This window comes from Clostridium felsineum DSM 794 (genome assembly GCF_002006355.2).
Taxonomy (GTDB): domain Bacteria; phylum Bacillota; class Clostridia; order Clostridiales; family Clostridiaceae; genus Clostridium_S; species Clostridium_S felsineum.
On record NZ_CP096980.1, the window covers coordinates 2076172 to 2133842 of the forward strand.

The 57671-nt window shown below is 30.3% G+C and carries 52 protein-coding genes and 2 pseudogenes (2 of these 54 only partly in view); 42 read left to right on the forward strand and 12 right to left on the reverse strand.

Annotated elements, in window-relative coordinates:
• Together CLFE_RS09790 and CLFE_RS09795 are read left to right on the forward strand one after the other, a co-directional pair.
• Positions 1-918: the 3' portion of an ABC transporter substrate-binding protein gene (locus CLFE_RS09790; RefSeq protein WP_077834692.1), read on the forward strand. The gene continues 81 nt to the left of window position 1, outside the view; 918 of the gene's 999 nt are visible here — the last part of the coding sequence; the start codon falls outside the window, past its left edge; its stop codon occupies positions 916-918.
• Positions 878-1636, forward strand: coding sequence for an ABC transporter ATP-binding protein (locus CLFE_RS09795; protein WP_077834691.1), 759 nt, complete (start codon positions 878-880; stop codon positions 1634-1636). The genes CLFE_RS09790 and CLFE_RS09795 overlap by 41 nt, the downstream gene beginning before the upstream one ends.
• Positions 1637-1670: 34 nt before the next feature.
• On the opposite strand, the gene CLFE_RS09800 is transcribed toward CLFE_RS09795, so the two are convergent.
• From CLFE_RS09800 to CLFE_RS09815, 4 genes are all read right to left on the reverse strand, one after another.
• Positions 1671-2525, reverse strand: a complete 855-nt coding sequence (locus CLFE_RS09800) for a hypothetical protein (RefSeq protein WP_077852513.1) — start codon at positions 2523-2525, stop codon at positions 1671-1673.
• Between the two features lie 82 nt (positions 2526-2607).
• Positions 2608-3210, reverse strand: coding sequence for a methyltransferase family protein (locus CLFE_RS09805; RefSeq protein WP_077894982.1), 603 nt, complete (start codon positions 3208-3210; stop codon positions 2608-2610).
• 151 nt (positions 3211-3361) lie between these two features.
• Entirely contained in the window at positions 3362-4003 is a 642-nt protein-coding gene (locus CLFE_RS09810) for a response regulator transcription factor (protein WP_077894983.1), read from the reverse strand.
• Positions 3996-4799 carry a sensor histidine kinase gene (locus CLFE_RS09815; protein ID WP_250944762.1) on the reverse strand — a complete coding sequence of 268 codons (804 nt, stop codon included), beginning with the start codon at positions 4797-4799 and terminating at the stop codon, positions 3996-3998. Before CLFE_RS09815 ends, CLFE_RS09810 begins: the two co-directional genes overlap by 8 nt.
• A gap of 800 nt (positions 4800-5599) precedes the next feature.
• Here CLFE_RS09815 and CLFE_RS09820 point away from each other — a divergent pair.
• The 3 genes from CLFE_RS09820 (at position 5600) to galU (ending at position 12538) form a co-directional block, all read left to right on the forward strand.
• The gene (locus CLFE_RS09820) at positions 5600-9244 is read left to right on the forward strand and encodes a TIM-barrel domain-containing protein (protein WP_077894985.1); all 3645 of its coding nucleotides are present in this window, start codon (positions 5600-5602) and stop codon (positions 9242-9244) included.
• Positions 9245-9477: 233 nt separating this feature from the next.
• The gene (locus CLFE_RS09825) at positions 9478-11655 is read left to right on the forward strand and encodes a glycosyltransferase family 39 protein (protein ID WP_077894986.1); all 2178 of its coding nucleotides are present in this window, start codon (positions 9478-9480) and stop codon (positions 11653-11655) included.
• Positions 11656-11677: 22 nt separating this feature from the next.
• Positions 11678-12538, forward strand: coding sequence for a UTP--glucose-1-phosphate uridylyltransferase GalU (gene galU / locus CLFE_RS09830; RefSeq protein WP_077894987.1), 861 nt, complete (start codon positions 11678-11680; stop codon positions 12536-12538).
• An 84-nt stretch (positions 12539-12622) separates the two neighbouring features.
• Here galU and CLFE_RS09835 read toward each other — a convergent pair.
• Positions 12623-13342 (reverse strand): annotated as a pseudogene (locus tag CLFE_RS09835) (asparagine synthase-related protein); the annotation flags it as partial.
• A 21-nt stretch (positions 13343-13363) separates the two neighbouring features.
• Positions 13364-14338: a hypothetical protein gene (locus CLFE_RS09840; protein WP_077894989.1), complete on the reverse strand. Its 975-nt coding sequence runs from the start codon at positions 14336-14338 to the stop codon at positions 13364-13366.
• 233 nt (positions 14339-14571) lie between these two features.
• On the opposite strand from CLFE_RS09840, the gene CLFE_RS09845 reads away from it, so the two are divergent.
• The 4 genes from CLFE_RS09845 (at position 14572) to CLFE_RS09860 (ending at position 18426) form a co-directional block, all read left to right on the forward strand.
• Positions 14572-14769 (forward strand): hypothetical protein, encoded by a 198-nt coding sequence (locus tag CLFE_RS09845; RefSeq protein WP_077894990.1) that lies wholly within the window; start codon positions 14572-14574, stop codon positions 14767-14769.
• A 44-nt stretch (positions 14770-14813) separates the two neighbouring features.
• Entirely contained in the window at positions 14814-16409 is a 1596-nt protein-coding gene (locus CLFE_RS09850; RefSeq protein WP_077894991.1) for a recombinase family protein, read from the forward strand.
• Positions 16410-16495: 86 nt separating this feature from the next.
• Positions 16496-17587 (forward strand): alpha/beta fold hydrolase, encoded by a 1092-nt coding sequence (locus CLFE_RS09855; protein ID WP_077894992.1) that lies wholly within the window; start codon positions 16496-16498, stop codon positions 17585-17587.
• A gap of 41 nt (positions 17588-17628) precedes the next feature.
• Positions 17629-18426: a Cof-type HAD-IIB family hydrolase gene (locus CLFE_RS09860; RefSeq protein ID WP_077894993.1), complete on the forward strand. Its 798-nt coding sequence runs from the start codon at positions 17629-17631 to the stop codon at positions 18424-18426.
• A 45-nt stretch (positions 18427-18471) separates the two neighbouring features.
• Here the strand turns inward: CLFE_RS09860 and asnB are convergent.
• Positions 18472-19620 (reverse strand): annotated as a pseudogene (asnB, locus tag CLFE_RS09865) (asparagine synthase (glutamine-hydrolyzing)); the annotation flags it as partial.
• Between the two features lie 204 nt (positions 19621-19824).
• On the opposite strand from asnB, the gene CLFE_RS09870 reads away from it, so the two are divergent.
• A complete protein-coding gene (locus CLFE_RS09870) occupies positions 19825-20193 on the forward strand; it encodes an ArsR/SmtB family transcription factor (protein ID WP_077894995.1) in 369 nt (122 codons plus the stop codon).
• Positions 20194-20416: 223 nt separating this feature from the next.
• On the opposite strand, the gene CLFE_RS09875 is transcribed toward CLFE_RS09870, so the two are convergent.
• The 5 genes from CLFE_RS09875 to CLFE_RS09895 form a co-directional block, all read right to left on the reverse strand.
• Complete coding sequence (locus CLFE_RS09875; protein WP_169851002.1) at positions 20417-21622, reverse strand: IS256 family transposase; 1206 nt, start codon at positions 21620-21622, stop codon at positions 20417-20419.
• A 130-nt stretch (positions 21623-21752) separates the two neighbouring features.
• Entirely contained in the window at positions 21753-22286 is a 534-nt protein-coding gene (locus CLFE_RS09880) for a CBM20 domain-containing protein (protein WP_077892745.1), read from the reverse strand.
• A gap of 35 nt (positions 22287-22321) precedes the next feature.
• Positions 22322-23755 (reverse strand): glycogen synthase GlgA, encoded by a 1434-nt coding sequence (glgA, locus tag CLFE_RS09885; RefSeq protein WP_077892744.1) that lies wholly within the window; start codon positions 23753-23755, stop codon positions 22322-22324.
• Positions 23756-23785: 30 nt separating this feature from the next.
• Entirely contained in the window at positions 23786-24904 is a 1119-nt protein-coding gene (gene glgD / locus CLFE_RS09890; RefSeq protein WP_077892743.1) for a glucose-1-phosphate adenylyltransferase subunit GlgD, read from the reverse strand.
• 20 nt (positions 24905-24924) lie between these two features.
• Complete coding sequence (locus CLFE_RS09895; protein WP_077834071.1) at positions 24925-26067, reverse strand: glucose-1-phosphate adenylyltransferase; 1143 nt, start codon at positions 26065-26067, stop codon at positions 24925-24927.
• 538 nt (positions 26068-26605) lie between these two features.
• Here CLFE_RS09895 and CLFE_RS09900 point away from each other — a divergent pair.
• From CLFE_RS09900 to fliD, 32 genes are all read left to right on the forward strand, one after another.
• On the forward strand, positions 26606-27049 hold the full coding sequence (locus CLFE_RS09900) for an RrF2 family transcriptional regulator (protein ID WP_077834070.1): 444 nt from the start codon (positions 26606-26608) through the stop codon (positions 27047-27049).
• A 98-nt stretch (positions 27050-27147) separates the two neighbouring features.
• Positions 27148-28077 (forward strand): cysteine synthase A, encoded by a 930-nt coding sequence (gene cysK, locus CLFE_RS09905; RefSeq protein ID WP_077834069.1) that lies wholly within the window; start codon positions 27148-27150, stop codon positions 28075-28077.
• A 96-nt stretch (positions 28078-28173) separates the two neighbouring features.
• Positions 28174-29304: a cysteine desulfurase family protein gene (locus CLFE_RS09910; RefSeq protein ID WP_077892742.1), complete on the forward strand. Its 1131-nt coding sequence runs from the start codon at positions 28174-28176 to the stop codon at positions 29302-29304.
• Positions 29305-29320: 16 nt separating this feature from the next.
• Complete coding sequence (mnmA, locus tag CLFE_RS09915) at positions 29321-30388, forward strand: tRNA 2-thiouridine(34) synthase MnmA (RefSeq protein ID WP_077892741.1); 1068 nt, start codon at positions 29321-29323, stop codon at positions 30386-30388.
• A gap of 44 nt (positions 30389-30432) precedes the next feature.
• Complete coding sequence (gene recJ / locus CLFE_RS09920; RefSeq protein ID WP_077892740.1) at positions 30433-32196, forward strand: single-stranded-DNA-specific exonuclease RecJ; 1764 nt, start codon at positions 30433-30435, stop codon at positions 32194-32196.
• A gap of 163 nt (positions 32197-32359) precedes the next feature.
• Complete coding sequence (gene murG / locus CLFE_RS09925; protein ID WP_077892739.1) at positions 32360-33436, forward strand: undecaprenyldiphospho-muramoylpentapeptide beta-N-acetylglucosaminyltransferase; 1077 nt, start codon at positions 32360-32362, stop codon at positions 33434-33436.
• Positions 33437-33535: 99 nt separating this feature from the next.
• Entirely contained in the window at positions 33536-34048 is a 513-nt protein-coding gene (locus CLFE_RS09930; protein WP_077892738.1) for a CAP domain-containing protein, read from the forward strand.
• A gap of 292 nt (positions 34049-34340) precedes the next feature.
• Positions 34341-37856: a pyruvate:ferredoxin (flavodoxin) oxidoreductase gene (gene nifJ / locus CLFE_RS09935; protein ID WP_077892737.1), complete on the forward strand. Its 3516-nt coding sequence runs from the start codon at positions 34341-34343 to the stop codon at positions 37854-37856.
• Positions 37857-38025: 169 nt separating this feature from the next.
• Positions 38026-38388, forward strand: coding sequence for a DUF1292 domain-containing protein (locus tag CLFE_RS09940; RefSeq protein ID WP_077834062.1), 363 nt, complete (start codon positions 38026-38028; stop codon positions 38386-38388).
• A gap of 461 nt (positions 38389-38849) precedes the next feature.
• Positions 38850-39491 carry an HAD-IB family hydrolase gene (locus CLFE_RS09945; protein ID WP_077892736.1) on the forward strand — a complete coding sequence of 214 codons (642 nt, stop codon included), beginning with the start codon at positions 38850-38852 and terminating at the stop codon, positions 39489-39491.
• Positions 39492-39639: 148 nt separating this feature from the next.
• Positions 39640-40473, forward strand: a complete 834-nt coding sequence (locus CLFE_RS09950; protein WP_207651357.1) for an aminotransferase class IV — start codon at positions 39640-39642, stop codon at positions 40471-40473.
• 183 nt (positions 40474-40656) lie between these two features.
• Entirely contained in the window at positions 40657-42582 is a 1926-nt protein-coding gene (locus tag CLFE_RS09955; protein ID WP_077892734.1) for a flagellar assembly protein A, read from the forward strand.
• Positions 42583-42592: 10 nt separating this feature from the next.
• On the forward strand, positions 42593-43036 hold the full coding sequence (locus tag CLFE_RS09960; RefSeq protein WP_077892733.1) for a chemotaxis protein CheW: 444 nt from the start codon (positions 42593-42595) through the stop codon (positions 43034-43036).
• Between the two features lie 17 nt (positions 43037-43053).
• A complete protein-coding gene (locus CLFE_RS09965; protein WP_077834076.1) occupies positions 43054-43554 on the forward strand; it encodes a chemotaxis protein CheD in 501 nt (166 codons plus the stop codon).
• A gap of 14 nt (positions 43555-43568) precedes the next feature.
• Positions 43569-44606, forward strand: a complete 1038-nt coding sequence (locus CLFE_RS09970; protein ID WP_077892732.1) for a protein-glutamate methylesterase/protein-glutamine glutaminase — start codon at positions 43569-43571, stop codon at positions 44604-44606.
• 4 nt (positions 44607-44610) lie between these two features.
• Complete coding sequence (locus CLFE_RS09975; RefSeq protein WP_077834056.1) at positions 44611-45378, forward strand: CheR family methyltransferase; 768 nt, start codon at positions 44611-44613, stop codon at positions 45376-45378.
• A gap of 12 nt (positions 45379-45390) precedes the next feature.
• Complete coding sequence (locus tag CLFE_RS09980) at positions 45391-47472, forward strand: chemotaxis protein CheA (RefSeq protein ID WP_077892731.1); 2082 nt, start codon at positions 45391-45393, stop codon at positions 47470-47472.
• Between the two features lie 13 nt (positions 47473-47485).
• On the forward strand, positions 47486-48088 hold the full coding sequence (locus CLFE_RS09985) for a chemotaxis protein CheC (RefSeq protein WP_077834054.1): 603 nt from the start codon (positions 47486-47488) through the stop codon (positions 48086-48088).
• A gap of 17 nt (positions 48089-48105) precedes the next feature.
• Positions 48106-48465: a response regulator gene (locus CLFE_RS09990; protein WP_077834053.1), complete on the forward strand. Its 360-nt coding sequence runs from the start codon at positions 48106-48108 to the stop codon at positions 48463-48465.
• A gap of 74 nt (positions 48466-48539) precedes the next feature.
• Entirely contained in the window at positions 48540-48938 is a 399-nt protein-coding gene (locus CLFE_RS09995) for a chemotaxis protein CheW (protein WP_077834052.1), read from the forward strand.
• 34 nt (positions 48939-48972) lie between these two features.
• Positions 48973-49968, forward strand: coding sequence for a flagellar motor switch protein FliM (fliM, locus tag CLFE_RS10000; protein ID WP_077834051.1), 996 nt, complete (start codon positions 48973-48975; stop codon positions 49966-49968).
• Positions 49961-51226 (forward strand): flagellar motor switch phosphatase FliY, encoded by a 1266-nt coding sequence (fliY, locus tag CLFE_RS10005; protein WP_077892730.1) that lies wholly within the window; start codon positions 49961-49963, stop codon positions 51224-51226. Before fliM ends, fliY begins: the two co-directional genes overlap by 8 nt.
• 175 nt (positions 51227-51401) lie before the next feature.
• A complete protein-coding gene (gene flgM / locus CLFE_RS10010; protein WP_077834049.1) occupies positions 51402-51683 on the forward strand; it encodes a flagellar biosynthesis anti-sigma factor FlgM in 282 nt (93 codons plus the stop codon).
• A gap of 2 nt (positions 51684-51685) precedes the next feature.
• Complete coding sequence (gene flgN / locus CLFE_RS10015) at positions 51686-52096, forward strand: flagellar export chaperone FlgN (RefSeq protein ID WP_077834048.1); 411 nt, start codon at positions 51686-51688, stop codon at positions 52094-52096.
• 14 nt (positions 52097-52110) lie between these two features.
• On the forward strand, positions 52111-54015 hold the full coding sequence (gene flgK / locus CLFE_RS10020; protein WP_077892729.1) for a flagellar hook-associated protein FlgK: 1905 nt from the start codon (positions 52111-52113) through the stop codon (positions 54013-54015).
• 9 nt (positions 54016-54024) lie between these two features.
• Entirely contained in the window at positions 54025-55302 is a 1278-nt protein-coding gene (flgL, locus tag CLFE_RS10025; protein ID WP_077892728.1) for a flagellar hook-associated protein FlgL, read from the forward strand.
• A 16-nt stretch (positions 55303-55318) separates the two neighbouring features.
• Positions 55319-55744 carry a flagellar assembly protein FliW gene (gene fliW / locus CLFE_RS10030; protein WP_077834045.1) on the forward strand — a complete coding sequence of 142 codons (426 nt, stop codon included), beginning with the start codon at positions 55319-55321 and terminating at the stop codon, positions 55742-55744.
• A 37-nt stretch (positions 55745-55781) separates the two neighbouring features.
• The gene (csrA, locus tag CLFE_RS10035; RefSeq protein WP_077892727.1) at positions 55782-56009 is read left to right on the forward strand and encodes a carbon storage regulator CsrA; all 228 of its coding nucleotides are present in this window, start codon (positions 55782-55784) and stop codon (positions 56007-56009) included.
• Positions 56010-56032: 23 nt separating this feature from the next.
• Positions 56033-56392 (forward strand): flagellar protein FlaG, encoded by a 360-nt coding sequence (locus tag CLFE_RS10040; protein ID WP_077892726.1) that lies wholly within the window; start codon positions 56033-56035, stop codon positions 56390-56392.
• A 12-nt stretch (positions 56393-56404) separates the two neighbouring features.
• Positions 56405-56671 carry a hypothetical protein gene (locus tag CLFE_RS10045; protein ID WP_077892725.1) on the forward strand — a complete coding sequence of 89 codons (267 nt, stop codon included), beginning with the start codon at positions 56405-56407 and terminating at the stop codon, positions 56669-56671.
• Positions 56672-56683: 12 nt separating this feature from the next.
• Positions 56684-57064: a flagellar export chaperone FliS gene (gene fliS / locus CLFE_RS10050; protein WP_077892724.1), complete on the forward strand. Its 381-nt coding sequence runs from the start codon at positions 56684-56686 to the stop codon at positions 57062-57064.
• Positions 57065-57085: 21 nt separating this feature from the next.
• Positions 57086-57671, forward strand: partial view of a flagellar filament capping protein FliD gene (fliD, locus tag CLFE_RS10055; protein WP_077892723.1) — the 5' portion only. Its footprint extends 1316 nt past the window's final position; the window shows 586 of its 1902 coding nt (coding positions 1-586); it begins with the start codon at positions 57086-57088; the stop codon falls past the right edge of the window.

Consider the following 57671-nt stretch of genomic DNA (forward strand, 5'->3'; position numbering starts at 1 on the left):
AGTTCAAGTACTAAATTAGATAAAACGACTGTAATACTAGATTGGACACCGAATACAAATCATACTGGAATGTATGTAGCTTTAGATAAAGGTTACTATAAAGAAGAGGGTTTAGATGTAAAAATTCAACAGCCTTCAAGTGGCAGTGTTACTAATCTAATTGCTACTAATAAAGGAGATTTTGGTGTAAGCTATCAGGAAGATGTAACTTATGCTTTAACAAGTAAAACGCCACTTCCTATTAAGGCAATTGCAGCAGTTTTACAGCACAATACCTCTGGATTTGCAGCACCTAAAAGTAAAAATATTAAATCTATTAAGGATGCAGAAGGAAAAGTTTATGGTGGCTGGGGTTCACCTTCAGAGGAAGCAGTCATAAAGGCTATAATGGAGAAAAATGGAGCGGATTTTAGTAAGCTTAAAATAGTTAATATAGGAAATGATGATTACTTTGCAGCTACGAAAAAGAACGTGGATTTTGCTTGGATATTTGAGGGCTGGACAGGAATTGAAGCCAAATTAAAGGGTATTGATTTAGATTATGTAGCAGTTAAAGATTTAGATCCAGCACTTGATTATTATACCCCAGTTATAATAACAAATAATAAGATATTAAAAGAGAATCCAGATAAAGCTAAGAAATTTATGCGTGCTACAAAAGAAGGATATCAGTATGCAGCTAAACATCCAGAAGAAAGTGCAAAAATACTAAGAAAATATGCACCTGAAATAGATGAAAAATTAGCAGTAGAAAGTCAAAAATACATGGCAACTCATTATGCAGATGATATGTCAAAATGGGGAGAAATGAAGCCTAGTGTTTGGAAAAATTATGCTGATTTCCTAAAGAGCAAGGGGCTTATAAAGAAGGAGCTAAATGTTAAAGATGCATTCACAAATCAATTCTTATCAAAATAATAATAGAGTAAAGGTTATAGAAATCAAAAATATAACTAAAAGCTTTGATAAAGAAATTATACTAAAGGATGTTTCACTTTGCGTAAATAAAGGAGAATTTGTTTCGATTGTAGGACCTAGTGGCTCGGGTAAAAGTACTTTATTTAATATAATAGCGTCACTTATAGAAGTTGATAAGGGAGAAGTTAAAGTTTCTTCAGATATAGGTTATATGCAGCAAAAGGATTTATTAATGCCTTGGAAAACAGTTTTAAATAATGTTGTACTGCCACTTGACTTAAAGGGTGAAAATAAAAAGCAATCTAGATTAGAGGCTAAAAAGTATATTGAAATTATGGGCCTTAAAGGTTATGAAAATAAATATCCTTATGAGCTTTCTGGAGGGATGAAACAAAGGGCGAGTTTTCTTAGAACCTTTCTATCCTCAAGTGAAATAATGCTTCTCGATGAACCTTTTGGTGCACTTGATTCAATAACAAAAGGTAATATGCAGAAATGGATTCTTAAAATGAAAGATGTGCTTAAGAGAACTATACTTTTTATAACTCATGATATTGAAGAAGCTGTGCTTTTATCAGATAGAATATATGTACTGGGGTCAAAGCCGGGAAAGATAAAAGAGGAATTTAATATAGAATTTTTAAAAGAAGATAAAATAAAAAGGGAATTTTCCAAGGAATTACTAGAATATAAGAATAAAATAATTGAATTATTATAAATTTTAGCGGCAGAGATGCCGCTAAAATTTGCTTTTATTTTGATTTAAAAGGACAATGTCTATGTCTAGAAAGTCCTCTAAATCTTGGTATACACTTATTTACATCTATTACTGTAGGTATAAAAACTCCAGTTTTATTTTTTATGAATTGATTGACCTGTACATCTGTACCATTAGTTAATTGAATAAATTGAAATTTGTAATCATTTCCATCTGTACCTGTAACATAAATATTTTTTATATATCCATCCTTTTCTGTAGGGTGTCTTTCTTTTATTAGATGACACCAATCACCATAGGTTGTATCTACATAAAATTCTGCATTATGCATCCAACCATGATAAGGTGCACATAGAAAATCCTCTCCACGTAAATCAATATCAGAAATTTTATAATTACCATTTTCATAGATTAGGTATATAAAGCCATAATAATAGGCAAAGCTAGTGTTTCCTTTTACAGAAGGCTCTATGGTTTCTATTTCAAAAAAATATCTATAAATATCCGGAGAGTTAGTATTGTAAAGTCTATGAAGTTTTATTAAATTTATATGACCAACCTCGTTAAAAACACTAAGGTAATTGTTGTAATCAACTCTTTTTTTAAAATCATCATTAAAAAAGTTGTAGGATATAGGATAGGGTGCTTTACTATTTCCAATACTTCCACAACCACCTGTTGTTATTGAGGATGCTTCTCTTAAAAGGCTGAAATAGTTTATTATTGTGTTCTCCTCGGAATTGAACAAATAATTTGGCAACTTTATATCATTATAATTCCCAAAGTATTTATCAAAAAATTTATAATCAAAGTCCTTTATATTTATAGCAACTAATTTAGAAGGTCTAAAGTACTGTTCGTTAAAATTTAAAACCTCTGAATCATCCATATATAACCTCATACTATTATTGGTACATTAATAGTATATTTAAAACCTTAATAGTTGGTTAATAAAAGCATGAAGTTTCATCTTACCATATAAAAGGAAATAGGCAGTAGGTCCTTTTTTTATAATCATCAAATTCTTGTTTAAAATGTTCCTTTAAAGCTTTTTCTTCAATCTTTATTCTAATTCCATAGCAGAATATACAAATGATTAATACCACAATAGGTGCAAAAAAATTTCTAAATGAACATGCTATACCTACAAGACTAAGTATACTTCCCGTATAAGCTGGATTTCTTACATATCGGTAAAAGCCTTTTTGTATTAGATGCTGGTCAGATGTAGTTTGTACTGATAATGTAAAAGCCTTTTTTAATGTCCATACAGAATAGGAGCGGATTATTGTACCGGCTATTATTAATAAAATTCCTATATAGTAGAATACATGAGGAATAGTTAATCTTATTATATTAAAATCTGTAAAGTAAAAACCTACATAAAGGCTTAAAAAATATCCTAAAATTATTAGCCAAATTGAGCCTTTATCAGATTTTTTATTGCCGTTTCTCCCTCCCTTTGCAGTAAATATCCATATTAAAAATTCACATAAAAACATAAATCCTATTGAATAAAGAAATACATTATGTTCGAATGTATTATTAATTTTTGAAGCATCGAAAATATCCAAGAATATCACTCCATCTCACAAATTATTTCCTTTAGTAATTACTATTTTATGAATTTATGATATAGGTTTAAAGATGCCATAAGTAACAAGTAAAATAAAAAAATAAGTATATACATTACTTTAGTAACATATATACTTCAAATTTGTGTTATTATTTTAAAGATTCTATATACAGAGCTGAAAGTTGAGTTCTTCTTTCAAGATTTAACTTTTTTAATATTTTAGAGATACAATTTTTTACGGTACCTTCTGAAATAAATAGAATCTCAGATATTTGTTTATTACTATTACCATTGACAACGAGTTTTGTTATTTCTTTTTCTCTTTCAGTAAGAGAGTCTAGAAGAATATTTTCTTTTTTATTAGTTTTATTAGATAAATTCAGTGCATTTACAAGTTTTGAGGTTACTACAGGATCAAACATCATTTTATCCTCATAAGCCTCTTTGATACTTTTAAGTATATAATCTATTTCACTATCCTTTAAAAGGTAGCCGCTTATGCCATTTTTTATTCCATCAAATATGTAATTATCTTCATCAAAAGTTGTAAGTATGATTATTTTTACCTTTGGATATTGTTTTTTTACAAGTTTAGTTGTTTTTATACCGTCTAGCTTAGGCATTCTAACATCCATTAGTATAACATCAACAATGTGTTTGTTTAAGTTTTCTATAACTTCATATCCATTTTCTGCTTCACAAAGTACTTCTATACTATCATCAAGACTTAATATTTTTTTTAATCCCTCTCTTACAATAGTTTGATCGTCTGCAATCATAACCCTAATCATTTGAAACACCCCCTGGTATTTTAAGGTTTATTGTAAATCCTTTTTTATTTGAACTTTGGAAGGTTACCTCTCCATTTAAAGTCTCTGTCCTTTTTTTTATTCCATTAAGACCATTTGATGAGTTGATTTCACAGCAGCCATTACCATTATCTTGTATAATTAGTTCTATATCTGAATTGATGAAACTTAAATCTATATTAATTTCAGTGGAATTACCATGTTTCAAACTATTTGTGATGCCTTCTTTTATTATTTTTATAATATTATTTTTTATTTCCATAGGGGACTTGTCTATATTATTATCATAATTAAAGTTGATTTTCACTATGTTTAGCTTGTTGAATTTTTCGATTATAGTATTAATTTCTTTTTTGAAATCACAATACTCATCTAATTTCTTTATATTGTAAACAGTAGATCTTAAAGTAACTACACTTTCTTTTATAACAGCATCTATATCATCTAATTCTTTATTTATATCAGCTTTATCTTTTATAGCCTTCAAATATTTTATATTCATTGAAAGAGCCATGAGGGAATGACCTATGGAATCGTGTAGTTCTTGAGAAATTCTATTTCTTTCCTCATATAATAAAAATTCCCTTTCATTGAAGGAGTATTCTATGAGATCAGCATTAATTATTTTAATTTTATCTCTTTCATCTTTGAATTTGTGTACAAGAGTAAAAACAAACAGAACGATTAAATATAAAATAATTGAATACGTAATTGAGTTGATTTTTTCATGCACAGGATATTTTGTAAAAAATAATATTCTAGGAATAATTACGATCATATAGGTTATAGAATGCAAAATAATAAGAAATCTTTTGAATAATACATTTTTTATTTCAAATATATCATCCAATATAACAAAATAATAGACATTATCACAACTTCCAAAAAGCCATATAAATGCATAAATTATAATAGAGATACTTATAAATAGTGTAGTGTTTTTTTTGCTTTTAACATTATAGGCAATTAGAAAAATACTAAGTAAAATTAAGAGAAAATAATTAACAATAACTACTTTAGAATTTATATAAATGGTTAATATAGTAAAGATTAAAAGAGCATATCTAAATTTGGATTTGATGATATCCCATAAAAAAATAAGTTTATTCATATATTTAAGCTATCCTTTCTTTTATAAGATTCATATTGCCTTGTTAAGAATAATTCTTGGAGATATAAGAATAAGTTAATTCTACAATACATTAAAATTTTTTACAATAAAGAAGAGGGGATTATGCAAAGTATAATGCATAATTATATAAATGAGTGAAACCGGTATAATAGAACAAGACTTAAACGTACAATTATTTGTAATAAATATTAAAAAAAGTATTTACAATTTGTGTAACAAGAGGTATAATTAACTTGAAGTTAAGGATTATCAAAATAAAAATGTAAAAAAAATCAATAAACTTAACTTTAAATCACATTTAAGGAGGTGAAATGAGTTAGCACTTATGTAAAAAAATAAATACTATAATAATTATTTTGTACATTTGTGCAATCGGTTGCAATTACAAGACAAACTAAAAATACTACCATTTAGATTTAAAGAATTGTTAAGGGGGGTAAATTCAAATGTGTAGTGGTAAAAAAAGTGTATTAAAGAAAACCTTATATTGTTTTATGGCTATGGCATTGACATTAAATACTATACCTGAGGTAATAAGGCCAGTGAGTGTAAAAGCTGTGCCAAATATGAAAACGATATCTAAAACAAAGGAAATTAAAGCGAATACAGCGGCATCTGGTTTATCAGTAAAATTAAATAGTGATACTTTACAAATTATAAATGGTTCAGATGAGACAGATATTCAAGTATGTGAACCTCAAGTTGTAAAAGTTGACTACAAACCAGCGGGTAAATCTAGTGATGATACTTTAGTAGTTGATCCTAATAAAACTTGGAATACAGGAAATATAGTATCTAGCGATTTAAATTCAGATCCAATGGTAATAAAAACACAGAAGATGACGATTAAAATAAATAAATCTGACTTGACCATGAGTGTATACGATTCCAATGGAAAGTCAATTATAACTCAACAATCTATTGCTCAGAAAAGTGTAAGCTTTACTCATAATTCAGGAGATAGATTTTATGGAGTAAATGGTTACAGGGTTTGGGATGATTCAAGCCAAGGAATGCTTAGAAATGGAAATACACAGGTTTATGCAGGTAATCAGGGCCATTGTGGAGCTCCATTTGTATGGAGTAATGACGGATACGGTGTACTTGTAGATTCAGATGGAGGAAATTTCTCAATAGGAGATACTTCACTTCAATATAATAATAGTTCTAAAGCGGATACAGAATACTATTTGATGCTTGGAAATCCTAAAGATGTTATTTCGGAAGAATCAGATGTATCTGGTAAAGCACCAATGTTTCCTAAATGGGCAACCGGTTTTACCAATACTCAATGGGGATGGGACAACCCTTTATCAGGAACTGGAACTGATGAAGATAAGCTTAAAAATGTATTAAATACCTATCGTTCTAAGCAGTTACCAATAGATAATTTCTGTCTTGATTTTGATTGGAAGAAATGGGGACAAGATAATTATGGTGAATATAAATGGAACACAGATAATTTCCCTGATGCTGAAAGTGGTCAGTTAAAGGCTTATATGGATTCCAAAGGACTTAAAATGACAGGAATAATGAAACCAAGAATACTTGTGGATTCTGTACAAGGTAGAGAAGTTGCAGCTAACGGTTGGTGGCTTCCAGGTGATAGTCCAGCACAAGACTATTGTTCAAAGAAGATTATGGAAAGCTTGAATTTTGCATTACCAGAGGTTAGAGCTTGGAATTGGAAAAATGTTCAGGATGCTTTTGACAAAGGAATTTCTGGTTTCTGGAATGACGAATGTGATGAAAATCCTAACTTCGGAAACTTTGGAAACATGAACATGGAAAGATCTATATACGATGGGCAAAGGGCGCATACTAATCAAAGAGTATGGTCACTTAATAGAAACTACTACACTGGAGCACAGAGATATTCTTATGGAATGTGGTCTGGTGATATATCAACAGGCTTTAATAACATGGCAAATCAGCGTGAAAGAATGCTTTCAGCAGTTAATTTAGGAGAAGCTAGATGGGGCATGGACACAGGTGGATTTAATGATGGAGACCCAACACCTGAAAACTATGCAAGATGGATGGAATTTAGTGCATTTACACCTATATTTAGAGTACATGGACAAGATAATAAAGTTCGTTATCCATGGGCTTTTGGTTCAACAGCAGAAGCAGCTGCCAAAAAGGCTATGCAGTTGAGATATAGCTTAATACCATATATATATTCATATGATAGAAGCTTGTCACAAAGTGGATTAGGACTAGTAAGATCACTTATGATGGAATATCCTAACGATCCTAACACTGCAAATGATAAAGAAGCATGGATGTTTGGAGATTATATGCTTGTATCTCCAGTAGTAGATCAAGGACAAACATCAAAGAATATATATCTACCAGAAGGAAATTGGACAGATTATAGTACAGGAAAACAATACACAGGCGGCCAAACTATAAATTATGCTGTGGATTCAACTAATTACAATGATATACCATTATTCATAAAGAGTGGTGCAATCATACCTACACAAGATTTTGAAAATTATGTAGGTGAAAAAGCAGTAACTAATTTATATGTAGATGCTTTCCCAAGCGATGAGACTACAAGCTTTGACTATTATGACGATGATGGATCTACTTATAATTATGAAAATGGATCTTATTTCGATCAAAAGATGACTCTCAAAACTGATGCTAGTTCAAAATCAGCACAATTTAATATAGCAGCCAATAAAGGAAGCTATACTTCTGATTTAAAAAGCTATATAGTAAAGATGCATGTACAAGGTAATGGACCTGTTACTGTTAACGGACAAGCATTAACTCAATATTCAAGCTATGATGAGTTGAAAAATGCTTCAGGAGAAGGATATGCTTTAGGAACTGATACTTACGGAAACGTAGTATATGTAAAAGTTAAGTCTGGTGATGCTAAGAGTATAAGTGTACCTTGCAAAGTAAATCCTGTAGTTATGACAGCTGCTGCAAATCCAAAAGGCGGAACTTATTATGGTTCACAATCAGTTTCACTTACATCATCTAAAAAGGATGCAGCAATATACTATACACTAGATGGAACAACACCAACAACAAATAGCACAAAATATACAGCACCAATCACATTAAATCAAGGTTTAAATCAAAAGCTTAATTTTATAGCTGTAGATTCTTCAGGAAATGAGTCCCAAGTATATACTGAAGTATACAATATACGTAAAGCTTCAGATGGTATAACATTACATTTTAAAAATCCAAATGGATGGGGAGCACCAAACATATATTATTATGATCCTACTGGAACATTAACAGGTCCATCATGGCCAGGAGTTAAAATGAATAGTGAAGGAAATGGATGGTATTCATACACTATTCAAAGTTGGGCAAATGCAAAGGTATTATTTGATGATGGCAAAAATCAAACTCCAGGTGCAAATCAGCCAGGAATTGATGTTACGGGAGAAGAATGGTATAAGGATGGTAAATTATATCAATCTAATCCAGAACTAAATGTTAGTGCTAGTGTTAAAGGTGGAACTTATAGTACTTCACAAACTGTAAGTCTTACATCCTCAATGAATGATGCAACAATATACTACACACTAGATGGGTCTACCCCAACAACAAGTAGTGCAAAATATACAGGACCAATTACAATAAATTCAACTACCACACTTAAATTTATTGCAGTAGGTTCACAAGGTAATCAATCTGATGTATATACTGAAGTATACAACATAAACAAAGCAGGGAATTCTGTAACAGTACACTTCAAAAATCTAAGTGGATGGGGAGCACCATATGTATATTACTATAATGCTTCTGGACAAATAGGTTCATCATGGCCAGGAACTAAAATGAATAATGAAGGGAACGGATGGTACTCATATACTATTCAAAACTGGACAAGTGCAAAGGTATTATTTACTGATGGCAATAATCAGACACCAGGAAAAAATCAACCAGGATATGATGTTACAGGAGAAGAGTGGTATGAAAACGGTACATGGTATAAGAATAATCCTGACTCAGCATCATTAAAATCTGCCTTAAAGGTTAGTAGCAAAGAAAAGGTTATGGGTAATGATGTAAAAGCTTTGGTTGATAATGTTACATTAAGATTACTTCCAGCATAAATATATTTATAAAATACAATATAATCGGTCTTACGAAAAGTAAGGCCGATCTTTTTATATCTTAAGGTTATCTATTTATGAAAGTTTTATCACATAAGTTTCACATAAAGTTTTGATATTTGTACAGTAAATTTAAGTTATAATCCTTACATAAAATAATTATTTTAAGAGAACAACTATAGGGGTATCTAAGTTATTTAAATTAGAAATTCTATAGAGGGAGGGAATATTAAATGAAGAAACTTAAATTTACTAAGGAAAGAATAGCCTTAAGTATAATTGTACTAATATCTATAATATTAAATTTTGTTAATCTCAGTATAGAGGGATATGGAAACTCATATTATGCATCAGCTGTGAAGAGCATGACCATGAGTTTTAAAAATTTCTTTTTTGTATCCTTTGATCCATCAGGTTTTGTGACAATTGACAAGCCACCATTAGGGTTTTGGCTTCAGGCAATTTCAGCAAAAATATTTGGATTTAGTGGAGTAAGTATATTATTACCTTCAGCACTAGCAGGTGTAGTTTCTGTAATATTAATATATATAATTGTTAAAAGACAATTTGGAAGTATAGCGGGATTATTATCTGCACTATTTCTTGCTATAACTCCAGTTTTTGTGGCGGTAAGTAGAAACAATACTATAGATAATATTCTTGTAATGTTTTTATTATTTGCTATGTGGGCACTTACGATTGCTGCCGAAAAAGGAAAAATGAAATATTTAATAATAAGTTTAGCACTTGTTGGTGTTGGTTTTAATGTGAAAATGGTTGAGGCTTATTTAGTAGTTCCAGCTATTTACATAACATATCTTCTTACAACAGCTACATCAATTAAGAAGAGGCTTATACATTTAACTTGCGGAACTGTTATATTAGTATTTGTTTCTTTATCTTGGGCAATTGTTGTTGATTTAGTTCCAAAGTCCAGTAGACCTTATGTAGATAGTAGTTCAAATAATACAGTAATGGAACTAATATTTGGACATAATGGCACGGAGAGACTATCCTTTGGAACAAAAACAGGACCAGGAGGTGGTTCAAAACCTAGTGGTCAAAGCAGAAAAATGCAAGGAGTACCAGGAGGTCAAAGCGGAAATAAGCAAAGAGGTTCAGGAGGACCAAGTGGTAGTATGCAAGGGGGACCAGGAGGACAAGGTGGCAGTATGCAAGGAGGTCCAGGAGGACCTGGTGGACAGAATAGTAACTCAGCACAATTTCAAACTTCTATGTTTGGCGGAACTGTTACAGCTGGTGTAACAAGATTATTTAGTAAAAATACATTAGCGGATCAAGTAGTGTGGTTTATACCACTAGCTATATTTGGATTTATAGCGTCTGTCTTAAAAGAAAAATTAAGATTACGTTTAGATAACAAGAGGAAACAGGCTATAGTAATGTGGTTTATGTGGTTTTTTCCTGAATTTTTATATTTCAGCTTTAATACAGGTACATGGCATCCATATTATTTGACTATGTTTGCGCCTCCAACAGCAGCACTAGCAGGAATAGGTATCACTTCTCTATGGGAACTCTATAAAGAAGGTGGATTAAAAGCTTATTTATTGCCATTAGCATTTTTAGCAAATGGAGCGGCTCAAATACTTATGCTTTCATATTTTGTTAATTCTATAAATATTGCCAAGATATTAATTGTATTGGTTGCTGTATTAAGCATAGTATCAGCAATAATGCTTTTTGTATTGAATTTAATGGGCAAAAAAATTGAGGATTTAAAGAATATAAATATTAGGAGGAAATTAGCGCTATTTGCATTGCTTGGAACAGTAATAACACCTTTTGTAGGTTCTGCTGCAGTTATTCAAAATAAAGTCAATAATTCATTCCCAGTAGCAGGTTTAGAACTTCTGCTTAAGAGTAATGGTTCAAAAATGAGAGGACCAGGTGGAGGACAACAAGGCGAAAACTCTCAAAATTCAAAGCTAATTAAATTCTTAGAAAAGAATAAAACTGCTAATCAAAAATATTTGTTAGTAGTTCAAAATTCTAATTCTGCATCAGAAATAATAGTAAGTACCGGTGAATCAGTAATGTCTCTAGGTGGATTCATGGGAAATGACAAGATACTTACACTAGCTCAGTTTAAAGAATTAGCAAAAAAAGGTGAAATAAGATATGTAATGACTGGCGGAATGGGCGGAGGAAACTCCAGCAGTGAAATAATGAATTGGGTAAAGAAGGTAGGAAAAGCTGTAGCTACCACTGAATATAGCAGTAATAAAACACAAAATATTGGAGAAAGCAAAACTTTAAGTAGTACAAATCAAAAAACAAATACAAATAATAGCAAAAACTCAAATATCAAGTCTAAGAACTTTGGTGGTTCAATGGGATCAGAACAATTATATGATTTAAAAGCTTATACAGATAGCTTTAGTAAATAAATTTTAGTTAGGTGGTAATATTATGAGTATAAGAAAAGCAGTTATTCCAGCAGCTGGATTAGGGACTAGGTTCCTTCCAGCTACAAAAGCTCAGCCTAAAGAAATGTTACCTATAGTTGATAAACCCACAATTCAGTATATAGTTGAAGAAGCAGTAGCCTCAGGAATAGAAGAAATACTAATAATAATAGGAAGAAACAAAAAATCAATAGAGGATCATTTTGATAAATCGGCAGAGCTTGAAGAAGAATTAAAAAATAACAATAAGGATGAACTTCTTAGCGTAGTTAGAAAAGTAAGTAACATGGTTAATATATACTATGTTAGGCAAAAGGAACCCATGGGATTAGGTCATGCTATAAGTTTGGCAAGAGGTTTTGCTAGAAATGAAGCTTTTGCAGTTATGCTTGGGGATGATATAGTTGACAGTAGGGTGCCTTGTTTAAAGCAGCTTATGAATTGTTATGATAAATATAATACCTCCGTATTAGGAGTTCAAGAAGTAAATGCTAAGGATGTATCAAAATATGGTATTGTGGATGGTATAGATGTTGAGAATAAGGTATGTAAGGTGAAAAAACTAGTTGAAAAACCAAATGTAGAGGAGTCACCATCTAACATAGCAATACTTGGAAGATATATAATAACGCCTAGTATATTCGAGATACTAGAAAATACAAAGCCAGGAAAGGGTGGAGAAATACAGCTAACAGATGCTTTAGAAGAATTACTAAAAAAAGAAGCAATATATTCTTACTGTTTTGAGGGAAAAAGATACGATATTGGAGATAAGCTTGGGTTTATAAAAGCAAATATTGAATTTGCACTTAAGAATGATAAATTAAAGAGTGGTCTTAAAGAATACTTGTTAAGTATAAAATAAAATTATAAGAATAAAGTGAAGAAAAACTTAAAAAAGTAATTCTTCACTTTATTTTTATACAATTATTAAAAGAAAATTTATGGATTATACAAGTTTTACTTTATATTCCTTAAGCCAAAAATTAACTTGAAGCAGATATGCTATTAATTGAGGACCTTTCATAAGTTGACCAAACCAAGGTGTTTTGTAAGAAGCTCCTCCGGTATCTATAAGTTCATTTACTGTTTTTAAATCTACTATATCTAAAAGAGGAGAAGTTTTATCAGCAACTACTTGTTTTAGCCATTTTTGAACTAGGGCTGTATATCTAGGATCAAAGGTTTTTGGATAAGGACTTTTCTTTCTTTCTATTACATCCTTTGGAAGTACACCTTCAAAGGCTTTTCTTAAAACTCCTTTTTCTCGTCCATTTAAAAACTTGATTTCAGGTGGTATATTAAAGGCATATTCAACTAATCTATAATCAGCAAAAGGAACTCTCACTTCAAGACTATTTGCCATACTCATTCTATCTTTTCTAGTTAAAAGTGTTATCATAAACCATTTTATATTAAGATAGAATAACTCTCTCATTCTTTTTGCGTAAGGAGTATCCTCATCAGAAACAGGAACATTATTTAAATTTTCTTTATATTTTGCATCTACATATTCCTGAAGGTTTATAGATTTTAAATCATGAGATAAAAGGCTAATTCTATCATTTACAAACCTAGACCAAGGGAAGGTATTTGCATATATCATTTCTTTTCTCATGAACCAAGGGTAGCCACCAAATATTTCATCTGCACATTCACCTGATAGTGCAAAGCGGATGATAAAGCTAAACTATCTTTTCAAGTGAGTTAAGATACTATTTTTATTGATGTTAGTTTTTGCCTTGATGTTCTTGGTTTTAGTAGGATTCTTAGCATCGATAGTAATTGATTTTAAAGCTTTAGAAGCGGAGTTATTTGTAAAGGAAGTTGGAGGTGTAACGGTATTATTAGTGGTGAAGAAAATAATTGTATCATCAAAGGATTCAGTACTATCAGTATATTTCATACCATCTAAAATATCTAATTCATACTTTGTGTTTGCTGAAAATTGATGTGTTGCAGATTGTACAATTATAGTTTGTCCATCTGAGTCTAAGGTTGCATTTGTTTGAATTTGATTGCCAGTTGTAGTATCGAAAATCTGAACATAATTGTTTAAATTAATGCTTGGATCAACTTTGTTAGGTAATGTGAATTTTAGTTCAGTATTCATAGCTACTGGATCATTAACGTTATAAGCACTTACCTTATTAACCTTTAAATCTATTGAATCTGAAAAACCATACGATGCAAGAACAGATTTCATTGTATGATATCCTTGAGGAATACCACGGAATCTATATACATCTACACCACCAGATACTATGTTAAGAGAGCCGGAAAAAATTTGGCTATAAACTGAATCTTCTTGTACTTCATTACCATCAAGTGTTATATAAGGATTTCCGCCTAAGGTTCCATAACTGCTAACCTCAGTTCCTAAAAATACGGTGGCATAATCGTCGTTAGAGAAATAATATACTTTGTTATAACCATTATTTTTTACATATAAGTCAGAATATGTATTGGTATATGCAGTGAAGCGAGTGTCGTCAGAATAACCTCTGATAGCATAAGATTTAACAAAGGGTGCAGTGTAACCTAAAATACGGTTAGGATTAACATTGTTAGGATTAACATTGTTAGTTTTAGCCATAGCTGTAGAAGTGAAAATAAGTGTTGATAAAATTCCTAAACATAATGTTTTAATTTTAAGTTTTTTCATTTAAAAATCCTCCTTGAAAATTATTTATAAAGAAATTATACAATTAAGTTACTTATATGTAAAATTAAGTAATCATGTATTTTATGGATTAAGCCGAGTTAGCAGACGATACTTTAGTTATTGTAAAAATATCAAGTAAATACATTATTTTACATAATAAGTTCTAGAATTATGCGTCTAAGAAAATTTATTTTCAATAGTAAAATACAGTAATTAATATTTGGGAGGCAAAAGTGAAGGTAAAACAAGTAACTTATAAAGGCGAAAAAGCTTTAATTATTTATGTAACTAAAGATGAAAGTAAGGATAATATTATAAAAACAAAAATAATAAAATATAAAGAAATGTATTCGAGTATAGCTGTATTCATAAGTGGTGGCAAAAATATGGAAGATGTTATAGAGGCGATTGTTCAAGAAAAATTTAAATAAACGTTAAGTCTTTATTTTTTATTCCATTCTAGGTGGTGCATAGTATGAAAGTAGTGGGGTATGTAAGGTTAAGTAGGGACGAGGATAGAGAAAACTATAGTTCAATAATTTCACAAAAAAACATCATTGAAGAATATGCAAAACTAAGAAAATGGGAAATAAATATTATATATGTTGATGATAATTGTTCCGGATATACCTTTGATAGACCTGAATTTGGTAAGATGCTAGAAGGGATTAACAATAAAAATATTGACATAATTATAGCTAAGGATTTATCACGTATTGGTAGAAATAATGGTAAAGTATTGGTATTTGTAGACAAATTAAAAGAACTAGGCATAAGGCTTATATTAGTGGAAGAAGCAAATGGTGGGCTAGATTTATTGAAAGATAATTATGATATATTAGGAATTAAGACCTGGTACAATGAGATGTATGTTAAAGATATTTCAAGAAAGATAAGATCGAGTATGCATATGAAGCAAAAAAAAGGCCAATTAATAATGGGAAATTTTTATGGCTACAAAAAAGTTAAAGTTAATGAGGGGTTCAAACTTGTAGTAGATGAAGAAATAAAGCCTGTAGTTCAAATGATTTTTAAAAGTTATATAAAAGGACTAGGATATAAAAAAATATGTAATTTACTTGATGAAAAAGGATATCCAACTCCTAGTGAATATATAAAAAAAATGAAGGAAGAGGGGGGAAAAGTATTTAAGAATAATGTAGCACATAATTGGCAGACCCACATGATAAATAGAATAATTAAAAATGATATTTATATAGGAACACTTAGAACAAAAAAAAGACAGGTTAGGATGATTAAAGGAAAAGAAGAAAGGGTACCCCTAGAAGATCAATATGTTTTTCAAAATCATCATGAAGCGATTATATCAAAAGAAGATTTTTTTTTAGCTAAGGAAATAAATGAGAGAAGAAATAAAATAAAATTTAGTGGCAAAGCAAAATATGATTACATTTTTAGAGGTCTTATAGAGTGTGGTGAATGTGGATATGCCATTGTGGGATGCAATTTAAAGAATTACCCTAAGATTGAAAGAGGTTATAATTGTAGAAGTTATAGGAAATATGGTAATAAACTGTGTTGTAATCATTCTATAAGTGAGGATAAGCTTATCTTTATTTTTAAAGAGTTTTTAAAAGATGTTAGAGAAGACTATAAGGAATACATCAATAAAATTAAATTAGTTAAGGTAGAGGATGATGAAAATAAATGTTTAGCAAAAATGAGAAAAAGGTTATATTTAGAAAAAGAAGAGCTCAAGCTTATTTTATCCAAAAAAATAAGAGATATAAATAAAGAAATCAGCAATGAATATAAAAATATAATCGAGGAATGTTACAAAAAAATAGAAAATGAAAAAAAAGAAAAAATTTTAAAGCTAATACGAGATATTGATGAATTTAATGAAGAAAATAAGAATAAGTTTAACAATAATTTAAAAAGTGCATTACAAATATTTGATAATATAATTAAAGAGAAGAGCTTAAAACGTGAAGAAGTAGAGAGAATTATCGATAGAATAATAGTATACAAAGATAGGAGTTTGGAGTTTAAGTTAAAAGTGAGTATTGATGAAATTTTATATAAATATGATATCAAGGATGAATTATAAAAATAAAAGGACCCAGTTGCAACAATTCAATTAATAATTTATAATTTTATTTTATGATAAGAATAGTGTATGAGAAGGAGGTTTATATGAAAAAAATAGGTAAAAGAGTGTTATTAACATTTGTTATGGCAACAGTTTTTATTCTTGGAAATTCATCTTGTGATAAAATAGCAGCAGCTGAAGAAAAGGCAAGTATGGAAGAAAGCGAGTATAAAAACTATTATATAAGTGAAGATAACTATGAAAATGAAATGAGTAAGGTAGAACAATATCTTAATTCTAAACGTAAATCAGGATATTTTAAAGGAAAAGAAAATATAAATATCTATTATGAAAAATATGTTAATCCTAATTCTAAAAATACAATTGTAATATCTCATGGTTTTAGAGAAAGCCTAGAAAAATATAATGAAGTTATATATTATTTCTTGAAAAACGGATATTCTGTTTACGGAATTGAATACAGGGGACATGCACGATCAGCTAGATTAGGTAAGGATTCAAGTCAAACAAGCATTGATAATTTTGATTATTATGTAGAGGATTTGAAGGAATACGTAGATACCATAGTAAAACCAGAGAATAAAGGTAAAAAATTATTTCTATATGCACATTCAATGGGAGGAGCAATTGGTGGATTATTCTTGGAAAGGTATCCTAAATACTTTAAAGCAGCTGTGTTGAGCGCTCCAATGTTCGAAGTAAATACTGGAAGATATCCTGAATTTTTTTCAAAAGCAGTTGCCAATGTGTTTAACTTTGTTGGTTTAGGAGATAATTATGCTCCTGGTCATCATGAATATTCAGAGGAAAGTGATTTTGAAACTTCTTGTACAACCAGTAAATCAAGATATGACTATTATTTAGATAAAACTAATAGGATAGATGATCTTAAAAATGGAGGAGCAGCATTTAAATGGGTTAAAGCAGCATTAGAAGCAACACGTGAAGTAACTGATAGCAAAAATGCCTCGAAAGTAAATATTCCAATACTGTTGTTTCAAGCAGAAAATGATGATACTGTAAGGCCAGAGGGTGAAAATAAATTTGCAAATGCAGCTAAAAAGTGTAAACTAATAGTGGTCAAAGATTCAAAACACGAAATATATAGGGAAAAAGATAATATAATGATTCCATATTTTAATAAAGTGTTTGCTTTCTTTAATAATAATCAGTAGAAATAGTAATAAAACTAAAGAAAATAGAGGAGAAATACTGCATGAAAAAAATGATTTTTTTTGATATTGATGGAACTATAGTAGATGAAAAGACACATGAGATTCCTAAAAGTGCTATAGAAGCTATAAAGAGAGCTAGAAAAAATGGACATCTTGTATTCATAAATACGGGAAGAACGTTTTTTAATGTGCCAAAGGTTATTCGTGAAATTGGATTTGATGGATATATTTGTGGATGTGGAACTTACATAAATGTTGATGGACAATCTCTTTTAGATAAATCTATTCCTAAAGAAAAATGTATACAAATTATAGAAAAACTTCGTGAATATAAAATTGATGCTCTTTTAGAAGGTCAGAATGATTTTTATTTTGAACAAAGAGAGCCTATTTCATCTAAAACGAAACAATTGAAGAATAAATTTGAGAAACGTGGCTATGATGTTACAAAGTCTTGGGATGATCCTAACATTGTTTTTGATAAGTTAGTTATATGGACAAGAGAAGAAAGCAATCTTGAAGCTTTTAAAAACTATGTTATTAGTAATTTCGATTATATTGATAGGGAAGATGAGGAAGGAGAGTTTGGTGAAATAGTACTTAAGGGATATTCAAAGGCAACAGGAATTGAATTTTTGAGAGATTATTTTAATATTGATCTTAAAAATTGTTATGCAATTGGAGATAGTCTAAATGATTTACCAATGCTTCAGCATGTACCTAACAGTATAGCTATGGGAAATAGCTGCAAGGGATTATTTGATTTGGTGGATTTTGTTACTAAAGATATAATGGAAGATGGAATTGAGTATGCTTTAAAGCATTATAACATTATATAAAGTTAAAGTTTTATACCTTCATTTTATGGGGGTATGTTTTTTTATCACTTGTATTGCGCTTTCACCTGATAGTGAAACAACATTATCTTTAACAACACCTTTGCAGAATAAAAAAAGTGAAGAATCGATATCTGCCATACCAGGAAGATCGTTTGCTTTTACAGCATCATATAAGGCGGAAGCCAAATTTAAATTATCATTTATAACATTGTGATGATTGCTACCTATAAAGTTGTGCATTTTTTCAGCCCATACACTATCGGGAGTTATTACAAAGTTATCATTTTTAAAGTATAAGTTATTATCCTTATAATCAATGGAATAAGTATTTAGTGTTTTACCTTGTTTTTTAAATTCTTTTGCAGCAACAGCTGATATTATACTAGAGTCAAGTCCTCCCGAAAGAAAAGTACATACAGGTACATCGGCATAGAGTTGGCGTTTTATAGCATCTGTAAGTAGGTAGTTTATATGATCCGCCGTTTCTTTAGCAGTTTCTGTATGAGGTTTGCATTCTAATTTCCAATATTCATAAAGTTTAAATGAGTGCTCAGTAAATTCTAGGAAATTTGCAGGTGGTACTTCATAAATATCCTTAAAAATTCCACTTCCAAGATTTCTAGCAGGGCCAAGTGCAAAAATTTCAGTTAAGCCTTCTTTAGTCAAAATAGGCTCTACAAGGGGATTAGCAAGTAGCGTCTTTATTTCAGAACCAAATATTAAATTGTTATTTTTTATTGTATAAAATAAGGGTTTTACACCTAGAGGATCTCTTGCTAGAAAGATTTTTTTATCATTTTCAGAGTATACAGCAAACGAAAAAATTCCATTAATATGATTGACACATTCTTCTTTCCAATGAATATATGAAGTTAAAAGAACCTCCGTATCAGAATAAGATGAAAACTCATAACCTGCACTTAAAAGCTCTTTTCTTAAATCTTCTGTATTATACAATTCACCATTATATACGATAATGTATTTTTTCCCATTTTGTATTTTTATCATTGGTTGGCTTCCACCAGTAGGGTCTACAACAACAAGACGTCTATGTCCTAAAAGAACATTTTTAGAAACATAATATCCTTTTTCATTTGGGCCTCTTTTTATAAGAGTATTAGTCATATTTTCTATAACATTTTTTTTGTCAATTAAGCTTTTTTTAAAATTAACAAATCCAGCTATTCCACACATATTATCACCATTCTTCTATAGATTTAATAAACTCTATAAAGTTATATTATGCTTATAGAAATTTAATTGCTACATATTATAATAAATCTTATATAATATAAATAAAGAAATTTTTATACGGTGTATTGAATAGATGAGGTTATAATGATAACATAATCATATAAAAATTCATTCATGTGAGTACTATAAAAGGAGATGAGTTTTATGTCTCAAAATGAAAATAGTAATGAGATATGTGAAGCTAATGTAATACATGTAGATACAGTAGAAAGAGTAAAACTTGATATGCCGGAAGATGAAGATTTATATGAGCTTTCTGATTTATTTAAGGTATTTGGAGATAGTACAAGAATAAAAATAATTTGCGCTCTGTTTAAAGAAGAGATGTGTGTATGTGACATAGCATATTTACTTCAAATGAAACAATCAGCAATATCACATCAATTAAAAATACTTAGACAATCAAAATTAGTGAAGTATAGAAGAGCGGGAAAAACAGTGTATTATTCTCTTGATGATGAACATATAAAAGAGATATTTAACATGGGATTTATGCACATAAAAGAAAAGTAGATACAAGAGATTTATATAAAAACAATATTAAAGAAAAGCAGAGGAATAATCTCTGCTTTTTAATGGAGAGTGTAAAATTCTTTCTGTAAAATAACTTTCTATGGTAAGTTTTAAAAGACAAGATTGTCAAAAGTGACTTTCTATCTTGTTTTAAATATACATTCTAAAAATATGTATGTCAAGAACGCCTTTAAAAACAGGCGTTTTTGGCATATTAAGCTTTTTATTCAGTAAGTCGTCCTTCATACATAATGGATAATTCACCGTACACTTTACCCCAATTTCTTAGTGGCAAACGCCATTTTTTTGTAGCTTCAAAAGTAGCAAGGTATAAAGCTTTTAAAAGTGATGTATCGCTTGGAAATACAGTTCTTTGTCTATTTAATCTACGATATGTGCTGTTGAGACTTTCGATTGCATTTGTAGTATAAATAACTTTTCTTACATCAGCAGAGAACTTAAAAATAGGGCTAATAGCATCCCAATTTGATTTCCAGCTTTTCATTGAGTTAGGATAATGTTTTTCCCATTTTCCAGTGATTTCTTCTAATTGCTTATATGCAATTTCCTCAGAAGGTGCATGATATATAGTTTTTAAATCTTTTGCAAATTCTTTTTTATCTTTATCAGAAACATACTTTAATGTATTTCTTACTTGATGAACTATACAACGTTGATATTCAGTATTTGGAAAAGCTACTGATATAGATTCCTTTATCCCTGTAAGACCATCTGCACAAAGGATAAGGATATCTTGAACACCTCTATTTTTTAATTCATTGAGAGCACTAAGCCAATATTTACTGCTTTCATTTTCTCCAATATTTATAGAAAGTACTTCTTTTCTGCCTTCATTATTTATACCAAGAATAATGTAAGCTGCAAGCTTACGTATAACGTTATTTTCCCTTACGGAAAAATGAACTGCATCAATGAAAACAATTGGATATACTGTAGATAAAGGTCTATGTTGCCATGCTTCTATTTCAGGAAGAAGTTTATTGGTTATATTTGAAACCATTCCTTCACTAACTTCAAACCCATATATATCTTCAATTTGTTCTGAAATTTGTCTGGTACTTAATCCTTTAGCATACATAGAAATAATTTTTTCTTCTATACCAGAAATATCTTTCTGGTGTTTTTGTACTATTTTAGGTTCAAAAGAACTTTCTCTATCCTGTGGTACATCTATATTCATCTCACCATATTTGCTTCGAATTCTTTTTTGTTTTTTCCCATTTCTTGAGTTTGTAGTTTCGGCTCGTTCATATGGTTCATAGCCTAAATGCTCGTCCATTTCACCTTCAAGCATAGATTGAATAGTTCCACCTAATAGATCTTTTAAAGCTTCCTGAATATCCTCAGCTGACTGAATATCATACTCGTCTATAAGAGCTGATATAATATTTCTTTTTCCTTCATTCATTGGTTTTACCTTATAAATATCTTTTTTTCTTGCCATAATAAAAGGCCTCCTATGATTTTATTTTACCATAGAAAGCCTTATTATTTTTATTTACAGACTTTTCTTCACATGCTCTTTTAATGTGTAATGATTATGACCACTCACATTCATATACTTTATTATTTTCACTAACAGTTAAAGTTCTATTATCTGAGTTTTCCCAAACTGCAGAATTTTCATCTTCTCCTTCTTTTAAGGATAAAAATTTAAATTCTACTTCTGTGTTTTCTGGAAGTCTCAATTGTATTTTCCATGTTGGATATATATCCTCGTTAGTTTTAAGTTTTACAGCTTTAGATACATCCCAATTTCCTAAATCTTCAATGTTACCAGAAATAAATATGTTTTCTCCAATAGAAGTTGAAGTATTATTTAAAACAAAAGTAACATCGATTAATGAATCGGATTTTTCAGCTAGAACTTTTTTTATTTTTGAGTCACTAGTTACGGTTTTAGTTTTAGTAGTTTTTGGCTTAGCAGTCTTCTTACTAGTTGTAGTACCTCTTTTTATAGATTCTAATTTAGGAGCCTCGATTTCAGAATTTTTACTGACTTCAGTAATATAAGAAGCTACTGTTTTAGATGAATCTTTATTAATTTGTTTGTTAGATAATGTTTTTGACATAATATAATCTCCTTTCCAAATTCTTATTATTAATTTTAAAGTACAGACATATATAAGTTTTTATAGATTTCAGCTGATTTATTCCAACTGTTATCTTCATTCATTGCAGTTTTAACAATATTATTCCAATTATGTTTTTCATTATAATAAAAATATTCTGCATTTCTTATAACATGAAGCATATCATGTGCATTGTAGTTTGAGAAAGAAAATCCATTTCCTAGGCCAGTTACTGGATTAAACGGAATAACTGTATCCCTAAGGCCTCCTGTTTCTCTTACAATAGGAAGACTACCATATCTTAAGGCTATTAACTGACCTATTCCACAAGGCTCAAATTTAGATGGCATTAAAAACATGTCAGATGCAGCATATATTTTTTGAGCTAAATCATTGTTAAATTGGATATTAGCGGATAACTTATTTGGATATTTCCATGCAAAATATTTAAACATATCCTCATATTTACGTTCGCCAGTACCAAGTACTACAAGCTGTATTCCATCTTGAAGAAGTTCTTCCAAAATGGTTGAAATTAAATCAAATCCTTTTTGACTTACAAGTCTTGATATAATTCCTATCATAGGGACATCCTCACAAACAGGCAAATTAAGCATTTTTTGAAGTTCTGTTTTGTTTCTTGTTTTATTATATAGGGTCGATTTATTAAAATTATAAAATAGACTTTTGTCTGTTTCTGGATTTATTATGTCATAGTCAATTCCGTTTACAATTCCCCATAAGTCACTGGAACGCTGCCTTAGTATATCATCAAGATGCTCACCATAATAAGGATCTTTAATTTCTTCTGCGTAACTTCTGCTAACAGTTGAAAGCTTATCAGAAAATAAAATTCCGCCTTTCATAAAAGAAACACCATCATAAAATTTAAGGGCATTTTCATTATAATAACCTTCATTTAAACATAGAAGTTCTCCAAGAACAGATTTTCCAAAAACACCTTGATACTTTAGATTGTGAATTGTAAAAATTGTTTTTATATGATTGTAGTTTTCATAGTCTCTATAGTGATCCTTTAGTAGTGCAGGTATAATAGCAGTTTGCCAATCATTACAGTGTATAATATCAGGATTAAAATCATTCATGTAGGTTATAGATTGAAGTACGCTCCTAGAAAAATAGGAAAAGCGTTCCCCATCATCGTAATAACCGTAAAGGCCAGGTCTTTTAAAATAGTAATCATTGTCTATAAAATAAAAAGGCACACCGTTATATTCGTAATATTCAAGACCACCGTATTGACTTCTCCAACCAACTGGAACTCCAAAGCTTGCAATATGATGGGTATTGTATCTAAAATGTTCTGGTATGTCTGAGTATTTTGGTATTATTACTCTTGCATCTATACCTATTTTTCTAAGTGCTTTAGGCAATGCATAAGAGACGTCACCTAGGCCTCCGGTCTTTATAAATGGATAGCTTTCAGAAGCAACAAATAAAATTTTCAAATTAGTCTTCCCCCCCTTTGATTAAAGATATTAGACCTCTGAATAAATAGATTTCTTTTCTATAACAAGAGGAAATTCTTTTCCTCCTTTTAAAATCGTATTCTCATCTATAATTACATTTTTATCAACAATGACATTTGTTAAATCTACATTTTCCTTTATAATGCAGTTTTGCATTATAATGCAGTTTTTTAATCTAGCTCCTTTTAAAATTGTAGTTCTTCTTCCTATTATACTGTTTTCGATTTGACCATGAATTAATGAACCATTTGCAATAAGTGAATTGTATACTTCTGAATCATTAAAATATTTCGTAGGTGCTTCGTCTTTTACTTTAGTGTATATAAGACCGTTTTTGAAAAATAGTTCTCTATTTATATCAAGATTTAACATATCCATATTGACTTTGTAATAGGATTTAACGGAATCTACATATTCTGCATATCCACTAAATTCATAAGCATTAGTGTTGAATTTTTCTATGTTTTTCATAATCCACTGCCTTAAACCAAGAGAAAATCCGGTTTTTATACAATTATTCAATATGCTTATTAGAAGTTTTTTATTCATAATTAACATTCCCAATGATATATTTTGAAGTTCATCAAGACCATTATTTTTACCAATACTTAAAATATTATTATTTTCATCAAGGTTTAATATGTTACAGTTCAAGAACTTTTTTTTACCATTACTAGTTCTTTTATATATAACGGTTATATCTTTACCAGATTCCTCATGAAACTTTGCTGCTTTTTGAAAATCTATGTTACATATTACAGAAGAAGAAGCGAGAATAACTTTCTCTTGTTTGCTTCTATATAAATATTCCATGTTATTCTTTAACATTTCTATATCACTTAAAGTAGAAGTCATACCACTAAAATTAAAGACGAATAATCCATTTAACTTTCTATCTAGATCCCAAGGTTTACCTGAACCAAGATGATCTATTAATGATCTTGATTTACATTGAGTTAATATACCAATATTTCTAATACCTGAATTTACAAGATTAGAAAGTATAAAGTCTATAATTCTATATCTTCCGCCAATAGGTATAGAGGCTAATGGTCTTGTTTTTGTAAGACTTTTAATATCGTTGTCGTTCTCATTTAAACTTAATATTGACATATAGTTATTTAGCATTTTAATTACCTCCAAATGTGTTATTGTGTAATGCTTTGTTTTACTTTACTTGATGCGCCTACTACGGAGATATTATCGTTAGTGCCTATAATAACATTGTCATCTATTTTTGCATTACTTCCAATTATTGATTTTTTCATAATTACGTTATCACCTATAGTTACATTTGGCATGATTACAGAATCAGTTATTATTGAATCTCTTCCAACATAAACACCAGGAAATAGTACAGAATTGTATACTTTTCCTAAAACTATACATCCTTCAACAATCAAAGATCTCTTTATATCTGCGTCGAAGGCTATGTATTGAGGAGGCATAGTAGGGTTAACAGAATAAATTCTCCATTTAGGATCATATATATTTAAGCTATTATTGTCATCTAGTAGATCCATATTGGCTTCCCATAGACTTTCAATAGTTCCAACATCCTTCCAATAACCATTGAATCTGTAAGCGTATAATTTTCTTTTTCTATTAAGCATGTTTGGTATTACGTTTTTACCAAAATCGTTACTGGAGGATTCATCCTTTGCGTCTTCTTCCAAAAACCTTTTGAGAAATTTCCAGTTAAAAATATATATACCCATAGAAGCAAGATTGTTTTTTGGTTTCTTTGGTTTCTCTTCAAATTCATTTATTCTATCATCTTTGTCAGTATTCATAATGCCAAATCTACTAGCTTCATTTAATGGAACTTCAAATACAGCAATTGTTGCATCGGCATTTTTTTTCTTATGAAAGTCAAGCATCTTTAGATAGTTCATTTTATATATATGGTCTCCAGATAATACAACAACATATTTAGGATCATAATTTTCTATAAAATGTCTATTTTGAAAAATAGCATCGGCAGTTCCTTTATACCAATTTCCACCAGTTTCTTGCATATAAGGAGGAAGAACACTTACACCGCCACTACTTCTATCTAAATCCCAAGGACTTCCAATACCTATGTGAGAATTTAGTGCTAGTGGTTTATATTGAGTTAAAACTCCTACAGTATCTATTCCGGAATTAGAACAATTACTTAAAGTAAAGTCAATAATTCTATATTTACCTCCAAATGGTACTGCTGGTTTTGCTGTTCTTCTAGTAAGTATACCAAGCCTACTTCCTTGACCACCAGCAAGTATCATGGCTATAATTTCTTTTTTTGACAAAATAAACCCTCCTCGAATCCAATATAGTAAAAGCATTAATTATAAATATAAATAAATAAACATTTTTTTGATTTTCGTTATTTCTAATAAAAGAATGTTTTATATAAATAATATTATTAAGCTTTAAGGAGTATTATTATTAAATTCTTGAAAAAAAAATAAATAATTAAATTCTAAAGATTACGATTAAATAACTGGTATTATATTTTGATATTGATTCATAAATTATACATTAAAAACAATATGAAATTTTAATAGAAATTTATTTGCATTATGTATTAAAAATCCACCCTATATACTAGTAAATTAATAAAAAATCTTTACAAATATACATCTATATTTAAAATATAATATCTTTCCAATTATACATACATAAATTACAATACTAGTATGCCCAAAATTAAATGTAGTACTCGATTTTCTAATCTTATTTTTTATGAAGTTAAGTTTGAAAAAAATTACTTGACAAGTAAATTTTTTAGTCGTACTATAAAAACATAGTAATTCAATAAAAAAACTATAAATAGGTGAAATGCATATGAAAATATCTACAAAAGGACGTTATGGATTAAAGGCTATGATTGATTTAGCTGTCAATTCAGTAAATGATATTGTTACATTAAAAAGTATATCTCAAAGAGAGAATATTTCAGAAGGATATCTTGAACAAATTTTTTCTTCACTTAGGAAAAAAGGACTTGTTAAGGGTAGAAAAGGTTCACAAGGTGGATATGTACTTGGGAAAAGCATGAAAGATATAACTGTAGCAGATATATTAAATGCGCTAGAGGGTGATCTTTCTGTAGTTGAAAGGGACGAAAATGAAATATTAAAAGAAGACAAACTTGATAATTTTATAAGAGGTAATGTGTGGACGAAAATCAATACAGCGATTGAAGAGGTAGTCGTATCAATTACTTTGGAGGATTTAGTTATCAATTATAATAACGTATTAAATTCAAGTTACATGTATTATATTTAGAGTTAATTAAATTATCTATATGAGGGGATATAGATAATTTTAAAAATATTTTTTCCTAGTAAACAAATGTGTTTAATAAATATACGAGGTGATTTATTATGGGTAAAATCTATAAAAGCTTAATTGATACTATTGGAAGAACTCCATTGGTTGAACTTTCAAATTACAAAGAAAAAAATAAGGTGAATGGAAATATTTTGGGAAAGGTAGAATATTTTAATCCGTCAGGAAGTATAAAAGATAGAATAGCATATTCAATGATAAAAAATGCAGAAGAACAAGGTTTAATAAATAAGGATACAGTTATAATTGAGCCTACAAGTGGAAATACTGGAGTTGGTCTTGCATTTATTGCTGCTGCAAAAGGATATAAACTTGTATTAACAATGCCTGAAACTATGAGTGTTGAAAGAAGAAAGCTTTTAACAGCATATGGAGCTGAGATTGTTCTTACTTCAGGAGTTGAAGGAATGACAGGAGCTATTAAAAAGGCTAATGAGCTTGCAAGTGAAAATCCTAACTCTTTTATACCACAACAATTTAATAATCCATCAAATCCAGCAATACATGAAGTTACAACTGCAGTTGAAATTTGGGAAGATACTGACGGAAAAGTAGATGCAGTTGTTGCAGGAGTTGGAACAGGCGGTACTATAACAGGAATTGCTAAAACTCTTAAAAAGAAAAACAAGGATATAAAGATAATAGCTGTAGAGCCAGCAACATCACCAGTACTTTCAGGTGGAAAATCTGGTCCTCATAAAATACAAGGAATAGGAGCAGGATTTGTTCCAGAGGTTTATGAAGCAGAATTAATAGATGAAATAATTCAAATTAAAAATGAAGATGCATTTGCCTCTGCGAAGGAACTTGCAAGAACGGAAGGAATACTTGCTGGAATATCTTCAGGAGCAGCATTATTTGCAGCAAAAGAAGTTGCTTCAAGACCAGAATTCAAAGGTAAGAATGTAGTTGTAATTCTTCCAGATAGTGGTCAAAGATATTTATCAATGTCTGTATTTGATTAATTGATTATAATATAATATAATAAAATTGTGAGAGCTGTTTCAATTCATGTTTTGAGACAGCTCTATATGTTTATAAGGTAAAGGATGATAATTGCAATGAAAAAAACAATTTATATGGATTATTCAGCTACAACACCTGTTTTAAAGGAGGTAGCAGCTGAAATGATGCCTTATTTTACTGAATTTTATGGTAATCCAGCGTCTATATATACATTGTCCAATGAAAGTAAAATGGCAATTGATGATGCTAAAATTACCATAGCTAAAATCATTAATTGTAAACCTCAGGAAGTTTTTTTTACAAGTGGAGGCAGTGAAGGTGATAGTTGGTCTATAATTGGTAGTGCCTTTGCAAATAGGAATAAAGGAAAACACATAATTACTACAGAAATAGAACATCATGCAGTACTTAATTGTTGTAAGTTTTTAGAAAAGGAAGGCTTCGAAATAACATATCTTAAAGTTGATTCAAATGGATTTGTTTCTATAGATGATCTTAAGAAAAGTATAAGAAAAGATACTATACTTGTATCTATAATGATGGCAAATAATGAAATTGGAACAATAGAGCCAGTAAAAGAAATAGGAGCTTTTTTAAAAGAAAAAAATATAGCTTTTCATACAGACGCAGTTCAAGCAGCAGGGCATATAAAAATAGATGTTGAAGAAATAAATGTGGATTTATTAAGTTTAGCTGCACATAAATTTTATGGACCTAAGGGAGTAGGAATATTATATATAAGAAAAGGAACAAAGATTGACAACATTATATATGGAGGGCAGCAGCAAAGAGGAAGGCGTGGTGGAACCGAAAATGTTCCTGGGATAGTTGGAATAGCTAAAGCACTTAAAATAGTTAATGATGAACTTGAAAAGGAAAATGAAAGAGAGACTGTTTTAAGAAATTTATTTATAGAAAAGTCACTAGAAATACCTAATGTGAAGTTAAATGGTATTTTAAATGAAAAAAGACTTTCAAATAATATAAATTTATGTTTTAATGAAAAAGATGGTGAAGGTATTTTATTTAAGCTTGATATGGAAGGAATATGTGCGTCAGCAGGAAGTGCTTGTCAAGCGGGAGCTATGGATGCTTCGCATGTTCTTACAGCAATTGGTCTTTCAAAAGAAGAAGCAAGAAGTTCAATAAGATTTACTATAGGGAAATTCACCACAGAAGAAGAAATTTTATATGTAGTAAATAAACTAAAGGAATTGACTAGCTAAAGGAATGGTGATATAAATGAATAAAAAGGTAGTTATAGGTATGAGTGGAGGAGTTGATAGCTCTGTTGCTGCCTACCTTTTAAAACAGCAAGGATATGATGTAATAGGGGTGACTATGAAGCTTACACCGGATGATGCATTCTATACTGAAATGGAGGGAGGATGTTGCTCGCTTTCAGCAGTAGAAGATGCTAGAAGGGTTGCATACAGAATAGGCATACCTTTTTATGTAGTTAATTTTACAGAGATATTCAAGGAAAAGGTTATAGATTATTTTACAGATGAATATTTAAAGGGAAAGACTCCTAATCCATGTATTGCTTGTAATAAGTATATTAAATTTGATGCACTTCTAAAAAAAGCAGAGAGTCTTGGAGCAGATTATATTGCTACAGGTCATTATTGTAGAATTATTCAGGATAATGGAAGATATGTAATAAAGAAATCAGAAGATGATAAAAAGGATCAGACGTATGTTATGTACAATATGACACAAGAACAATTGAAACATACTTTAATGCCATGTGGAGATTATAAAAAAGAACATATACGTGAAATAGCAAAGGAAATCGGGCTAAATGTTTTTGATAAAAAGGATAGCGAAGAGATATGTTTTATACCAGATAATGATCATGGTGGCTTTATAAAAAGAGAGTGCCCTAAGGCTGTTAAGGGTGGAGATTTTGTAAATAAGGAAGGTAAAATATTAGGAAAACATAAAGGAATAGTTTATTACACTATCGGACAAAGAAAAGGTCTTGGTATAGCAACAGGAAAGAGAGTTTTTGTAACTAATATAGATGCAATGAAAAATCAAGTTGTTATAGGAGAAGAGGAAGAGGTATTTAAGGATGAATTAATATCCTTTAATAATAATTTTATACCTTTTGATAAGCTTACAAAACCAATTGAAGTAGATGCCAAAATAAGGTATAATGCGAAGGCTTCAAAGGCAACCATATATCCTATAGATGATTATAATATAAAAGTTAAATTTGAAAAACCGCAGAGAGCAATAACAAAAGGACAGTCTGTTGTGTTTTATGAAGGTGATCTTTTAGTTGGCGGTGGCATTATTAAGTAGCCATCGCTTTTTATTTTGTAGAGAAAAAGGAAGTGTTTGGGTAGTTGGAAAAATGGTTTATAAAAAACATAAGAGCAGACTATAAAGCAATTTCTAAAAGTTTTGGAATAAATGAAGTAATAGGAAAGCTTCTTGTTAATAGGGGAATTATAGATAATACATTAATAAGAAGTTTTTTGAATCCTAAGTTTGAAAAAATGCATGATTCAAAAAAAATGAAGGATGCTGAAAAAGCTAGCTTAATTTTAAAGGATAAAATAGAGAAAAAAAGAAAAATAAGAATTATAGGAGATTATGATGTAGATGGAGTTATAAGTACATATTTACTTTTTACAGCTTTAAAAAGATGTGGTGCAGATGTTGATTACGATATACCAGATAGAGTCAAGGATGGTTATGGAATAAATAAAAATATAATAGATAAATGTATAATGGATTCGGTTAATACTATAATAACTTGTGATAACGGAATTTCAGCAATAGAACCAATAAATTATGCAAAGGAAGCTAATATTACAGTTATAGTTACTGATCATCATGATATACCTTTTGTAGAAAATGAGAAGGGTGAAAGAACCTTTGTAAGTTCAAATGCAGATGCTATAGTAAATCCTAAACAAATTGAATGTGCATATCCATTTAAAAGCCTATGTGGAGCAGGGGTTGTTTTTAAACTTATAGAAATTTTGTATGCTGAATTTAAAATACATAAAGAAGAGTGTTATAATTTATCACAATTTGTAGCAATTGCTACAGTATGCGATGTTGTTGATTTAGTAGATGAAAATAGAATTTTTGTTAAAAATGGATTAGAACTACTTAATAATACTAGAAATATAGGCCTGAGAGCACTTATAAGACAAACAGCCATAGATGATAAAAAGATCTCTACATATCATCTTGGATTTGTAATAGGTCCATGTATAAATGCTACAGGTAGACTTGATACAGCTAAAAGAGGTCTTCAATTATTAGTAACTGAAAATGAAAATGAGGCGGTAAGGCTTTCAAAAGAATTATTTGATTTTAACAATGAGAGAAAAGAAATGACACAAAAGGGTGTAGAAAGTGCTATAAATATAATTGAAAACACAAACATGACAAAAGATAAAGTTTTTGTGGTTTATGTACCTGAAGTCCATGAAAGTATAGTTGGAATAGTTGCTGGTAGGATAAGAGAAAAATATAATGTACCAACTATAGTGCTTACAAAAACTGAGAATGGTGCAAAGGGATCAGGAAGATCTATAGAGGGATATAATATGTTTGAAGAATTAATGAAATGTAAGGACATATTATTAAATTTTGGAGGACATCCTATGGCTGCCGGACTATCCCTTGAAGAAAATAACATAAATAATTTAAGAGAACAGTTAAACTTTAATACTAAATTGACTGATGAGGACTTAATACCTAAAATAACACTTGATATGGGAATGCCACTTGAACATATAAGTTACGATTTTGTTAAGGATTTAAGTATACTAGAACCTTTTGGAAAAGCTAATCCCAAACCTATTTTTGGAGAAAAAAAAGCAAATATAGTTAGTGCAAAAGTAATAGGACAAAATCATAATGTCTTAAAAATAAAATTTTTTTCTAAAAACAGAAGATATATAGATGGAATATTTTTTGGAGATATAGAGGAGTTTCAAAGATTAGTAATAGATAGGTATGGTACTGCAGAATTAAATAAAATGTATAGTGGTATTGAAAATAATGTTAATTTGGATATAGCATTTTATCCAGATATAAATGAATATAATGGAAATGTAAGTGTTCAAATAGTAGTACAATATTTTAGGTAGCTCTAGTATAAGATAAATAATATCATATTTTATTACATTTCAACTTGAATTTTGCAATTTATTTAAATGAATTTTATTAATAAAATATATGTATCTGTTATATACCAGATTGTATTTTGTGAAAAATGAAATAAATAAAGAAAGATTAAAAAGGAGCAGGTTTATGAATAAGCTAAAAATAGTAATGACAGGCGGAGGCTCTGCGGGACATGTTACGCCTAATTTGGCACTTGTACCGAAACTAAAAGGGCTGGGGTATGAGATAGAATATATAGGAACAAAAAATGGCATAGAGAGAAGTATAATAGAAAAAGAAAAAATAAAATATAACATTATAGCCAGTGGTAAACTTAGAAGATATATTGATATTAAAAATTTTTCGGACCCTTTTAAAGTTGTTTTAGGAATATTTCAAGCTATTAATATATTAAGGAAGAAAAAGCCCAATATAGTTTTTTCTAAAGGGGGGTTCGTATCAGTTCCTGTGGTTATGGCAGCTCATTTTTGTAGAATACCTGTAATAGCTCATGAATCGGATATAACTCCAGGGCTTGCAAATAGAATATCAGTACCATATTGCACAAAGGTTTGTGTAACGTTTCCAGAGTCTCTTAAAAATATAAAAAACAATAAAGGAATGCTTACAGGCACTCCTATAAGAGATGAATTATTTCAAGGTAGTAGAATTAAGGGGCTTGAAATATGCGGTTTTAATGGTGACAAACCAGTACTAATGATTATAGGTGGTAGTTTAGGTTCAAAAGTTATAAATGATGCTGTACGTGAGGAGTTAAATGAACTTTTAAAAAGATATAATGTAGTGCATATTTGTGGAAAAGGAAACTTAGATAAAGATTTATTAAAAGTTAAGGGATATAAGCAATTTGAATATATATCAACAGAGCTTCCGCATGTTATGAACGCGGCTGATTTAGTTATTTCAAGAGCTGGAGCTAATGTTATTTTTGAACTTTTAGCACTAAAAAAACCTAATCTATTAATTCCATTATCTAAAAAGTCTAGTAGAGGAGATCAGATTTTAAACGCCCAGTCTTTTGAAAAAAATGGGTACAGTATGGTTATTCAGGAGGAAGAGATAACTAGTGGAGTAATTTTTAATAAAATTACAGAATTAGAAAAAGATCAAGAAAAGTATAAAGAAGCAATGAATTCAAGCCCTGCCCAAAATGGTGTTGAAAATATAATAAATATTATTGATAAATATAAAAGAATATATTAACAATGTTATTTTTTAGACAATTGTTATATAACAATTTAATGAATAGTATTTTATAAACTCCTAAAAATAATAAAAAATTATTTTAGGAGGATAAAGTAAATGAAAAAAAAGTGGTTGGTTTTAGTAGCTATTTTTATAAGTGTATTGATGTTTAGTGGAAATGTCAGAATGAAGGCAGAGACTACAGCATATAGTAATCAAAACTTTAGTATGGCGATAAGCAATTTACAGAATGAAGAGAACCAAGTGATAAAACTTGTAAATATTCAGAGAGCAAAATATGGTCTTGCGCCTTTAAAGACAAATATTCAATTAATGAATGTTGCAAGAATAAAATCTAGAGATATGCTTACAAAAAATTATTTTTCACATATGTCACCTACCTTTGGTTCAACCTTTTCACTTTTAACAAGGTATGGGCTATCATATGCTGCAGCAGGTGAAAATATAGCATACGGCTATACAAATGCTGGAAGCGTTATGAATGGATGGATGAATTCACCGGGACATAGAGCTAATATACTTGGAAAATCCTATAGAGAGATAGGCGTTGGAGCTGTAAAATCTAGTAGTGGAAAGATATATTGGACTCAAGTTTTTATAAAAAGATAATTTTAGTTAAGATGGAACAGGGAAAAAATTCAATCCCATAAATAAAAATGCAAAGCAGTGTACAAAAAAATAAATAAGCAAAAAAGAGTAATTAAATGAAAAATTGTAATTTATGAAGAAATGTTAAGCATTTTTCATTTAATGCAAGGATAATCGCAAAAAAAGAAGTTTTGCGTTAGAAAATTTTTTATAGTATAGTTAAAAACGTAACAAGCTCTTAAGCTTTTATAGGCAAAACTTAGACTTTTGCCTATAATTCCTAATAAAAAATTTGTAGGAAGGGGTATACAACATGAAAAAAATGAAAACTATGGATGGTAACACAGCTGCTGCTCATATTTCTTATGCGTTCACAGACGTTGCAGCTATCTATCCTATTACTCCATCATCACCAATGGCAGAACATGTAGATGAGTGGGCAACACAAGGAAGAAAAAATCTTTTCGGACAAAAAGTTAAGATTATGGAAATGCAATCGGAGGCAGGTGCTGCTGGTGCAGTTCATGGATCATTACAGGCAGGAGCTCTAACTACTACATATACAGCTTCACAAGGAATGCTTCTTATGGTTCCAAATATGTACAAGATAGCAGGAGAACTTTTACCTGGAGTATTCCATGTAAGTGCTAGAGCATTAGCTACTCATTCATTGAATATATATGGAGATCATCAAGACGTAATGGCTGCTAGACAAACTGGATGTGCACTTCTTGCAGAAGGAAGCGTTCAAGAAGTAATGGATTTATCCGCAGTAGCTCATTTAGTTGCTATAAAGGGAAGAGTTCCTTTCATAAACTTCTTTGATGGATTCAGAACTTCACATGAAATACAAAAAGTTGAAGTAATGGATTATGAAGATTTAAGAGGTTTACTTGATATGGATGCTGTTAATGCATTTAGAAGAAACGCATTAAATCCAGATCATCCAGTTCAAAGAGGAAGTAACGAAGGTTCAGATATCTACTTCCAAGGAAAAGAAGCTCAAAACAAATTTTATAATGCACTTCCTGAAATGGTAGAACATTACATGGGAGAAATAAGTAAAATAACAGGAAGAGAATATCACTTATTCAATTACTATGGTGCTGAAGATGCAGATAGAGTTATCATAGCAATGGGATCAATCTGTGATACAATCGAAGAAACAATAGATTATTTAAGAGCTAAAGGAGAAAAAGTCGGAGTATTAAAAGTACATCTTTACAGACCTTTCTCAGTTGAGCACTTCTTAAAATATATACCAAAGACCGCTAAGAAAATAGCTGTTCTTGATAGAACAAAAGAAGCTGGTTCTCAAGCTGAACCATTATATCTTGATGTTGTTAAAGCATTCTACAACTCAGATGTAAGACCTGTTATAGTTGGTGGAAGATTTGGTCTTGGATTAAAAGATACATTACCAGTTCATATATACTCAGTATATGAAAACTTAAAAGCAGATGCACCAAAAGATGGATTTACTATAGGAATAAATGATGATGTTACTCATACATCACTTCCAGTTCCAGAAATTGAAATAGATACAACACCAGAAGGAACTAAAACATGTAAGTTCTGGGGACTTGGATCAGATGGTACTGTTGGAGCAAACAAGAGTGCTATAAAAATTATCGGAGACCATACTTCAATGTATGCTCAAGGATATTTTGCATATGATTCTAAAAAATCAGGTGGTATAACAGTATCACATTTAAGATTTGGTAAGAAAGAAATTAAATCACCATACTTAATAGATAAAGCAGATTTCATAGCTTGTCATAATCAAAGCTATGTTTATAAGTATGATGTTCTTGCAGGACTTAAAAAAGGTGGAAACTTCTTACTTAACACAATCTGGACTCCAGAAGAAATAGAAGAAAAACTTCCTGCTGAAATGAAGAGATATATAGCTAAAAATGATATAAACTTCTATACATTAAATGCTGTTAAAATAGCTCAAGCAATAGGACTTGGCGGAAGAGTAAACATGATTTGTCAAGCTGCTTTCTTTAAAATAGCAAACATCATCCCAGTAGAAGATGCTGTTAAATACTTAAAAGATGCAGTTGTAACAAATTACGGTAAAAAAGGCCAAAAAGTTGTTGATATGAACAACGCTGCAATAGATCAAGGTGTTGGAGCTATTGTTAAAATAGATGTTCCAGCAGCATGGACTGATGCAAAAGATGCACCTAAAGAAGAGGTAGCAAAACCTAAGTTTATAACTGATCTTCTTGAGCCAATAAACAGACAAGAAGGAGACAAGCTTCCTGTAAGTGCGTTCGAAGGTAAAGAAGATGGAACATATCCTCTTGGAACAGCTGCTTATGAAAAGAGAGGAATTGCAATTAACGTTCCTGAATGGGATGTAGACAAATGTATTCAATGTAATCAATGTTCATTTGTTTGTCCTCATGCAGTAATTAGACCAGCTTTAATGAATGCTGAAGAAACTAAAAATGCTCCAGAAGGAATGAAATATAAGAAGGCTATGGGAGTTAAGTCTGATGAAGAATTAAACTTCTCAATAGTTATAAGTCCTCTTGATTGTACTGGCTGTGGAAACTGTGCAGAGGTTTGCCCTGCTAAAGAAAAAGCTTTAGTTATGAAACCAGCAGCAAGTGAATATGGAGTAGAAAAATATTTTGATTATGCAACAACTCTTAAAGAAAGAAAAGAAGTTGCTAACAAATATACAGTTAAGGGAAGCCAATTCTCTAAACCTCTTCTTGAGTTCAATGGTGCTTGCGCAGGTTGTGGAGAAGCTTCATACGCTAAGCTTATAACTCAATTATTCGGTGATAGAATGATGGTTTCAAATGCAACAGGTTGTACATCAATTTGGGGATGTAGTGCTCCTTCAATGCCATATACAACTAATGCAAAAGGACAAGGACCAGCATGGGCTAACTCATTATTTGAAGATAATGCAGAATATGGAATGGGTATGCTTCTTGGAACAACTCAATTAAGAGAAAGATTAGCAGATCTTGCTAAGGAAGCAATCAATAGTGAAATAAGCGCAGAGCTTAAAGCAGTTCTTCAAGATTGGCTTGAAAATATCGATAATGGTGAAACTTCAAGAGCAATAGTAGACAAGTTATTACCATTACTTGAGAAAGAAAGAAATGCCAATGCAGCTCTTACTGAAATGTACACTAACAAAGATTACTTAGCTAAGAGATCACAATGGATATTCGGTGGAGACGGATGGGCTTATGACATCGGATATGGTGGAGTTGATCATGTTCTTGCAAGTGGAGAAGATATAAACATATTTGTATTTGATACAGAAGTTTACTCAAATACAGGTGGTCAATCTTCAAAATCAACACCAGCTTCAGCAATAGCTCAATTTGCTGCTGCAGGTAAGACAACTAAGAAGAAAGATCTTGGAATGATGGCAATGAGCTATGGATATGTTTATGTTGCTCAAATAGCTATGGGTGCTGATAAAAATCAAACATTAAAAGCTATAAAAGAAGCAGAAAACTATCATGGTCCATCACTTATCATAGCTTATTCTCCATGTATCAATCATGGTTTAAAAGCTGGTATGGGATGTAGCCAATTAGAACAAAAGAAAGCTGTTGAGTGTGGATACTGGGCACTTTATAGATTTAATCCACTTCTTAAAGAAGAAGGAAAGAATCCATTTAGCTTAGATTCAAAAGAGCCAACAGGAAACTTTAAAGAATTCTTACTTGGTGAAGTTAGATATGCTTCATTAAAGAAAGTATTCCCTGATAAAGCTGAAGAATTATATGCTAAGACTGAAAAAGATGCAATGGAAAGACTTGAATCTTATAAAAGATTAGCTGATAGATAAAAATAGAGAGCCGTACGGCTCTTTATTTTTTCTTAAACACTATGTAAAAAACATGAAAAATATATTTAGTGAATAGATAATATTTTTTAATTTTTTTAAAAAAGGTCTTTTAAAATCCTTGAAATAAGGGTAGAATTATAACATGATGTAAAAAAGGAGTGAAGTTTTAATGAAAGAAGATGAAATAAAGAATTCTTGTGAAGGTGGCTGCGGATGTGGCGCTGAAGGACATGATCATGAGCATGATCACGGTTGTGATTGTGGCTGCGATGGTGGTTGCGGTTCAGGAGAAGCTATGGTTGTTGAATTAGAGGATGAAAATGGCCAATTAGTATCATGTGAGGTTGTAGATGGATTTGTTTACAATGATAATGAATATGCTTTAGTTCAAAATCCGGAAAATGGTTCTGTATACCTTTTTAAAGTTATTGGAGAAGGTGAAGAAGGAGAATTAGTAGTACCTGATGATAAAGAATTTGAAGCAGCTACAAAATACTATGAGAGTGTTATGAATCAAAATAGTTCAAACTAATTTTTCTGTTTTAAAATAAATGTATTCTAAAAAGTTAGTATGCTATTTTGAGTTCATTTATATAAAATTAAATATTTAAGAAATAGAAGTCTATATAGGATTTTAGTGATTAATATAAATTTGTACATAATAAATGTTGTTATTTATGTACATTTAATGAATTAATTATAAATCTTAATATTTTAATTTCTAGCTTACAACTATATTGGGTTTAAGGTTAAACTTGATTTTAAAAATATGTAAAATTTTACATTGCGTTTATAATCAAAGGTTTAACTTAAAAACCTCATATAAAATTTACATAGTTAAGCTGAGAATTTTATAATGCTTATTTTGTAAAAATTGACATTATGGTGAAATGTAATAGATTCTTATCTATGTATTAAAAGGGGTCATGCATTTTGCATGATCCTCTTTTTATGTATACATAAGAAGTATTTGTACTAAAAGGAGCAAATTTAATGAAAAAGTTAGCTATATTTGATGTTGATTATACTCTAACTAAAAAAGAAACCTTATTTGAATTTTATAAATTTATGGTTAAAAAAAATCCTAAAATGATAATAAAGCTTCCTAAGATATTGGTAGCCGGGATTTTATTTTTTATAAAGGTACTTGATGCAGGAACAGCAAAAGAGATGTTTATTTCTTTTATAGATGGAGTAAAAGAAGAAGATATGAAAAAACAGGTTAAGGAATTTTATGATGTTAAATTAAGCAAGATACTTTATGTTGACGCCATTAACACAATGAAAAAGCTTAAAAGTGAAGGTTATGAAGTGGTTTTGATATCAGCCTCAGCAGAATTTTATTTGAATGAACTTTATAATATAAAGGAGGTTGATAGGATTATTGGAACTAGATTTACCAATGAAAACGGTATATTTAACAGAAAAATAGTTGGTGAAAATTGTAAAGGCGAAGAAAAGGTAAGAAGGTTAAAGGAAGTGCTTAATAAGGAAAAAATCGAAGTGGATTTTAAAAATTCATATATGTTTTCAGACTCATTATCTGATATGCCGCTTTTTAAGTTAGTTGGTCATCCATACCTCGTAAACCCAAGAAAAAAAGATAATAATATTAAAGCGTTAAAATGGAAGTAGTAAATGTATAAATAATAATATATGCAGCATATATGGCATGGTATTTTAAGCTGGCATAATGTTTTAGATGCAGATAAAACATATTTAGTCTCCAGTAAATTATAAGCATGCCTTATAATTTAAACTGTATTGGAAGGAAGTGTATTACATGGAAAAGTGTGTTCAAGAATATTTTGTTCTTAACGGTAAAGTAGAAAATGTAGAAGTTTTTGATGGAAATTTTGTAAATAGAGGAAAATCCATATATGAAGTTATAAGAATTATTGACGGTGTTCCTCTTTTTTTAGATAAACATATTGCAAGGTTAGAAAGATCATTTGGACTAGAACAATTAAAAATGTCTACAGATATAAAACATGTAAAGAGAGATATATTCACTCTTATTAAAGCTAATAAAGCTAAAGAAGGAAATATAAAAATAGTTTTTAATTATTTGGATGGAGAGTATAGTACTTATTTATATTTTATTAAACATAAATATCCAGATAAATTGGATTATGAAAATGGTGTCAAAACAATTCTATATAATGGAGAAAGAGAAAATCCAAATGCTAAAGTTATAAATTTGAACTTTAGACAGATGGTAGATAAAGAAATAAAAGAGAAGGGGGTATTTGAGGCCATACTTGTTGACAGAAATGGCAATATAACAGAAGGAAGTAAATCAAATATATTTATGGTACAAGATAATATAGTTTATACGGCACCCAAAGAAGATGTGCTTCCTGGTATAACAAGAGAAGTAATAGTTGAAATCTGTAAACAATGTGGATATACAGTAGAAGACAGAAGGATAAGTTGTAAAGAAATAAGTAAACTTCAAGGTTTGTTTATTTCTGGTACGTCACCTAAGGTGCTGCCAATATCTCAAGTGGATAATATAGAAATTAATTCTCAAAACAATGAAACTATAAGGAATATAAGGAAAACTTATGACAATTATATCAGCAATTATATAAAAAACTTTGATAGTAAAAGTTAAAAAAATAATATAATATATTAATAAACAAAATATTATATAGACTTAAAAACTTACGAAAATTAATTATATACTTATAATTATAAAGGTTTTACAAAAACTTACGATAAATTAAGTAAAAAATATGAGATTGGTGTTATATTTTACTTAATGTAATAATTATTTTGTGCGGGGGAGATTGTTTATATGGATAAAGAAATAATTAGTGGCACCACAGTTGAAGAGTGCCTAGAGAAAGCTTGCAGTAAGTATAATTTATCAAAAAATAATATAAAATATGAAGTAATAGAAGTAAAAAATGGGCTATTTAAAAAAAGAGCATCAATAGAAGTTGAGATTGTAGATAATAGTAATGAGGAAGATAATAAAAAAGATGGTAATGTTGAAATTTTAAATGGCAAAATTAATGTCAAGGATCCTGAAGAAGGTGGGGAATGTGCTAAAATTGTAGTTCCCTCAAATATAGGTGTTCAAATTAATGGAAAAGAGGTTAAAGGAACTGGTGAAATATATAATTCTAGTGATATAGAAATATATTTTCATGAAATTGAAAAACCAGAAAGAAAAGTTGCTATAAACACCTCACCAGATAAGATGAATGCTTACATAAGTATAAACTATGTTAATAAAAATGTGTACAAACTAAAAGATGCACTAGCTTCAAATAAAGTTGTTTTAGAAAGTGAAATTTTAAGAACAGAAAAGCCCCCAATGTATACAAAAGAAGAAATTTTAGAAATATTAAAAGCCAGTAATATAAATTATGGAATAATATCAGATAACTTACTTAAATGTACTTCTGGCGAAGAAATTATAGATTTGCCAATTGCTCAGGGGGTAAAGGTTGAAAACGATGAAGATGACAAGATAGAATTCAAATTTAGTATTAAAAAGAATAATAAATTTCAAGAAAACCAAAATGGTAAAATAGATTTTAAAAGTATAGGTTTCATAAATGCAGTAGAGGAAGGAACCATACTTGCTGAAAGGCATGCAGGAAAAGAAGGGCATGATGGAAGAGATATATATGGAAATGTTATAAAAAAGAAAAGTGGTAAAATAGTGAAAATTAATATAGGTGAAGGCTGTGAATTTAAAAATGAAAATGTAGTTGTTGCAGTTAGAAAAGGAGAACCTATATATACCGGAAATAAAATATCTGTTATAGCCATACATGAAGTTAATTCAGACGTTGATTTAAAAACAGGAAATATAAAGTTTGTTGGAGATGTTTTTATACATGGAAATGTAAGCGAAAGTATGAAAGTTGAATCTGAACATAATATAAAAATAGATAAGAATGTCCAAAATGCAACAGTTTCAGCTAATGGAAATATTATTATAGAAAAAAACGCTATTTTTTCTAATATTTTTGGCGGCGGCCAAGATGTTTTTGTATTAAAACAACTTGAATTTCTTAATACGATAGATTTAAATATAAAAAATATTATAGAAGCTGTAGGGCAGGTAAAACATTATAATATACATGGAAAGGGGTCTACAGATGGACAAATTTTGAAGGCATTGTTAGAGGGAAAGTTTAGACTATTACCTAGATTGTGTGAAAAATTTATAGAAATATGTGACATGGAGGCAAATGCTGATATTGTAAACTTTTTTAAGTCTAAGATAATAGGTATGGGACCACTCAATGTTGAAAATTTAAATGAATTGGACGATTTAGCTTTGCTTTGTGAGCAAAAAGTCACTAACTTAAAGAATATGCTTTCTGTGCCCGTAGACGTAAGTGTAGGATATTGTCAAAATTCTAAGATAGAAAGTTCAGGCAACATATTTATCACAGGAAAGGGTGAGTACATTTCCAATTTAACAGCTAGAAATAATATTATATTTACTAATGATAATTCTGTAGCTAGAGGTGGAACTATAAAGGCAAAAAATGAAATAAAATGTGGTGTGATAGGTAGTATAGCGGGTGTCTCTACGAAAATACAAGTAGAAAGACATGGAAATATATATGCTGAAATAGCATACCAAAATACTAGATTTGTTATTGGAAATAAGGAACATGTCGTAGAAAATCCATGTAAAGGTGTCCATGTATATATAAATAAGGATGATGAACTTATAGTTGATAAATTATTATTATAGGAGGTAAGGTATGAGTGACGGTGTAAAGATACTTATATTTGTTGTAGGTGAAGAATATTATGCAGCAGATATTGTCCAAGTTGAAAGAATTCTGGGACATGAAATGTCAACAAAATTGCCAGATGTTCCTGACTTTGTTAATGGAGTAATAAACTATGAAGGTGGAATACTTCCGGTAATTTCATTAGCAAAAAGATTTTCTCTTAAAGAAAAAGAAATAAGTGACGAAACAAAAGTTATAGTTTCTAAAATTCAAAAAGGGAAAATTGGAATAATTGTTGATCTAGTATCAGAAGTTAGAGATATAGAGTCCAAAGATATAGAGGAGCAACCCAATGTTATATCAGGTATATCAAAACGTTATATTAAAGGACTTATAAAAGTTGATGGTAAAATAGTTATTTTTCTTGATATATCCAAAATATTAACAGATGAGGAAAAAGAACTGCTATAGGTAGTTCGGGTATTGTGATGGAAGAAAAAGGGCAAATAAAAGAGATAAGGGTAGGAATAGCAGATCTTAATACTGCATTTTCTCCGAATAGGATAATAACTGTTGGGTTGGGCTCATGTATTGGAATAGCTATTTATGATGGCAGGAATAAAGTGGGAGGTTTATCACACATAATGCTTCCCGATAGTACGCAATTTAGTAAAGTTACAAATCCATATAAGTTCGCAGATTTAGCAATCCCTATACTTATAAAGAAATTGGAGGGAATGGGTGGAAATATTAGAAATATGCAAGCAAAGATAGCAGGTGGAGCATCAATGTTTAACTTTTCAGATAAAAGTATGAACATGGATATAGGAAACAGAAATGGGATTTCAGTTAAAAAAGTTCTTAAGGACTTAAAGGTGCCATTATTAAGTGAAGATATCGGAGGAAATAAAGGAAGAACAATGATTTTTAATACTCTTGATGGAAGTGTTGACATAAGAACAGTAGGTGTGGGTATTAAGAAAATTTAGATGGAGTGATAACATTGGAAAAAATAAAAGTTATAGTGGTAGATGATTCAGCACTTATGAGAAAATTAATATCTGATATGTTAGAGAGTAATGAAGGTATTGAGGTTATTGCTACAGCAGTAAATGGTGAGGATTTATTAAATAAATTAAAAGTAATGAGACCGGATATTATAACCTTAGATATAGAAATGCCTGTTATGAATGGTATAGATACTCTTAAAGCTATAAAAAAAATGCAAATAAACATACCAATAATAGTTTTTAGTAGTATTTCTCAAAAAGGTATGAAATATACTATGGAATGTCTTTATTTAGGAGCCTTTGATTTTATTCCAAAACCTGAAAAAATGTTTGAAATTTCGAAAATGAAAGATGGCCTCATAGAAAGAATAAAAGTAGCATATAGTCAAAATAAAAATAGAAATGCTATAAAAGTTAACCCGGTTATAAAACATGAGATAAAACGTGTTAACAACGATAATATTGAGGCTGTTGTAATAGGAGCATCAACAGGAGGACCTAAAGCATTGTACAAAGTTATAACAAAATTTCCTAAGAATATGAATGTTCCTGTTTTTGTAGTACAACACATGCCGGTTGGATTTACTAAAGCCTTTGCAGATAGATTAAATGAAAATAGTGAAATGGAAGTTAGAGAAGCAACGGATGGAGAAGTTTACAGAAGAGGAGTTGTTTATGTAGCACCTGGTGGATATCATATGGAATTGGATTCTAGTTCGAGAATAAAGCTTACAACAGAACCACCTATATGGGGAGTAAGACCAGCAGTTGATAAGCTATTTATATCTGCATCTAAAATTTATAAATCTCATATAGTTAGTGCAGTTTTAACTGGAATGGGTAAGGATGGATCAAATGGTACAGAAATTATTAAAAATAATGGTGGAGTAACTATTTCAGAGTCTGAAACAACCTGTGTTATATATGGAATGCCTAAAGCAGCATTTGAAACTGGAAAAGTAGATATTGTCCTTCCAATAGAGAATGTAGCAGATGAAATAACAAAGATCGTACAAGGGTATAGGAGGTAGAAAAATGGATATTGGGGAATTTAAGAAGTGGGTATTAAAGGATTTTGGATTAGATTTATTTGCTTATAAGGAAAATCAGCTTCATAGAAGAATTCTCAGTCTAATATCAAGAGTAGGGGCTTCATCTATTGATGAATATGTTACAATTTTAAAGAAAGATCAAGATCAAAGACAAAGATTTTTAGATTTTATAACTATTAATGTTACTGAATTTTTTAGAAATCCTGAAATATTTAAAGAAGTTGAAAAAGAAATAAGAAATATAATGCTTTCTAGTAAAGAACCACTTAAGGTATGGAGTGCAGCATGCTCAATAGGAGCAGAACCATATTCCTTGGCTATTATATTAGATAAATTAGACTCTTCAAGAAAAAGTAATATAACAGCAACTGATATTGATTCTACCATATTAAGTAAAGCAAAACTTGGAGAGTACACAGAAAATGAAATAAAAAATGTAGAAAAGAAAGATTTAGATAAATATTTTAAAATAGTGGGCGATAAATATATTATAGATAATAAAATAAAAAGAATGATAACATTTAAAAAGCATGATTTAATATTAGATTCTTATGATAACAATTTTGACTTGATAGTATGTAGAAATGTAGTTATATATTTCAATCAGGATGTTAAGGAAAAAATCTACAAGAAATTTAGTCAATCATTAAAAAAAGGGGGTTTGCTTTTCGTAGGAGCTACTGAAAGCATATACAATTACAAAGAATATGGGTTTGAAAAAGCATCAACCTTTATTTATAAGAAGCTGTAAGGAGGGGAATTTATGGATACATCTCAATATTTGTCGATATTTTTAGAAGAATCTATGGATAATTTACAAACTTTAAATGAAGCACTCCTTCAATTAGAGCAGGAGCCAGATAATGTAGATAAATTAAATGAAATATTTAGGGTTGCTCATACCATAAAAGGTATGGCAGCTACTATGGGATATAACACTATGGCGGCTTTAACTCATAAAATGGAGGATGTTCTTTCTGAGTTTAGAGATGGTGAACTTAAAGTTACTCAGGAGGTTGTAACTGTTTTGTTTAAATGTTTGGATACACTTGAACAAATGGTTGATAATATTCAAAATGGAGAGGAAGAAGAAATACCTGTAGATGATATTATAACAAAACTTGAATCTATAGCTAGTATGGTTAATTCTGATGAAAATGAAGAACAGACTAAAAATGTAGAAAATACCAACGATAAAGAAAGTGAAGAAAAAAATAGTAATATTAGTGAAAGTAAAATATCACTTAATGAGTATGATTTAAATGTTATAAAACAAGCTATTGAAAAGGGATATAATGCCTTTTATATAGATATTAATTTAAGTAAGGCTACTTTACTTAAATCAGCCAGGGCATTTTTGATATTCAAGAGTCTGGAAGAATGGGGCGAGATAACAAAATCTGTTCCAGCTACTGAAGATTTAGAAGCAGAAAATTTTGAATTTGAAATTCAGCTTATATACTTAACTAATAAAGAAGAAAAAGATGTAACTGAAATATTAAAGGAAATTTCAGAAGTAGAAAGTATAAAAGTAGAACAGCTTACAGAAGATAAACTTAAGGCTAAATATAAAATTAGCAAACAAAAAATAGAAGAAGAACAAAAAGCTAAGGTTGAAGAGGTTAAAGTCAAGGCAGAGAGTAATTCAAAAGCCAAGGCTAATACTAGTGCTAAGCCAGTTGCTAAAAAGACTAATCAAGCTCAAAATCATAAAAAAGGTCATCAATCAGTAAGAGTTGATTTAGAAAAACTTGATAAGTTTTTAAATATGGTGTCAGAACTTGTTATAAATAGAACAAGACTTGAGCAGATAAGCCAAAACTACAAACTTGTTGAACTTAATGAAACCTTAGAGCAGGTAGCTAGAACTACAAATGATCTTCAAGAATTAGTTATGAAAATAAGAATGCTTCCACTTGATACTGTATTTAATAGATTCCCAAGAATGATAAGAGACTTATCAGTAGAACTTGATAAAGAAATGGAACTTATTATTGAAGGGCAGGATACTGAACTTGATAGAACAGTTATAGATGAAATTGGAGAACCACTTATACATCTTATTAGAAATGCAGCTGATCATGGTATAGAATCAAAAGTAGATAGACTCAAGGCTAATAAAGACCCTGTAGGCAAAATAAGACTCATAGCATATCAAGAGGGAACTAAGGCAGTAATAAAGGTTCAAGATGATGGATATGGAATTGATGTAGATAAAGTAAGAGAAAAAGCCGAAGAAAGGGGAATAAGCACAGAAAATTTAACAGAAGATCAAATAATAAATTTAATATTCGATCAAGGGTTTAGCACAAACGATAAAGTAACAGACATATCAGGAAGAGGAGTTGGTATGGATGTTGTAAAGACAAAAATACAATCTCTTGGTGGAACTGTTGATATGACAACAGAAAAAGGTAAAGGTAGTACATTTACTATAAAATTACCGTTAACACTTCAAATTATTACAGCATTATTAGTAAAGGTAGGAGAAGAGAACCTAGCTATTTCATTAAATGCTATTGATAGTGTAATTGATTATAAGGAGACAGAAATAAAGAAAACTAATAATAAAGAGGTTATAATATACAGAGGTAAGGTTCTTCCAATAATTAGGATCAATGAAAAATTAGGACTTGAGAAAGTAAATACTGACAAGGTTTATATAGTAATAGTGAAAGTTGGAGACAAGATGGCAGGATTATGTGTAGATTCACTTATTGGACAACAGGATATTGTAATAAAGCCACTTGGAAAGACTTTAAAAGGTCTAAAAGAATACATTGGTGCAACCATATTGGGAGATGGTCTCGTAACTTTAATACTAGATGTTGCTTCTCTAGTTTAAAAGGAGGAAGATTATGAATTATTCACAATTAACGCCTATACAACTAGATGCAATAAAGGAAGTTGTAAACATTGGTTCTGGCAATGCTGCAACAGCATTGTCACAACTACTTAATAAAAAAATAGATATGACAGTACCAGATGTTAATATAGTTCCATTTGAAACTCTCTTTTCTGAACTTGGTGAGGAAAAGATAGTAGTTGGAGTTGTGGTTAGGGTACTTGGAGATACTCCTGGAAATATTTTATTTGTATTTGAAAAGGAAACAGCTGTTGAAATAGTTGAAAGATTAACTGGTACTAAAGATGATGAGTTAACAGATTTGAGCTCTTCAGTATTATGTGAAATAGGAAATATAATATCAAGTTCATATATGAATGCTATAGCTAGATTTACAAATTTGGTTATAACACCATCAGTACCAGCTTTTAGCTATGATATGTTAGGAGCTATTCTTACAACTAGTTTTATTGAGGCTGGTCAATATGATGACAATGTCCTTGATTTAGAAACAGTTTTTCTTCAAGATAAAACCAAAAATATAAGCGGGCACTTTTATTATATACCAATGCCTGGCTCGTTAGAAAAAATATTAAATATTTTAGGAGTAAATTAATATGGAGGTTGAAAAAAATGGCTAAAGTTTTAATTGTTGATGATGCTGCTTTTATGAGAATGATGATAAAGGATATACTGGAAAAAAACGGTTTTGAAATAGTAGGTGAAGCAAGTAACGGTTTAAAAGCTGTAGAAATTTATAAAAAAGAAAAACCAGATGTAGTAACGATGGATATAACTATGCCAGACATGGATGGTATAGAAGCTGTTAAGGCTATAAAGGCATTTGATCCTGCTGCAAGAGTTATAATGTGTTCTGCAATGGGTCAACAAACTATGGTTATGGATGCTATAAGAGCAGGAGCAAGGGACTTTATAGTAAAGCCTTTTCAAGCAGATAGAGTTCTTGAAGCTATAAAGAAAGCGTTAGGATAAGGTATAGGAGAACATTTATTAACACTTCATAATGTTTAAGTAGAAGTGATTTTAAAGTAAATAGGGGTGAGATAATGCAGGTTGTTGTTTTTAAATTAAACGATGAGCAGTTTGCAGTTGAAACATCAAGAGTTCAAACTATTGTTGAGAGTATGACTGTAACCAAAGTACCTAAAGCACCTGATTACGTTAAGGGACTGATAAATATAAGAGGTAATGTGCTTTCATTGTTAGATATAAATCTTTTACTTGATATATATGAATCTGAATGTGAAGATGAGAGCATAATAATATTAAAATTAGAAGAAGAACTAGTTGGAATATCAGTTAACCAAGTAGATGAAGTATTAGATATAGAAGAGAATTTAATAGAAAAAGTAGATGACGATAAAAAAGATTATGTAAAAGGCGTTATTAATTTTAAGGATAGAATAGTCACTCTTATTGACATAGATAAATTAGTGAAAAATTGAAAATGAAGAAATGAAAAAGAAATGAGGGAAAATTATGGCAGACGTTTTATCACAAAGTGAAATAGATGCCCTATTATCTGCCTTATCCTCCGGCGAACTTCAACCTGATGAACTTCCAAAAGAAGAGGAAAAGCAAAAAGTAAAAGTGTATGATTTTACGAGTCCGCAGAAGTTTGCAAAGGAGCATATAAGAACCCTTGAGCTTATTCATGATAATTATTCAAGAATAATGTCCAATTATTTAACAGCACAACTTAGGGATAATGTAAAAGTAAAAATAGAAACAGTTGAACAAATAACCTATGAGGAGTTTATTCATTCGGTTCCAAATCCAACAATTTTAACAATATTTAGAATGCCACCTCTTAAAGGATCTATTTTGTATGAAACAAATCCTCAGTTTATATATCAGGCTATTGATATACTTCTTGGTGGTAATGGTGAAGGAAAGTATAAACCAAGAGACATAACTGATATAGATAAGAATATTATTATGAAAATAAACCAAGGTTTAATTGATAATCTAAAGTTAGCATGGGGGGAAGTTATTAATGTTGAGCCAGAGATAGAATCTCTCGAAACAAATCCAGCACTTAATCAAACATTGGCCCCTCATGAGCCGGTTGCACTTATAACTTTTTCGGTAGATGTCGGAAATAGTCACACTTATATTAATATTTGTATACCTTACCTTAGCATAGAAAAAATACTAGATAAGCTTGTTGTACAATATTGGTATCAAGAAAACGACGAAGAAATAGTTAAAGAATCAAGGGTTGAATTAAGAAAAAGATTAGATGTAGTAGAAGTTCCTGTAATAGCTAAACTGGGGAATACAGAAATAACTGTGGAGGATTTTTTAAGATTATCTATTGGAGATGTAGTAACTCTAAATAGTAAGTGTAGCGATCCGGTTCCTGTATATATTTACGACAATTTACATTTTTTGGCTGCGCCTGGAATCTTGGGCAAGAATATGGGAATCAAGATATTAGATAAAATTGATAAGGATGTGGGAAAATATGAGTGATGGATTTCTTTCACAGGAGGAAATAGATTCTCTTTTGAATGGAGGAGACAGTAGTAGTTCGAGTTCATCAGAACAACAAAACGAAAATACCGCCAGTGATAATGATTTAAATGATATAGAAAAAGATTTACTAGGAGAGATAGGAAATATCTCTATGGGTTCGGCATCTACAGCACTTTCAACCATAATTGGTCAAAAAGTAAATATAACTACGCCAATAGTAAGTGTAACAACACTTGAGAATTTAAAGAAAAGCTTTGAGGTTCCAAATGTTGCTCTGGATGTAAAATATGTAAGCGGAATTTCGGGAGAAAATCTGCTTGTAATGAAAGTTACAGATGCTGCAGTAATTGCTAATTTGATGATGGGTGGAGATGGTAAGGTTGAGAGTAAGGCCTTATCAGAAATTGAATTGAGTGCAGTTTCAGAGGCTATGAATCAAATGATTGGATCCTCTGCAACATCAATGGCAACTATGCTATTACGTGAAGTAAATATATCACCACCTGTATCTAAAATTTGGGATTCTAAAACAGATGTATTAACAGAAAATATCAAGGAAGATGAAAATATAGTTCAAGTTGCATTTAAGCTAACAATTGGAGATTTAGTTGATAGCCAGATAATGCAAATACTTCCTATAGATACATCTAGAAAAATGATTGATATAATGATGGGTGGAAATAGTGGCTCAAAAGAACAATCAGAACCTAAAGAAAGTGAGCCAAAAGCATCAGAAAATAGAACTCCAGAACCAACTGTAAATACTACTACACAAACAAATACATCAGCGCCGCCAATGCAGCAAGCGCAGCAACCACAGATGATGCCTCAAGGTCAGCCAATGCAGCAATCACCACAAATGATGGGGCAACCAATGTATCAAACACCTCAACCACAGATGATGCCTCAGGGTCAAGTATACGGGCAACCACAGGTGGAGGTCAATAGAGCGTCATTCCAACCACTTCAAGCTTCGGAAATATATGGCGCGCCTAAAAACATAGATCTTATTTTGGATGTTCCTCTCGAGATTTCAGTTGTACTAGGTAGAGCTAAGAAAAGTATAAAAGATATATTAAACTTAGGTACTGGTTCGCTTGTAGAACTGGATAAACTTGCAGAAGAACCAGTTGAAATATTAGTAAATGGTAAAAAAGTTGCTTATGGAGAAGTTGTAGTAGTTGATGAAAATTTTGGTGTTAGAATTACAAGCATTGTTGATAATGAAGAAAGAATAAAGAGCTTAAAAAAATAGACTATTTTAAATAACCGGTTTATCGTACCCGGTTATTTTTATATATATCTGTTATAATAAATTTTACAAGTACTAATATAAACTTTAAAATGGTAATTACGATAATAAACTATAGATAAAAACATGGCTTTAAAACTTTAAAAATGAAGTTACTAGCTTTAAGGAGTGTAGAATTATGAAAATAAATAATGTAGGTGCAGGAAACAAGATTGAGTTGTATAATTTCAATAAAAATGTTAATGACATAAAAAATAATACTCCTAAAGAAAAAGACGTTATTGAAATATCTACTAAAGGTAGATACCTCAGTACTTTTTCCCAAGATGAATCTATACAAAAAGCTGGTACTAAAAGGGTAGAAGAGATAAAAAAGCAAATTGAACAAGGAAGTTATAAAGTAGATACAAATTCACTTGCAAAGAAAATTTTAGATCATGTAAAAGGGAGAGAAGTTTAGTTATGAAAGAAGAGCTAAAAAAAGTTATGAGTGATGAGTTTAATTCTCTTGAGAGGTTACTTGATTTACTTTTAACTCAGCAGCAGTTTCTTATTAAAAAAGATGTTTTTGGACTTGATAAAATGGTCGTAGAGATTCAAAAAGTTAATAAGGAAGTAGCTTCAAGTGAAATGAGTAGGCTTAAATTGGTAGGAGACAAGACAATGAAGGATTTGCTTAGAGAAATAAGTGATGAATCTTTAAATAAAATATATTTAAATATGAGAGGTTTACTTGAAAAGATAAAATTTCAAAAGGATTCCAATGAATTGTTAATTAAGCAAGGACTTGTTTTTACAACAAAAGTGTTAAATGCTATTAATCCAAATGGTAATACAGCCAAAACATATAATTGTTATGGCAAAACAAGGTAAGATGAGGTGAAATTATGCCAGGATTATTTGGAACTTTAAATGTAGGAGTCAGTGGACTTACAGTAAATCAACAGGCAATAGATGTTACAGGACATAATATTTCTAATGCTTCAACAGATGGATACTCAAGACAAAGGGTTGATATAAGAACAAGAATACCATATGGTATGCCAAGTATGGATAGTGCAGCTGGACCAGGTCTTTTTGGTACTGGAGCAGAGGTATACAATGTTGAAAGAGTAAGAGATAGTTTCTTAGATTATCAGATAAGAGATTTAACTAGCAAAAATGGTGCATACAAGACTACAAACAACTATTTAAGTGAAGTAGAAAGTATGTTTGATGAATCCTCTAGTTCAGGAATTTCAGGATCTATAACAACTTTCTTTTCAGCAATTCAAAACTATACTAATGCTAGTTCAGCAACTCCAACTAGTATGAAAAGTATTATAAGTAATGCACAAACTATGACTAATGAATTAAACCACGTGTACTCACAACTCACATCGTTAAAAAGCGATGTTCAACTAGCAATTAAAGATGATGTAGTTTCAATGAATAGTATGATTGATAAAATAGATTTATTGAATCAACAGATAATAACAGTAAAACAGTCAGGAAAAGAACCTAATGACTTAGAGGATAGTAGAGATTTACTACTAGATCAACTTAGTGAAAAGTTTGGAATAAATGTAGATAGCAGTCCTGAGTTTGATGGACATGATGTATCTGTTATAGATAAAATAGGAAACATAAATCCTACACTTGTTAAATCAGTAGGTAATGATCAAGTAAATAGATTCTCTTATATTGATACTGTAACTAAAGGAGCAGACACGGGCACCAAAAATGCTGCAGGTGAAACAATATATTCTTATGAAGTTGATTATTATAAATTGGGTAATAAAGCAACCAGTGATAATAGAGTTAAATTAAATATAAATATGACAGAATCTCAAGCTAAAGAACTTCAGCAAAGTAGAGTTCTTATGGCAAACAAAGATGGAGTTGCATTATCGAGTGCTGATGGTACAACTAAATTAGATGGAAGTGCCGCTTCTTATAACTTTACTGATTTGGGCTTATTTAAGCCTGTAAATGGAGATATAAATGGAGAACAAACAGTTCAGAATAAAATAGATGGATATGTAGATCAAATGAATAGGGTGGCAAAATCAATTGCATTAGCAATAAATACTGTAAGTAGTGGTATGGTTGATCCTAATAAATCACAAATAGCATCAGATGGTAAAGGTTCAACTCCAAACTTAGATGAACTACCTATATTTGTAAATCATGATTTTACAAAAGATACTTCAAATACTACTTTTAGTGCAAGTAAATATTTTAATGATACAACAAATTCAGGTAAAAACTGGGAAGATTATATAAATGCAGGCAATATATCTATAAATCCAGAACTTTTAGGAGATACTCCAATATTAAAAGTAAAAACTGATGATGATCAATATGGACTTCCAAGTGAAAATATTAAAGATGGTAGTACAGACCAACAGAGAGCTATTGAGCTTGGAAAACTTCAAAAGGTTGCGTTTAAGATTCAAGATGTAAATCCTGATGTTTACACTAGAAGTGCTTTTGCAAAAACTCTTGCTAAGGATTCTGATACTGGCGTTAATACAATACAAAGTGATGCAGGTGGTATTACAGTAGATGATTATTTAAAGAGCTTTATAAACACTCTTGGAACTGATAATCAAGCAGCAAAGCAAAGTGCCATATCTTCAAATAATGTTTTAAATCAAGTAAAGCAGACAAGAGAATCAACATCTGGAGTTTCACTTGATGAAGAAATGACAAATCTAATACAATTTTCTCATGGATATCAAGCAAGTGCTAAGATAATTTCAACAGTAGATCAACTTTTAGATGTTGTTGTAAATAATCTTAAGAGGTAGGGTGATAAAATGCGTGTAACAAATAGAATGCTTACAGATACTTTTTTAACTGATATGAATACCAATCTTCAAAATATGAGAGATATTCAAAGTCAGCTTACATCAGGCAAAAAGATAAATAAACCATCAGATAATCCGTATATAGCTACAAAATCTATGCAGCTTAATACAGATATAAGTATAAATAGTCAGTATAATACAAATATTAAGAATACAATATACTGGTTAAATCAAACAGATACAGCATTAAATCAAGCAGGAGATATAGTTCAAAGAATGAAGGAACTCTTAATATCAGCTGGAAATGGAGCATACAATCAAGAACAGAGAGATTCAATAAGAGCTGAAATTAATCAGAGAATTTATGAGTTTTCAAATGTAATAAATAGTAGTTTTAGTGGTCAATATCTTTTTGGAGGGACTAGGGGAGATGAAAAACCTCTTGACATTATGTCTAATTCCTCAAAAAATACTTATTTAATGTATAACAATGAAAGTGTTGATTTACCAATAGCATCAGCATCAGGTACTACAGCTTCTATAGCCAATAGTTGCGGTGAACTAGATGTTCAGCTTGGAAGTGGATCTACTGTAAAGCTTCAAATAACCAGTGGGGCTTCAATACAAAGTATAGTTGATGGGATAAATAACCAAATTGCTTCTAGTTCAAGCTTAAAGGGAAAAGTTTCCGCGGTATCTTATGTTAAAGGTAATCAAACATACATAAGAATAAAAGCTAGCAATAATAAAGATATAACTATAACAAATGGTACTAATATACCAGCTTTAAGTAGTTTTAAAAATAAATATATTGGTGTAGATAAAATCGATAAAATATCAAAAAGCCTTTCTGTGGAGATATCTCAGGGAGTTTTATCTCAGTATAGTGTAAGTGCTACTGATATAATGAATTACAAAGCAGCAACGGCTAGTGGTGTTGAAAAAAGTTATGATTTAAGGCAGGTATTTTCTGATATAGTAAATGATTTAAGCAGTACATCAGGAGTAGCAAATTTAAATACTAAAGATTCAGATGCTCTAGATGGATTACTCGAAAATATACTTTCAATTAGAGCGACAGTTGGTGCAAGTCAAAACAGAATGGACAGTGCACAACAAAACAATCAAGAGAATAATTATAACATGACATTAATATTATCCAATACTGAAGACACGGATATTACTGAGTCTACAATGAATTATGCAGCACTTCAGACCGTTTATCTTGCCTCTCTTCAGACAAGTGCAAAAATAATTAAACCAACACTTATGGATTATATGTCATAAATTTGGAGGCTATATTATGAAGCTTGAGACTCAATACCATGGTATTATAGAGTATAATGAAAATAATGTAATAACCCTTGTAAAGGGAATGTCTGGATTTGAAAATTTAAAGAAATTTATATTGGTTGGCATTGAGAGTAATGAAGTATTTAGTTTATTTCACTCTATGGAAGATACAGAAGTTGCTTTTATAGTAGCATCACCATTTTATGTCAAAGCAGATTATGAAGTTAACCTAAGTGATGAACTTGTTAAGGAACTTCAAATAAATGATGAGAAAGATGTTCTTATTGTAAATACAGTAAATCTTTCTAAGGATATAAAAAAAATGACAACTAATTTGGGTGCTCCTATCATTATAAATATAAATAAACGTTTAGGAAAACAAATAATTATAAGTGATGATGAAAAAATGATAAAATATCCTATGATACATGGTTAAAACTTTTGTATACTAGGTATATAAAGGAGTGACTTAAATGTTAGTTATGGGAAGAAAAAAAGGTGAGTCTATTCTAATAGGTGATGACATAGAAATAACTATTGTGAATGTAGACGAAAGTTCTGTTAAAATAGCTATTAATGCACCAAGAGAAGTAACTATTCTTAGGAAAGAACTATATAATAAAATTAAAGAAGAGAATAAGGAAGCATTGGTTAAAGATAGTGATCTTATTAAGGTAAAAGAATTAAATTTAAAGAAATAAAATATTAAAGAGGTGTAAATAATATGGATATTAGTTTATATTGTCAAGGAGGACAGATATTAGAAACTACACCTGTAAATAATGAAATTGGTCAGCCTCAAAGAATAGAGGTTAATGCTGTAAAAGTAGATCAAGAGACAGAAAATTGTAAAAGTGATAGTGAAAAAGAGGCTAAAAATACAGGGAAAAATATCGATAAACTCCTTAGAAGAGAAAACACTCATGTGGAGTATTCAGTACACAAGGTATTTGGAGATTTAATAATAAAAATAGTTGATAATGATACCCAAAAAGTTGTACAGGAAATACCTCCTGAAAAAATTCTTGATATGGTTGCAAAGCTTTGTGAAGCAGATGGGGTTTTGCTAGATAAAAAGGTTTAGGGGGAGGATAGCATGGAATTTCGTTTAAATAAAATTGAACCTGAGGTTCGAAAAAGAGTAAACGAAATAACGAAAGAAGGAAAAGTACATGATAAGACGAAGCATGAGTTTAGAGTCGATTCCCAAAATGAAAATAATAAAGAAAAAAATAGTTATAGATCTTCTGATAAAAAGAAAAAAATTTTAGTAGAAGCCGTAAAGGAAGAAAAAATAGAAGTAGACGCAGTAAATACTAACGAAACACAAACACTTGGGAAATTTCTAGATGTAAAAGAATAGGGAGGTTTTATTATGTATGGTAGTAATGCATATAAGACATATAAAAATAACAGTGTAACTTATGCTTCTAAAGAGCAATTATTGTTAATGCTTGTGGATGGTGCAGTAAAGTTTAGTAAAATGGCACGAAATTCTATGGAAAACAATGATATTAAGAACACTCATGAATATCTTATAAGGGTAGAAGATATTTTTACAGAGTTAATGGCGTGCTTAGACTTGTCAAAGGCAGGAGAATGGGGGGAGGACTTATTCAACTTATACAGTTTTATAAATGCTCAACTTGTTAAAGCAAATTTAAAAAAGGATATTAGTATTTTAGATGAAACTATGCCACTTATAGTAGAAATAAGAGATATGTGGCATGAAGCATATAAATTATCTAAAAGATAGTTTAGTAGGGAGGAATATGGTATGAGTAGTACAAGTGGTACATCCTCATCTTACAATTCACCGATGAGGATGACAGGTCTAGCTTCAGGTTTAGATGTTGATAGTATAGTAAGTAAGCTTATGCAGGCTTATGAAGTAAAAAGAGATACTATGAAGCAAGATGAGACATATTTAGAATGGAAAAGGGATGCATATAGGACAGTAACAACAAGTTCAGCGACACTTTCAAGCACATATTTTGATCAGTTAAATCAAGATACGTATATGTTAACTCCAAATGCTTATGCTGACTATACTGGAGTAAGTGATGATAATACTAATACAACAGCAGATACCAGTAAGGATACTGGAGTAAGTGCATCAGGACATGAAGGTGCGGCAGAAGGAAAATATACAGTAGTTGTTAATAGAGTTGGTACAGTAGCAAAAAATGCTACAACACTTACAGGCAAAACAGTTACTGATAGTAATGGAAAAACCTATAATCTTGGTGCTTCTGGTTCAGCGGTTGCAGCTAATGGTGGAAAAGATACGCTTACTGTTGTTTTCAATGGTAAAACACAAGATTTTAAATTAGGAAATATGTCAGTAAATGATACACTTAAAA

Bases quoted from the DNA above. Each gene is read 5' to 3' on its own strand.
- CLFE_RS09795 (WP_077834691.1), top strand. From the start codon at position 878: ATGTTAAAGATGCATTCACAAATCAATTCTTATCAAAATAATAATAGA.
- CLFE_RS09800 (WP_077852513.1), bottom strand. From the start codon at position 2,525: ATGGATGATTCAGAGGTTTTAAATTTTAACGAACAGTACTTTAGACCT.
- CLFE_RS09810 (WP_077894983.1), bottom strand. From the start codon at position 4,003: ATGATTAGGGTTATGATTGCAGACGATCAAACTATTGTAAGAGAGGGA.
- CLFE_RS09815 (WP_250944762.1), bottom strand. From the start codon at position 4,799: ATGATCGTAATTATTCCTAGAATATTATTTTTTACAAAATATCCTGTG.
- CLFE_RS09820 (WP_077894985.1), top strand. From the start codon at position 5,600: ATGTGTAGTGGTAAAAAAAGTGTATTAAAGAAAACCTTATATTGTTTT.
- CLFE_RS09825 (WP_077894986.1), top strand. From the start codon at position 9,478: ATGAAGAAACTTAAATTTACTAAGGAAAGAATAGCCTTAAGTATAATT.
- galU (WP_077894987.1), top strand. From the start codon at position 11,678: ATGAGTATAAGAAAAGCAGTTATTCCAGCAGCTGGATTAGGGACTAGG.
- CLFE_RS09840 (WP_077894989.1), bottom strand. From the start codon at position 14,338: ATGAAAAAACTTAAAATTAAAACATTATGTTTAGGAATTTTATCAACA.
- CLFE_RS09850 (WP_077894991.1), top strand. From the start codon at position 14,814: ATGAAAGTAGTGGGGTATGTAAGGTTAAGTAGGGACGAGGATAGAGAA.
- CLFE_RS09855 (WP_077894992.1), top strand. From the start codon at position 16,496: ATGAAAAAAATAGGTAAAAGAGTGTTATTAACATTTGTTATGGCAACA.
- CLFE_RS09860 (WP_077894993.1), top strand. From the start codon at position 17,629: ATGAAAAAAATGATTTTTTTTGATATTGATGGAACTATAGTAGATGAA.
- CLFE_RS09870 (WP_077894995.1), top strand. From the start codon at position 19,825: ATGTCTCAAAATGAAAATAGTAATGAGATATGTGAAGCTAATGTAATA.
- CLFE_RS09875 (WP_169851002.1), bottom strand. From the start codon at position 21,622: ATGAATGAAGGAAAAAGAAATATTATATCAGCTCTTATAGACGAGTAT.
- CLFE_RS09880 (WP_077892745.1), bottom strand. From the start codon at position 22,286: ATGTCAAAAACATTATCTAACAAACAAATTAATAAAGATTCATCTAAA.
- glgD (WP_077892743.1), bottom strand. From the start codon at position 24,904: ATGCTAAATAACTATATGTCAATATTAAGTTTAAATGAGAACGACAAC.
- CLFE_RS09900 (WP_077834070.1), top strand. From the start codon at position 26,606: ATGAAAATATCTACAAAAGGACGTTATGGATTAAAGGCTATGATTGAT.
- cysK (WP_077834069.1), top strand. From the start codon at position 27,148: ATGGGTAAAATCTATAAAAGCTTAATTGATACTATTGGAAGAACTCCA.
- CLFE_RS09910 (WP_077892742.1), top strand. From the start codon at position 28,174: ATGAAAAAAACAATTTATATGGATTATTCAGCTACAACACCTGTTTTA.
- mnmA (WP_077892741.1), top strand. From the start codon at position 29,321: ATGAATAAAAAGGTAGTTATAGGTATGAGTGGAGGAGTTGATAGCTCT.
- murG (WP_077892739.1), top strand. From the start codon at position 32,360: ATGAATAAGCTAAAAATAGTAATGACAGGCGGAGGCTCTGCGGGACAT.
- CLFE_RS09930 (WP_077892738.1), top strand. From the start codon at position 33,536: ATGAAAAAAAAGTGGTTGGTTTTAGTAGCTATTTTTATAAGTGTATTG.
- nifJ (WP_077892737.1), top strand. From the start codon at position 34,341: ATGAAAAAAATGAAAACTATGGATGGTAACACAGCTGCTGCTCATATT.
- CLFE_RS09940 (WP_077834062.1), top strand. From the start codon at position 38,026: ATGAAAGAAGATGAAATAAAGAATTCTTGTGAAGGTGGCTGCGGATGT.
- CLFE_RS09945 (WP_077892736.1), top strand. From the start codon at position 38,850: ATGAAAAAGTTAGCTATATTTGATGTTGATTATACTCTAACTAAAAAA.
- CLFE_RS09950 (WP_207651357.1), top strand. From the start codon at position 39,640: ATGGAAAAGTGTGTTCAAGAATATTTTGTTCTTAACGGTAAAGTAGAA.
- CLFE_RS09955 (WP_077892734.1), top strand. From the start codon at position 40,657: ATGGATAAAGAAATAATTAGTGGCACCACAGTTGAAGAGTGCCTAGAG.
- CLFE_RS09960 (WP_077892733.1), top strand. From the start codon at position 42,593: ATGAGTGACGGTGTAAAGATACTTATATTTGTTGTAGGTGAAGAATAT.
- CLFE_RS09965 (WP_077834076.1), top strand. From the start codon at position 43,054: ATGGAAGAAAAAGGGCAAATAAAAGAGATAAGGGTAGGAATAGCAGAT.
- CLFE_RS09975 (WP_077834056.1), top strand. From the start codon at position 44,611: ATGGATATTGGGGAATTTAAGAAGTGGGTATTAAAGGATTTTGGATTA.
- CLFE_RS09980 (WP_077892731.1), top strand. From the start codon at position 45,391: ATGGATACATCTCAATATTTGTCGATATTTTTAGAAGAATCTATGGAT.
- CLFE_RS09985 (WP_077834054.1), top strand. From the start codon at position 47,486: ATGAATTATTCACAATTAACGCCTATACAACTAGATGCAATAAAGGAA.
- CLFE_RS09990 (WP_077834053.1), top strand. From the start codon at position 48,106: ATGGCTAAAGTTTTAATTGTTGATGATGCTGCTTTTATGAGAATGATG.
- CLFE_RS09995 (WP_077834052.1), top strand. From the start codon at position 48,540: ATGCAGGTTGTTGTTTTTAAATTAAACGATGAGCAGTTTGCAGTTGAA.
- fliM (WP_077834051.1), top strand. From the start codon at position 48,973: ATGGCAGACGTTTTATCACAAAGTGAAATAGATGCCCTATTATCTGCC.
- fliY (WP_077892730.1), top strand. From the start codon at position 49,961: ATGAGTGATGGATTTCTTTCACAGGAGGAAATAGATTCTCTTTTGAAT.
- flgM (WP_077834049.1), top strand. From the start codon at position 51,402: ATGAAAATAAATAATGTAGGTGCAGGAAACAAGATTGAGTTGTATAAT.
- flgN (WP_077834048.1), top strand. From the start codon at position 51,686: ATGAAAGAAGAGCTAAAAAAAGTTATGAGTGATGAGTTTAATTCTCTT.
- flgK (WP_077892729.1), top strand. From the start codon at position 52,111: ATGCCAGGATTATTTGGAACTTTAAATGTAGGAGTCAGTGGACTTACA.
- flgL (WP_077892728.1), top strand. From the start codon at position 54,025: ATGCGTGTAACAAATAGAATGCTTACAGATACTTTTTTAACTGATATG.
- fliW (WP_077834045.1), top strand. From the start codon at position 55,319: ATGAAGCTTGAGACTCAATACCATGGTATTATAGAGTATAATGAAAAT.
- csrA (WP_077892727.1), top strand. From the start codon at position 55,782: ATGTTAGTTATGGGAAGAAAAAAAGGTGAGTCTATTCTAATAGGTGAT.
- CLFE_RS10040 (WP_077892726.1), top strand. From the start codon at position 56,033: ATGGATATTAGTTTATATTGTCAAGGAGGACAGATATTAGAAACTACA.
- CLFE_RS10045 (WP_077892725.1), top strand. From the start codon at position 56,405: ATGGAATTTCGTTTAAATAAAATTGAACCTGAGGTTCGAAAAAGAGTA.
- fliS (WP_077892724.1), top strand. From the start codon at position 56,684: ATGTATGGTAGTAATGCATATAAGACATATAAAAATAACAGTGTAACT.